The organism is Plantactinospora solaniradicis, from assembly GCF_042658085.1.
Lineage (GTDB): Bacteria > Actinomycetota > Actinomycetes > Mycobacteriales > Micromonosporaceae > Plantactinospora > Plantactinospora solaniradicis.
On the sequence record NZ_JBHSPR010000087.1, the window covers coordinates 1 to 57,671 of the forward strand.

The window sequence follows — 57,671 nt, forward strand, 5'->3', positions numbered from 1 at the left end:
GGTGCGTTGCAGGTTGGAGTCCCGCCGCCCGCCACCGCCGCCGTCGGCGAACGCCTCGTTCACCACGTCCCAGGAGTGGATTTTGCCGCGGTAGTAGGTGGCGACCTGGGTGACGTGGTTGATGGCCGCGTTGCGCAGTGCGGAGCCGGACATGTTCTGCGCCCAACCCGGCTGCTGGGAGTGCCAGAGCAGGGCGTGGCCGCGGATGCTCATGCCGTTGGCCCGGGCGTGGTTGACGATGCGATCGCCGTTGGTGTATGTGAAGCGACCCTGGGTCGGTTCGGTGGCGTCCCATTTCATCTCGTTCTCGGCGGTCACCGAGTTGAACTCGCGGTTCAGGATAGTGACGTACGTGTTGTCGGACAGCTTGTTCGCCGCCACGGCCGCACCGAAGTAGCGACCCTTCTCGGCCGCGGAGGTGCCCAGGGTGGTGCCGGCATGGGCGGTACCGACCAGGGCTGCGGTGCCGACCGTGGCGAGGGCGCCGGTGATGGTGAGCATCACCACGGTGCGGACGGGTTTCGTGTTTCTCATGATGCTGCCTTCTCGAGTGGTGGTGGCCAGTAGGTCAAGGTGGCAGGGCTGGTCGAAGCCGGATAACGCAGTTGGGTCAGGGGCGTGAGCTGGTGGTCGACCATCGACAGGACCCCCAGCGGGCCGCTGCCACTGCTCCGGCGCAACGCTGCTGGCGAGGACACGTCCCAGCAGAGGCTGCTGCCGGCCACGGACGGATGGATCACGATGAAGCCGCGCCGAACTCTGCTCTTAGGCTCATGACTTGTCAGCCCTCGGGGAAGGGCGTGTTGCGCGATCGAGGGCTGCCCGGCGCCCGACCAGTTTCCGGCCCTGAAACAATTACGAGTATCTATAGAATTGGTTTCGCGCGCAAGTGAGCGCTCACATCCAGCTCAGGCTTCCGAGCCTGAAAGGCTTCCGCGAAGCCGTTGCACCCCACGGAGGCCTGATCCCCGGCTCACATCAGCACACACCGGATAATCCGGACCAAATTTCGCTAGTGTCATGGTCTGGCCGGTTGACAGGCCATCCCGGGGGCGCGTCGCATCGCATGGCGGCCCTGGTATGTGGTGGAAGACTTTCGTAACATCGCGGGTGATGTGATCGCAAACATTTCGATTTGCGGACCGCACCCCGTCGCCAACGACCGTGCGTCACCGACCCGACCCGACCCGACCCGGCATGGCACGGCCGACACCATCGGCAGCATCGGCGCGGTCCGATCGACCCGTAGCTGCGACGTGCCGTCCATCGCGAGCACCTACGCCGCCGGCGGCGGGTCAAGGTACGACCCGACGATGCCGCGGACCCTGTCCACGAACAGGGGGTGGAGCCCGGCCGGGCTCCACCCCCTGATCCTCGCCGACGATCAGGCGATAGCGCAGGCGGCGCCGTTGAGGGTGAATGAGGTTGGCCTGGCGGTGTTGCCAGTGTGGGTGGCTTGGAACCCGATGTTGATTGATGCGTTGGGTGCGATGGCGGCGTTGTAGGAGACGTTTCTGGCGGTCACCTGTCCGGAGGCCGGCGAGTAGCTGGCGTTCCAGCTTGAGGTGATGCTCTGGCCGCTCGGCAGGGCGAAGACGAGAGACCAGCCGTTGACCGCGGTCGTGCTGGTGTTGGTGATGGTGATGCTTTCGGTCAGGCCCGTGTTCCACGCATTGACGGTGCTGGTGACTCGGCATGCGCCGGCGGGAGGCGTTGGCGTGGTGGGTCCCGGCGTCGGCGTCGTCGGTCCCGGCGTCGGGGTGCTGGGCCCCGGCGTCGGCGTGCTCTGGAACTGTGTGAAGAACGTCCACGTCTCCTGGGGAAGCCAGGCCGTGTTGGAGCCGGCGTCCTGCGGAGTGGGGGTGTGGCCGCCGTCGAACGCGTACCAGGCAACCGGATGGCCGGCCGAGCATCCCGAGTAGTGGAACTCCGTGTGCCTCCCGCTGCCTTGCGCCGGCTCGGGCGGGCTTGCCGCAGTGCAGCCGTTGTTCCTGACGAACCTGTCGCGCATCGATCGTCCGCCGGAGATGCTGAGCACGTTGTCACTGAGGCCGTGCGCCTGAAGGTATGCGATGGCCTGGGTCCCGCCACTGCACCCGCTGATCACGCCACCGGAGTAGATCGCGACCGCGCGGAAGACGTTCGCCCGGGCACACGCCAGCGCGTAGCTCATGCCGCCGCCGTAGCTGAAACCCAGGGAGAACAACTGCGTCGTGTCGACACAGAGAGCATTCTCGATGGTTCTGACCATGTCGTCGGTGAAGGTGACATCCTCGCCGCCCGTGTTCGCCCAGCCATTGTTGAGGCCTTCGGGCGCGACGAAGATCGTGCTGTTGTTCGCCAACGGCAGGAGCCCGTAGTAGCTCTGGCTCACGACAGAGTTGGCGTTGCCTCCCAACCAATGGAATCCGAAGACCAGCCGGTAGGGGCGACTGTTGTCGTAGTTGTCGGGAATCCTCAGCACGAAGCTTCGGGTCCTTCCGCCGCTCTGTATCGAATGCGTGCCGCTCGTGAGCGTTGGTGCCCTACCGCATCCGGCGGTGGCCGCAAGGATGCCCGCACCGCTGCCCGGCGCGGCTACGCGTGTCTCTTCCGGCGAGGCCGCACCGGACGGCATCGCGGTCGCTACCAACATCGCGACGCCTGCGGCGGCTGTGGCGGCCGACAGCGTCAGCATCGTCGGGCGATGTCTGCGACCTGCTCTCCCAATCAATTTTCCTCCTTCGGGTTGCGCCATTTCGGCAGCACCCACGCCGATCGACCGACTGGGGAATCAGCGCGGCCGGTGCCGGCCGCGCACCGATGGCGGTGTTCGCTGGGGCCACACCAGCACGGTCGCGACCGACCGCTCCGGGCCGCGAGGGCCCGGCGGACGATCTTTACGGTGCCCCGTCTGTGTGACGAGCCAACGCACGGACCGACCAATGTCCGCCAGTGACACCTCCATCGATGATGGTCACTGTAAATGTAGAAGAGAGTGTGACGACCGTCAATGGAAATGCCAGACGTCGGATGATGGGGACGGTCCGGGCCGGGACCTGCCGCCGGTTCACCGCGCGAGCGTGGTGCAGCCGTCCGACCGTTCTCGATCAACACCCGGCGTCCCTGTCGGAGTGGATCCGGCCCAGCCTGGGCGGTCAGGTGGCCGGTGCGCGCCCGCGGCTGGGCGGGCTCACCATGCAGAACGACGGGCGCGTCCGGGCGGGGCGGCCGGCCGCCGCGGACAACATGCTGGGCGATGATCGCCGGTACGCGCCGGTGCCGTACTTCTGGACCGACCGGTACGACATCAAGATCCAGATGAAGGGCGTCCGTACCCCCGGGGGCTTCGTCGTCGCGTCGATGTTCCTGGTGCCTGGACTCGCCGTCCTGCCGGCACGTCCCAGGTCGCCCAAGGTGGTCAGCGGGGAGCGCGGCTCCGACACCAACTTCAAGACACTTTATTGCCGACCGTCAGCAGAGTTGCTAACTTATTACAATGATGACTATCAATGAAGGTGTCGGGCACCGACTCCGGGTGGCGCTCGTCGCGTTGGCTTCCGCCGCGCTCGCGGCGACCGCCGGGATCGTGCTCGCTTCACCGGCCACGGCGGCGTCCCTGGTCGAGGTGACCGGCTTCGGTGACAATCCGGGCGGCATGCGGATGCACGTCTACGTTCCGGACTCCCGTCCCGGCAACCCGGCGATCGTGGTGGCGATGCACGGCTGCGGCGGGTCGGGTCCGGGCTTCTACTCCGGCAGCGAGTTCGCCTCGCAGGCCGATCGGTACGGGTTCATCGTGATCTACCCGACCGCGGTCCAGCAGGCGGGCTTCGGCAACTGCTTCGACGTCTGGTCGGCGGCGGCCAAGCGCCGGGGCGGCGGAAGCGATCCGGTGTCGATCATGTCGATGGTGACGTACGCCCAGCGGCAGTACGGCGGCGACCCGAACCGGGTCTACGCGACGGGCAGCTCGTCCGGCGGCATGATGACCAACCACATGCTCGCGCTCTATCCGGACGTCTTCAAGGCGGGTGCGGCGTTCATGGGGGTGCCGTTCGACTGCTTCGCCAACGCGGCCGACTTTCCGCCGCAGAACAGCCAGTGCGTCAACGGGCGGATGGACCGGACGCCGCAGCAGTGGGGCGATGCTGTCCGCCAGGCGTACCCCGGCTACAGCGGCGCCCGCCCACGAATCCAGTTGTGGCACGGCACCAACGACACGCTCGTGCCGTACCAGTTGCTCCAGGAGGCGGTCGACCAGTGGACCAACGTGCACGGCCTGAGCCTCACGCCCACCTCCACGGACACGCCCCAGGCGAACTGGAACCGGCGGCGCTGGACCAGCGGTGGCAATACGCTGATCGAGGCGATCAGCGTCAACGGCGCCGGCCACAGCCTGCCGATGAGCGGCATGGCGCAGGCGGCGGTGCAGTTCTTCGGCCTCACCGGCGGACCGTCGACCCCGACCCCGACCCCGACCACGGGTACGCCGACCAGCTCGCCAACCGTGCCGCCGACGACCACCCCGCCGCCGTCCGCAGGTGCGTGCCGGGTCGGCTACACGGCCAACAGCTGGACCAACGGCTTCACCGCCAGCGTGACGGTCACCAACACCTCGACCGCCGCCGTCAACGGCTGGACCGTGCAGTGGAGCTGGCCGGGCAACCAGCAGGTGACGAACGCCTGGAACGCCACGGTCAGTCAGTCCGGCACCCAGGTGACGGCCCGCAACGTCTCGTACAACGCCGCGATCGGGGTCGGGGCGAGCGTCACGTTCGGCTTCCAGGGCACCTACAGCGGAGCGAACCAGGCGCCGGCCCAGTTCACGCTCAACGGCGCGGTGTGCGGTCAATGACGGCACACGTGCGGGTGTCGCCGGGGGCGGCCGGTCGGGTAGAGCGGCGGGGGTGAGGTCGCGGTGCGCAGCGGCGGGCCGGTGGGCGCATCGGCTGGCAGGGTGGGGCAGGGGTGTGCTCCACCCGCGTCAGCCCTCCGCCGCCCCGGAACCGGTCAGCACCGCGCGGAGCCGGTCCGGCCAGCGAGTGCTCCGACCCGTGCCGGCATCGATCCACACCACCGTCAGCGTCCCCCGGGCCAGCGTCGTGCGGTCCCGGGCCACGGTGAAGGCGTAGCGCAGCGAGGCGCGCCCGACGTGCTCCACCGCCAGGGTGGTCTCGGCGACCTCGCCGAAGTGCAGGGCTCCCAGGTAGTCGACCGTGAGGTTCACCCGCGGCATCCACCGGGCGTCCGCTGCCGTGATGCCGAGCTGATCCTGCAGTTCCTTCTCGGCGCTCTCCACGAACCGCAGGACCACGCCGTAGTGCCACCGGTCCGCCGGGTCGGTGTCCGACCACTCGAGACGACGGCGCACGACGATCGAGGCTGGTTCGGCCATCCCGGTCTCCCCGCTGGTCCCTGTAGCTGGTGTCGCCCGGCGCAAACGCGGGGTCCGCATCCTCGGGCCTGGACCGAGTTTGACTATATCAATGCCTAGCGTCAAGGTTAGTGTCACATGTTGCCGGTCCGGCTGGTGTGGGTGCGTACCAGTGCTGCGAGGTCGGGGTCGTGCCCGGCGACGACCTGGACCACGCGCTGTTCGGCCAGCCCGGTCAGGCCGTCGTAGAGCTCGACGAAGAGTGTCCGGGCCGCCGCCCGGGGCCAGCGCGCCGGTAGCAGCTCGGTCGGCAGCTCCGGGTCGAGGCTCGGCATGGTGCGCCAGTCGTCCATCAGGGCGGTACGCGCGACGAGGGCCTCGGCGGTGCCGATCCGGCCGGTGCGCCACCGTCGCCGGACCGGCTCGTACGCGGCGAGAATCCGCTCGTATTCGGCGCGCAGGGCGGTCAGGTCCCAGGCCTTGATCGGATGGCCGCCGGTCGGCCCGCCGTCGGCCAGCTCGGCGGTGAAGACGGTGGCCCGGTCGATGTCGAGTTCGGACAGGATCGTGGCCACCTCGGCCACCCGTTCGTGCGGCGAGACCCAGAGCCCGTCGTAGAGCGGAGCGAAGCCGTGCCAGCCGAGCCGGGTACGCAGGACGTGCCGCCGGGATCGGTCGTCCTCGGGCACCGAGAACGCGGCCACGGTCCATCGGCCGGTCCACGGTGTCCGTTCGGTGCCGAACGACAGGATGTGGCCACGACCCTCGGCGAGTACCTCGGCGGCCCGCTCACTGAGCGCGTACGAGGTGCGCCGGCCGGACTTGGACTGCTCCAGCAGCCCTCGCCGGGCCAGCCGGCTCAGCGCGGCACGGGCGCTGACCTCGGTGATGTCGAACTCGCCGAGCAGTGCGACCAGGGCCGCCGAGGGCAGCGGGGCGCGCTGGCCGTACCAGTAGTCGCCGAGCAACGTCAGCAGCAGGTGTTGCGGGCTGCCGCCGGCCTGCACGCGGGGGAGGTCGGCCGGGGGCGACGCGGGCTGGAGCGACATGCCAGAGACTCTACAGATTTCGCTTCGTCCGACAGCCGGTCAGCCTACTGTCCAGACGCACTACCTGCCCACTTTCGGCGCGACGGTGATTTCGTCAGCGAGTCAGGGCGTGTTCTTCCGCGCGGCCTATCACCACGGCACCACAGTGCCCCTAATGCTGCCGCCGTTCGTGATGCGTGCCGGCTTCGGTGCTTGGCGCGAACTGGCCGCGAACATGACCGTCACCGAGGGAGTCCTCGCCGGTGAGGCGGAGTTTCCCCCTGCTGTACCACTGGCGCGTGCTACACGGCCGTCCACCTATCGCGTCCGAGCACCGCTCGACCTGACTCACAAATGCGGGGTCAGGACGCCGTGAGTCGGTCGGCCGATGATGGGCGCCACGACCAGACCCGTTAGGTTTTTCGGTGGCAAGCAGGCCAACTGCTTGCGATCATGCGACCGTGACCGACGAAGCCCTCCTCGCACGCGCCCAGCGGGTCTGGGCCGCCCTGTCCGGGACGCCGGTCACCTTCACGACCTCGGCCATCGAGGTGGCCGTCTCCCCGCAGTCGTTGCTGTGTCCGTCAGGTTGGGTGGGCATCGTCGTCATGGGAAACGCCGTGATCGCTACCGCCCCTGACGACAGCGCCGCCGAGATCGTGCAGCACGCTCTCAACGGCCTCCCCGTGGCCGCCATGACCGACACAGCCGCCGTATGTGACAGGTTGCCGATCAACGAAACGCTGGGACCGGCCACCTTGGCCTACTGCGACACGGCCAGCTTTCGTCCGGTTCAGTCCAGTGCCGTCCAGACGAGCCCTGCCGACCACACCGACATGAGAACGTTGCTCGCGCGGGTGCCGACCGAAGACGCCGACGAGTCCGGCCTGGCTGGGATCACATCACCAGCGTTCGTAGTGCGTAGTGGATCGGACATCATCGCGGCAGCCGGTTATCGCGCCTGGCCGAGCAAAACCGCGCACCTCAGCGTGCTGACAGCCCCAGCCGAGCGTCGACGAGGGCTCGCACGCGTCGTCGCCACCGCAGCCGTCGCTGCCGCGCTGGAGGACGACCTGCTACCCCAGTGGCGGGCCCGCCCCGAAGCGTCACGACGAGTGGCCCGAGCACTCGGCTTCAGCGAACTGGGTTCACAACTGAGCATTCGTCTCATGACCGCCGACAGCCACGCCGGACGCTCCTGATTGACCACCGGCCCGTGTGCCGCCGAGACTCACCGACACTCGGCGCTCGAACGGCACCTGGCCGCCCGGCGATCATCCCGTGGTCCGTCGTTCGATCGCGCGGATCCGCAGCGGGTCGGCCGTGGCTACGGACTGGTGCAGGTGAGTGACGGGGGCGACGGCGTTCCGCTGCCGAGGAAGCCGAACGTCGTGGATCCGGATGCCGGGAGCGAGCCATTGTACGAGGCGTTCCGCACCGAGACTGTCGAGCCGCTGATGCTCAGTGTGCCGTTCCAGACCTGGCTGACGGTCTGGCCACTGCTCAGGATCCATCGGACGGTCCATCCGTCGATCGCCGAGCTGCCCGTCGTCACCGTGATCTCGCCCTGGTAGCCGCCCGGCCACGAATTGGTCGTGCGGTAGGTCGCGCCACATCCGCCGACGGCGGGCGGGGTGGTGGTCGGTGGGGGAGTCGGGGTGTTCGAGGGTCCCGTGGAGGGGGTGCCGGTCGGCGGTGTGGTCGGTGTGGTCGGCGGCAGGAGCGGGCAGGTGCTGCGGTACGTGACCACGCCGGTCGAGTCCAGCAGCGGGCAGAGGAACTGGCTGTACCGGGTGTCGTTGTCGACGAACATCTTGACGAACGGCAGCATCGTCCGGACCATCACGGCGTTTGACCTGCCGACCGGAAAGAGATGGTCGGCGCCGGCGATCTCCAGATACGCGCTCTCCGTCGTGGCCGGCAGACTGCCATAGAGGCCGTTGAGGTAGGTCGGGGTGACGACGGTGTCGGCCTGCCCGGCGAAGACCATGGTCGGGACCCGGTCGTTGGCCAGGTTCGATGACGGCAGGTACGGTGCGATCCCGACCGCGGCCTTCAACGACGGACGCCGGATCGCCGCGTTGAGGGCGCCCCCGCCGCCCATGGAGTGGCCGGAGACCGCGAGCCGGTTGGGGTCGACCCGGTCACGCACCGGACTCTGTTGCGTGAGGTAGTCCAGCGCGGCGAGCAACTGGGTGCCCCTTGCCACGTCGAAGTCGTTGCGGCTGTTGGTCTCGATGCCGATCACGACGAACCCGTGGGACGCGAGCCACGGCCCCATCCAGGCGAGTTCGGCGGAGAACAGCGCGGTGTAGCCGGGCGAGATGGCGATCGCGCCGAAGGTTCCCTGGCTGGTGTCCGTGGGGTAGTAGATCGCCCCGCCGGCGAAGCCGTACCCGGCAGGGACGCCGACCGACGCGGTGGCGAAGGGCCCGGTCACCGCCGCGACGCTGGCCCGGGTGGGATCCGGACCCCGCTGGTACGGGTTGTCGGCGGCCGACGCCGAGCCGGTCGTCACCGCCACCGTGGACAGCATCCCGAGGGCTACCGCCACCCCGGCCGTGACGAGCGTGAGCAGTCGGGCCCGGGTGCCGGGTCCCGTCGGGCCGACCTCGGTACCCCCGGAAGGTGAGGGCCCAGGTGTGTGTCCTCGCACTGTCGGTACCTCCTTGTTGTAGTTGGTTCCGGCGTTGGGGGTCCATGCCCTGGTAGAGGTAGCGCAGGTTGCAGGGGCTGAGGGTGAGGGTCTATGCGCGGGCCCACCGTTGGTTGGCCGCGCTGTGGCAGGTCCAGACGATCACGGGTGTGCCGTTGGCGGTGCCGGCGTTGTCGACGTCCAGGCAGAGCGAGGGGACCCGGACGCTGCTGATGGTGCCGTTGCCGTTGAGGACCCACTGCTGGTTGGTGCCACCGTTGCAGTCCCAGATCTGCGCCCGTGTCCCGGCGGTGGCGTTCGTCGGGATGTCCAGGCACTTGCCGAGCAGTTGCAGGGTCTGGCCGGACTGGGTGAACTGCTGGTTGGTGCCACTGTGGCAGTCCCAGATCAGCGTGCCGGTGCCGTTGGCTGTGTTGCTGTTGTCGAGATCCAGGCAGCGGCCACTGGACTCGCCGCGCAGCCGGAAGGTGGACGGCGGGTTGGTCGTGCCACCGCCACTGACCCGGTAGACGACCGTGCCGTGGGCGGGCACGCTGGCCGAGATCGTACCGGCGCTGCTGGAGGTGGCGTTGGTCCAGGTGTCAAGCAGTGTGAACGAGCTGCCGCTCTTGCCGATCGCCGCTGCGGTGGTCGAGATCGTCGTGGCGGAGCCGCCCTGGTTGAACAGGGCCACTGCGACGTCACCGTTGGACAACCGCTTGGCCAGCACCCGCCGGGTTCCGTCGAAGGACACCTGGGTCGCCTGCAGCCCCAGCGAGTCCTGGTTGATCGCGATGAGGTTCTGGTTCTTCATGATGGCCTGGGTGATCGAGTTCATGCTCCGCACGTCGTTGCCGGCGATCAGCGGGGACGCCATCATCGCCCACAGCGCGAAGTGACTGTGCATCTCCGTGTCGTTCATGCCGCCCCGGCCGACCTCCATCATGTCCGGGTCGTTGAACGCACCCGGTTTGGCGTAGTGGGCCAGTGGCACGGTGACGTTGACGATGTTCTGGATGCCCATCGGGTACCCGTTGGTCTGACCGGTGTCCCACGCGTTGGTGATGTCCTCGGTGGTGCGCCACATGTTGGCCACGTCGCCCCAGTTGCGCTGGGGCCCGGTCTTGGCGTGGATGCTGTTCGGGTTGATGCTGTACACGATCGGCCGGCCCGTGGCGGCCAGCGCGTCGCGCATTATGGCGAAGGTGCGCACCTGGTCGTCGATCGTGCCGCTGGGCGAGCACCAGTCGTACTTGAGGTAGTCCACGCCCCAGGCGGCGAACTGGCGGGCGTCCTGGGCCTCGTGCCCCTGGGCGCCGGTCGCTCCAGGGTAGCTGCCGAAGTACTGGGCGCAGGTCCGGTCCAGCGGCGCCTGGTAGATGCCGAAGAGCAGGTTCCGGGCGTGCAGGTAGTCACCCAGCGCCTTCATGCCGCTGGGAAACCGGGACGGATTGGCCTGCAGGTTGCCCTGTGCGTCCCGGGTCGAGTTCATCCAGCAGTCGTCGACGACGACGTACTTGTAGCCGAGGTCCCGCATGCCGGAGCTGACGATGGCATCGGCCACCTGCCGGATCAGCGTCTCGTTGATGTTGCAACCGAACGTGTTCCAGCTGTTCCAACCCATCGGCGGAGTCCGGGCAACGCCGTTGTCCAAGGCCCACGCCGGTGCCGCCGGTACGACGGGTTGGACGACCGCCACTCCCACCGCCACCAGAGCCGTGGTCAGCGCGGCCAGCAGTCTCGTACCTACCTTCATCGGACCTCCAGGGATCTGCGGGACAAACGGGTATGTCCGGGTATGAAGTCTGATGTCGCAACCCGGGTCCCAGGGTTGGCTGAACCGCCACCCCTGTACCGCTCGGGCCGGACCGCGCTCAGGTCGACGCCACTTCGGGGCGGTGCGCGCCCCACCAATGGGTGAACATCTATGTGAACGGTAACATACCGCTATCACGGCAGGGATCGCAAGATGCGGTCGTCGGAAGGTTGAATAGCCCGGTATCGCGACCGCGTGACGCCTCGGAGATAACAGAAAGACGATGTGGGATCCCAGTTTCGTACTCTGATTCGATTCTCGTCCCGAAAAGTGTTATCAGTCGGCGCGTCAGGGAGTCCAATCGGGAAGTTCCGCTGGTCCGTGTCGGGGCGCCGGTTCGGGCCAGGACATTGACGATCGCCTCTTGAAGACCTCGAAACGGTCTGGCAATATGCCGTACATCCGCCCGAGCGGTTTCCTCCAGCCCCGTCCGACGTAACGGGACCTGGTGGCATTTGTGTTAGCGCTAACACAACGAGACCACGCACAACCCACCCGAGCGGGACGGATCAGGCGCGGCGACGTGACGAGGCGCCCTCGGCCCGTTGTGTCCGGTCCGGGAGCGCGAGGAAGACCGGCACCCCTGGCCCGCCAGCTCGTGTGGTTCCGACAGAAGGAGAAAGACCATGGATGCCGTGGCGCAGACGCCACCGATCGCGTCAGCTCCGGGACCGGCCCACGACGGTGCCGTCCGTGGACGGTGGCGCCACTGGCGGTCCGTGGCAGCCGCCGCCCTGGCGACGGCCCTCGTCGCCACCGCGGCGGTCGCGTTCGGCCCCGTGCCCGCCTCGGCGGCGACGGTGGATACGAGTGCGTGGTACGTGCTGGTCAACCGGAACAGTGGCAAGGCGTTGGACCTGTACAACCGGGCAACCAACGACGGCGCCCGGATCACCCAGTGGGCGCGCAATGACGGTGCCTGGCAGCAGTGGCAGTTCGTCGACTCGGGTGGCGGCTACTACCGGGTGAGGTCGCGGCACTCGGGCAAGGTGCTGGACGTGTCCAACAGGTCGACCGCCGATGGTGCGGCGGTCGTCCAGTGGAGTGACGGTAACGGGACGAACCAGCAGTTCCGGTTGGCGGACTCGGACGGTGGTCACGTGCGGCTGATCAACCGCAACAGCGGCAAGGCGATGGAGGTGCAGAACGCCTCCACCGCCGACGGCGGGAACGTGGTGCAGTACACGGACTGGGGCGGCAACAACCAGCAGTGGCAGCTCGTCCGGGTCGACGGCGGGTCCACCCCGCCCACCACCCCGCCCGGCGGCAGCTTCACGAACCCCGTGGTGTGGCAGGACTTCGCCGACGTCGACATCATCCGGGTCGGCGAGGCCTACTACCTGTCCGCGTCGACCATGCACTACTCGCCGGGCGCGCCGATCCTGCGCTCGTACGACCTGGTCAACTGGGAGTTCGCGGGGCACTCGGTGCCCAGGTTGGACTTCGGATCGAAGTACGACCTGTCCGGCGGCCATGCCTACGTGGACGGGATCTGGGCGTCCACCCTCAACTACCGGCAGAGCAACGGGACCTACTACTGGGCCGGCTGCGTCGACTTTTCCCAGACCCACATCTACACCGCGTCCGCCGTCGACGGCACCTGGAGCAGGCACACCACCATCCCCAACTGCTACTACGACGCCGGCATGCTGATCGACGACAACGACACGATGTACATCGCGTACGGCAACGGGGCCATCAGCGTCGCCCAGCTCTCCGCCGACGGGCGGACACAGGTCCGCAACCAGCAGGTGTTCACCACACCGTCGAACATCGGCACCCTGGAGGGCGCCCGCTTCTACAAGCGCAACGGCAGCTACTACATCTGGCTCACCCGCCCGGCCAACGGCCAGTACGTCCTCAAGGCGAGCAACCCCTTCGGTCCGTACGAGGTACGCCAGGTCCTGCTCGACCTGCCGGGCCCGATATCCGGCGGCGGTGTCCCGCACCAGGGCGGCCTGGTCCAGACCCAGAACGGCCAGTGGTACTACATGGCGTTCACCGACGCGTACCCCGGCGGCCGGATGCCGACGCTGGCACCGATCAGCTGGACCAGCGACGGCTGGCCGGTGTTGCAGACGGTCAACGGCGCCTGGGGCACCACGTACCCCAACCCGCTGCCGCTGCGGCCGGTCCGGCCGCTCACCGGCGCGGACACCTTCTCCGGCACCACCCTCGGCCCGCAGTGGGAGTGGAACCACAACCCGGACAACACGAGGTGGTCGGTCAACAACGGCCTTCGCCTGGACACCGCGACGGTCACCAACGACCTCTACAAGGCCCGCAACACCCTGACCCATCGCATCCAGGGGCCGACCTCGACCGCGACGATCGAACTCGACTACTCGACGATGCGTGACGGCGACCGTACCGGTCTGGCCATGCTGCGCCAGTCCTCCGCCTGGATCGGTGTCCGGCGCGACAGCGGCACCACCCGGGTGGTCATGACCAACAACCTGACCATGGACAGCAACTGGAACACCACGGGTACCGGCACCGAGGTCGCCAGCGCCGCGGTCTCCGGCGGCCGGATCTGGCTACGGGCCAACGCGGACATCCGGCCGGGCAGCAACCGGCAGGCCCGCTTCTCCTACAGCACGGACGGGGTCAACTTCACCTCGCTCGGCTCGGCCCTCACGCTGAACAACGCCTGGCAGTTCTTCATGGGATACCGGTTCGGGATATTCAACTACGCCACCCAGGCGCTGGGCGGCGCGGTCACGGTCCGGAGGTTCGACCTTTCCACCCCATGACCCCTCGGGGGGGCGCAGGGAACTGCGTCCCCCGGCGTCTCCCGCACCACCAGGTCACGCACGCAGGCCGTGGGGCGCCGGGGACCGGTGCGGCCCGCTCCGTACCGGTCCCCGGTGGACGTCCAGCGGTGCTGCCGACGCGCGCGCGAGGCCCTGCCCGTTCGGGACGACCCGCGACCATGTGCCACCGGTTCCGATAACAAGAAGCCGCTGTGATTTTCTGCTCTTCCGCCATTTCGTCACCGACACCGGGAAAAAAGGTCGTCACCGACACCGACAAACTGTTATCTGACGCGCCCGTCGAAAGTCCGGGCTCGAAGCGGATCCCGTGTTGATCGGGTTTCGCGTACGCATGCCCGCCTACCCCTTGAAGGCTGCGAAACAATCTGGCAATCTCCCCTACACCGATGTGAGCGCTCCTCCCTTGTCTTCCCAAGAGGCCGGGGACCCGGAGGGCTGCGGATGTTAACGCTCACATCGATGGCTTCGGCCGGTTGCCCCGGGAGTGCTCGGTGACGTTAGGAGCGGGATGCGGATCCGTCCGTTTGTGGTGCGGGTGCTGGCGCGGAGACCCGGTGGGTCGGTGCCGGCCGGCGTGGCGGAAGTGGACGGGCCGGGCCGGCGTGGCCCTGCGCTCGTCCTGGTGGGCGTGCTGCTGTGCGCCGCTCTCGTATCCACCGGAGGCCAGGTGAACGCCGCTGTCGCCTGGTCGCCCGAGCCGGGATACACATCGACCGACACCGGCGACGGCAGGTATTCGGTTCCGCTGCTTCGCTCCGATGTGCCGGACATCGGTGTGGAGCGCGTCCCGGCAGCCGAGAACGACGAGGGTCGGGACATCTACTACATGATCAGCACGACGATGCACCTGAGTCCGGGTGCGCCGATCATGAAGTCCTACGATCTCGTGAACTGGTCGATCGTCAACTACGTCTTCGACCGGGCGAGCATCGGAGACTCCTTCTCGCTGCGCAACGGACAGAACTCGTACGGCCAGGGCCAGTGGGCATCCTCGCTGCGTTACCACGACGGCGTGTTCTACGTCGCCTTCAACACCAACAACCTGGGCGGCGCGTACATCTACCGCACGGACGACATCGAGGACGGCGCGTGGCAGCGCACCGCCCTGGGACGGGGTCTGCATGACCCGTCGCTCTTCTTCGACGTCGACGACACGCCGTACATCTTCTACGGTTCGGGCGGCACCAGCGCGGTGCGCCTCAACGCCGACCTGACCGCTGTCGAGCAGGACTACCCGAACATCTTCACGGCGGCCGACTACCCGGGCCAGCCGTTCATCGGCGGCCTGTTCGAGGGAGCCCAGTTCTACCACATCGACGGCTACTACTACGCGGTCATCATCACCTGGCCGTCCGGGCAGGGCCGTCAGGTGGTCATGTTCCGCTCGCCGAACCTGCTCGGTCGCTACACCTCGGCCGGGGGCGTGAACACCTACGAGGCGCGCGGGGTGCTCAATTCGAACGGGTTCGCGCAGGGCAGCCTCGTGCCGATCGCCCGCGAGGGCGGCGGGACCGACTGGTACGGCATGTTCTTCCGCGACACGTTCCCGGTCGGACGTATCCCGGCGCTGATTCCCGCCCGGTGGCAGGACGGGTGGCCGACCTTCGGCGACAACGGGGCGGTGCCCGTGGACGGCCTGTTCGACAAGCCGATCGACCTGCGCCCGGCGGAGGAACTCGTCGAGCGTCAGCGGAGCATCGTCACCTCGGACGACTTCGCCAACGACGCGCCGCACAAGGCGTACATGGACGAGGAGTGGACGATCCCGGAGCCGCCGGACGTCGACGAGTCGCTTCTCGGTGTCGAGTTGCTGGAGAACCCCGGCTTCGAGGCCGGGGCGGTCGCCCCATGGGCCGCGCAGTTCGGTGCGACGCTCGGCCTGGACGGGGCCGACCCGGCCACCGGATCGGCGGCGTTGAGGGTGAGCGACCGCACGGTCAACGGCTCCGGCCCGAACCAAGTCGTGAACGCCAAGATGCAGCACGGGGTCACCTACACCGTGTCGGCGCGGCTCAAGTACACCTCGGGACCGGGCAGTGTGCGGTTCAACCTCGCCGCGGACTGGGGTGCCGGCGTGCAGGTCATGGCGTCCGGGAACGTGCCGGTGGGGCAGTGGACGACGGTGTCGGGCCAGTACACCGTACCGACGACGGCGAACCTCGACAGTTTCAAGTTCGCCGTGGAGACCCCGTGGGCGAACCCCCAGCCGCCGTCGTCGAGCGTCGAATACCTGATCGACGACGTCTCGATCATCGGGCAGCCGGTGACGGCCGAGCAGCCGGCCGAGGAAGAGATCGCCCCCAACGGGTCGAGGCTGGACATGGCGTGGCAGTGGAACCACGCGCCCGACAACCGGTACTGGTCGCTCACCGACCGCGCCGGATGGCTGCGACTGACCAACGGAAAGGTGGTCACCGGCCGGTACGTCTACTCGAAACTGTCCAACCGGGCCGAACTGGCCTGGTTCGAGGAGGCCCGGAACACGCTGTCGCAGCGGACCTTCGGGCCACGACAGTCGGCGGAGACCAGGATGGACATCTCTGGCATGAAGGACGGTGACGTCGCCGGCCTGGCCGCTTACAACCGCGGATTCTCGTATGTCGCGGTCAAGCGCGTCGGCGACACGTTCACGCTGGGGGTCGTCAACCGCGGGCAGCCCTTCGCGGTGGACCTCGACCAGGCGACGCTCGAGAGCTTCCTGCCGGGCACGACGGTGCCGCTGGGCGACGCGACCGAGGTGTACGTGAAGGCGGATCTCGACTTCGCGTCGCCGACGGGGCAGCTCTGGACGACGTTCCACTACAGCCTCGACGGCCTGGCATGGCACCAGCTGGGCAGCCGGGTCGGCCCCCAGACTCTGGACGGGAGCCTCGCGCACTTCATGGGACACCGGGTCGGCCTGTTCAACTACGCGACGCTGGCGACGGGCGGGCGGGTCGACTTCGACTACTACCTGCTCAGCGACACGCTGACCGCGCCGGGCCAGGCGCTGGACAGGGACGACCTCGACGCGGCCATCGCGCACGCGGAGACGCTCCGCGAGACCGACTACCCGGCGGACGCCTGGGCCGCGATGCGGACGGCTCTCGCCGACGCGAAGACGGCCCGCGCCGGTGAGTTCGGCACCCAGAACCAGATCGACGCGCCGGAGCGGGCCCTCAGCTATCACCTGGCCCGGCTCGGCACGCTCAGGGTCGCTGCCGAGCTGCCCGTCACGGTGACCGTGCAGGCGCGATGTCTCGCCGGTCGGGCGTACGTCGCCGTGCAGGCCCGCAACGACCACGGCGCGCCGGTGGACATCGTGCTGGAGACCGGGTACGGCACGCGGTCGTTCGCGGACGTGGCGCCGGGCGCGAGCGTCTACCAGTCGTTCGGTACGCGGGCGACCTCGGTAACGGCCGGATCGGCGACCGTTCGGGTCACCGGGAGCGTCGCCGGCGAGGACGTGACGACCGTACGGACCGGAGAGCATCCCGGCATCGACTGCGCCGGTTGACCGGCCGCGACCGCCCACCGGTGCCGGCCGGCTCCGGTCACGGTCTCGCAGGACGGCCGCCCCTCGACCCATCCCGGCACCTGTCCGGGTAACCCGATCCCCGTCCAGGCCCACACCCAACCGGTCCGGGACGACTGGAAGCCCAGATGCCAGTCAGAGATCAAGGAGAGTGTCACCGTGAAACTGCGCTCGCGAAGGGCGACGCGTCGACGGGTCGCCGCGATCGCCACCGTCGGGGTCGTGCTGGCCGCCGGCCTGGTCGCCAGGCCGGCACCCGTCGAGGCCGCCGAACAGAATCTCATCGTGAACGGCGGGTTCGAAGACGGTCTCGCCGGCTGGTTCGTGAACAACGGCAACGCGAACGACAGCGCCACCCTCTCGCCCACGACGGACGCCCATTCCGGTGCGGGCGCGGCGCTCGTCAGCAACCGGGTGACGACGGGATCCGGTCCGATGCAGGACCTCAGCGGCAAGGTACAGGCGGGACAGACGTACACCCTCACCGCCCAGATCAAGTACGAGAACCCGAGCTCGCCCGCCACGAAGCAGTTCTTCGCCACGATGCACTACGGCGGGGGCACCTACACCAACCTGGTGAGCGCGGTGGCGACGCGCGGTCAGTGGGCGCAGTTCAGCGGGACGTTCACGATCCCGGCGGGGCAGAGCGTGTCGACGGCGCGTCTCTTTTTCGAGACGCCGTGGACGAGCGCCCCGTCCTCGGACCCCGCCCTCCACCTCATGGACTTCACGCTCGACGACGTGTCGGTGATCGGCGCCGCGCCGCCTCCGACGCCGTCGAAGACCATCGAGGTCGTCGGTAAGCTGCCCGGGGAGCACAACCCACTCATCGGGCACAAGTTCGGCGCCGACGGGTTCGGCTTCGTGCACGACGGCCGGGTGTACATGTACCTGACAAATGACACCCAGGGCTACGCGCCCAACCCGGCCACCGGCATCTCGCCGCAGATCAACTACGGCGACATCAACCAGATCACCGTGATCTCCTCGGCCGACCTGGTGAACTGGACGGACCACGGCGAGATCCAGGTCGCCGGCCCGAACGGCGTGGCACCCTTCACCAGCAATTCCTGGGCGCCCGGCATGGCCAGGCAGGTCGTGGACGGCGAGGAGAAGTTCTTCCTGTACTACGCCAACGGCGGCGGTTCGAGCAACGTGATCACAGGTGAGTCGCCGCTCGGTCCGTGGACCAGCGAGCGCACGAGCACGCTGATCAACGGCGGCACTCCCGGCGCCGAGGACGTCGCGTGGAAGTTCGACCCCGCTCCGCTCGTGGACGACGACGGCGAGGAGTACCTCTACTTCGGTGGTGGTCCCGCGTCGACGAGCATGCCGCCGGCCGAGCGCTTCAACAACCCGAAGAACCTCCGGGCGATCGGACTCGGCGACGACATGGTCTCCACCGAGGGGTCGGCCGTGGTGGTCGACGCTCCGGTGGCCTTCGAGGCGGGCCACGTCTTCAAGCGCGAGGGCAGGTACTACTTCTCGTACTCCTCGCACTTCGGTGGGAACGACTTCGGCGGCAACCAGACGCCGCTGCCCGGCTACCCCGGCGGCGGCCAGATCGGTTACATGATCTCCGACGGCCCGATGTCGTGGCCGAAGGAGACCTACGCGGGCGTGCTGTTCCCGAACCAGTCGCAGTTCTTCGGCGCCGGCACCGGTGGCAACAACCACCAGTCGGTGTTCGAGTTCGAGGGCAGGTACTACTTCACGTACCACGCGCCGACGCTGAACAAGCGCATCAACGGGAACACCACCCAGGGGTACCGCAGTCCGCACATCCAGGAGCTGACCTTCAACCCGGACGGCACCATCCAGCAGGTCGTAGGCACCTACGCCGGCGTGCGGCAGGTCAGGAACTTCGACCCGTTCCGGGTGTTCGAGGCGGAGACCTTCGGCTGGAGCAAGGGCGTCGCGACCGCGAAGCGCGACGGCGGGTCCGCCCAGTTCGGCGCCGCGGCACCGAACCTGGTGGTCCGGGACGTGGACGACGGCGACTGGACGGCGCTGTCCTCGGTGGACTTCGGCGAGGGCGGTGCCCGGAACGTGACGGCGAAGGTGCGTGCGCTGGCCGCAGGCGCGCGGATCGACGTACGGCTGGACGATCCCGCGGGTCCGGTGGTCGGCAGCGTCCCGGTCGGCACGCCGAGCGCCGAGTGGGCCGAGGTGACCGCCGAGCTCTCGGGCGTCAGCGGCGTACACGACGTCTACTTCAGCTACCACGGGCCGGCCGGTGAGGACCTCCTCGAGATCGACACCTGGGCCTTCGCGGCGACGGGTACCCAGCCCGAGTTGCCCGTCACGGTCAACGTGCAGGCACGATGCGTCGCCGGTAAGGCGTACGTCGCCGTGCAGGCGCGCAACGACCACGACGCGCCGGTGGACATCGCCCTGACGACCGCCCACGGCGCGCGGTCGTTCGCGGACGTCGCACCGGGCGCGAACGTCTACCAGTCGTTCGGGACGCGGGCGACCTCGGTCGCGGCCGGCTCGGCGACCGTTCGGGTCACCGGAAGCGTCGACGGCGAGGACGTGACGACCGAGCGGACCGTGGAACACCCCGGCGTCGACTGCACCGGATGACCCTGACAGCCCCGATCAACCCACCTCGCCGGCAACGACGGCTGACAACGGAGGAGCGAATGAATACAAGGAAACGCCGGCACCTGCTCGCGGCCTGCGCCGCCGGCGCCGCCCTGGCCGCGACGACGGTGCTGCCGTCGCCTGCCGTGGCGGAGCCCGGTGACGACGCCGACGTGCAGGTGACGGTCGACATCGACGAGATCGACGAACCGGGCGTGCTCGCCATGTCGATCGCGGGCGACGCCGTCGCGCTGTCCGAGAACGGCTCGACCCTGCTGGTCCGCCAGTTCGTCGGCACCCTGCCGACCGTGACGGTCACCGACACCCGCGACCCGGACGAGGTACCCGAGGGCGCCGCCTGGGCGGTACTGGGCAGCGCGACCGATTTTGTCGGTGCCGCCGGTCAGGAACCGATCAGTGCCGGTCACCTCGGCTGGAAGCCGCGGCTGCTCGATGGCGGCGACACCGGCCTGGTCACCGAAGGTGAGGAGGTCGTGACCGTTCTCGACGAGGAGACCCAGCCCGGCAACAACGTCGGTCTGGTCGACCAGGAGTTACTGGTGTCGACGTTCGACTCCGAAGCCGTCGTCAACGACGCGTACTCGGTCGACGCCGACCTGTACCTGCGCACCCCGGCGGATGTCGCCGCCGGTGAGTACGCCTCGGTGCTCACTCTCTCACTGTTCGAGTAGTGGCTGGGCGGGGCCCGTGCGGGCCCCGCCCAGCCCCACCGAAGGGGCTGCTCCGAATGACCACCCCGCTGCGCCGGGCGCTGATGGTCCTCACCGTCGCGACGCTTGCCACCCCGGTCGCACCGGCCGTCGCGGCGGAACCGGGCACCACCGTCACCTGGACGGTCCAGCCGGCCGGTCCGAGCGGGCCGGACGGCCGTCGGTGGATCGAACTCACCCTCGATCCGGGGCAGGTCGTGACCGAGCACCTGGCCGTACGGAACTTCGGCTCGGCGGCCGTCGTCTTCTCCCTGAATTCCGCCGACGGCTACCTGACCGACAAGGGGCGCTTCAACATGCTCCCGTCCGGTCAGCCTTCCGTGGACGGCGGCAGGTGGATCGACGTGCGGGAGGCGGTGACCGTCGGGCCGAACGAAACGAGGGTGGTGCCGTTCACGATCACCGTGCCGCGCGACGCCGCACCCGGGGACCACCCGGCCGGCATCGCCGCGTCGGTCACCAGCACCGGAGGCACGGTCAACGTCGAGAGCCGGGTCGGGTTCCGGGTCATGATGCGGGCCAGCGGCACGGTCCGAGCCGCCGTGGCGGTCAAGGACGTCACCGCCCGGTACAGGCCGTCGTGGAATCCCTTCCGTGGTGGCACGATCCGGGTCCGATACCTCCTGGCGAACGACGGCAACGTGCGGGCGAGCGGCACGAGCCGGCTCGCGGTGACCGAGTTGTTCGGCCTGACCGGTCAGGACGCCACCACCGACGTCGAGGAGATGCTTCCGGGCGGCAGCCGGATGGTCGAGTCTCGCGTCGACCCGGTCTGGGCGCTCGGGCAGCTGCGGACCACCATTGCCGTGACCCCCGAACCGCTCGGCGGCGACCTGGCCGGCGCCGAGATCCGCCAGACCCGGGCCACCGTCACGATCTGGGCCCTGCCCTGGTCGCAACTCGCGCTGCTGCTACTGCTGGGCGTACTCGTTGCCGGGTTCCGAGCCTCGGCTCGGCAACGCCGCCGGCGGATGACCCAGTTGCTCGCCCGGGCCCGGGAAGAAGGCCGGGCGGAGAGCCGGGCCCGCTCGTAGCCGGCCTCTCCGCTCGGCGACGACCCCGGGTACGCCGTTCGACGCACATCAAGCCCGTCTGTTGCATATGGAGCAACGCCTCTGATGCGATATGCAATCGCTTCTTGACAGTGTTGCATATGTCCCTACGATCGTTGCAGGCACGTTAACGATCATGCCGGCTCGACCGGCTCCGATCACTTGCTCGTTGGAGGGACAGCACATGTATGTCGCACATACCGACCCCTCGCCGACGTCGCCGTGGGGTAGACGGCTGACCAGGTCACGCCTGGTGGGCCTGGCCGTCGCTGTCGCGGTTTCGGCCGGTGCGCTCGGGGCTCCGGCGGCGGCGTCCACACCGGCCCGCACCGCCGCACCCCTCGGCCCCGAGGTGATCCAGACCAACCAGGCCCCGACCGGGTACTCGGTGACGTTCAGGTACCGGGCGCCGGTGGAGGTCGGGGCCGTCCACATCTACGGCGACTGGTTCTACTCCCGACCCGAGAACGTCACGTGCCAGGACTGCGGCGACGGCCGCCCGCCCTCGCAGTGGCAGCCGGGCGACATCCCGGCCACCCCGTGGCGCATCCTGCCCCTGTCGAAGGGGGCCGACGGGGTATGGGCGATCACGCTGCCGCTACCCTCCGGCACGTTCCGGTACGCCTTCACCCACGACTGCACCAGTCCGCTGGCAACCGGCTGCACCCTGCACGACGACCCGGCCAACCCGTGGGAGGTGCAGCCGCAGTACCCGGGTGCGCCGGGCGCGGTACGCAGCCGCGTCTACGTGCCGAACAGCAAGAAGTTCCCCACGTACGACAACGCCTACCAGGCGCCGGTCAAGGCCAACCGGGCCGGCACGCTGGAGTCCCGGCGGTACGTCTCGGCACTGTCGACCAACCCGGCCGGCGTACACGACATCGTGGTCTACCTGCCGCACGGCTATGACCCCAACCGGGCCACCCCGTACCCGACCCTGTACCTGAGCCACGGTTCGGGCGACAACTCGATCGCCTGGACCATGCAGGGGGTGGCGCAGCACGTCCTGGAGAACGCGATCGCCGATCGTGCGGCGCAGCCGATGGTCATCGTTTCCACCGACTTCAACGGCCTGCCCGGCGGCAACCAGGGCTACGCCGACGAACTGAGGAACAACGTCATCCCGTTCGTGGAGCAGAACTACCGTGTCTCGCCCCGTCCGGAGGACCGCGCGTTCGGCGGATTCTCGGCGGGTGGGAGCCGGGCGTTCACGATCCTGTACGACAACACCGACCTCTTCGCCTACCACGCGGCGTGGAGCTGGGGTGGCCCGGCGGCGACGCAGGCGCAGGTCGACCGGATGAAGGCCGTGGCCGGCGGGATCCACATCGGCACCGGCCTGCAGGACCGGCTGGGTAACATCGCCCAGAACTCCCTGCTGCGGGTCGCCGCCCTGCGGGCCGCCGGGGTCGAGGTCGCGGAGTACAACGTCAACGGCGTCCATACCTGGGACGTCTGGCGCCAGATGCTGGACAACTACCTGCGCAACGTGGCGTTCCGGGCCACCGCGACCAGTCTCGATGTCGAGACCGCGCAGGTGGGCGGGTCTTCCAGGGTCAAGGTCACCGCGACCGCGACGGTGGGCACCGTGACCGCCGGTGGCGCCTCTCCGTCGGGTGAGGTCGACTTCTACGCGGGCGACGTGCACCTCGGATCAGCGCCGGTCCGAGGCGGTGTCGCCCGCCTCCACAAAACCGTCCGCGGCGGACTCGACGGTCCGGTGGTCGCCCAGTACCGCGGCGACAGGCTGTTCAACGGGTCGCGGAGCCCCTCGGTGGACGCGGCCGGCTGACCCGGTCCGCCCTACCTGAAACCGACGGGCCTGCGGTGACGCCACCGGAGCGGGAGGTGTCGCCGCAGGCCGGGTCGGCGGGTCCACCCGCTGTCGAAGGGTTCCGGCACGCACGGACCGGAACCCGCCGGCCCCGGCCGACGTCGTCACGCGGGGGAGTACGGGGCCGCGGATCAGCCGGCCGGCGGCTCCGGCGGGGTCTCGGGGGTGTGTCCGAGTTCCTTCGAGATCAGGGTCGCGGTCTCGAGCAGGAGCGGGAGGTTCTCCTTCAGTTGCTCCAGGGTCGCGATGACCTCGATCGCGGTGATGGAGAGGGCGGCGATGACCCGTCCGCGCGAGTCTCTGATCGGTGCGGCGACGCACATGACATAGGCGTCGTGTTCGCCGTTGTCGGTGGACCAGCCGCGCTCGACGACGTCGGCGAGTTCGGCTTCCAGGCGGTCTCGGTCCGCGAACGTCGTGTCGGTGTACTGCTCGAAGACGACGTGCGACAGGAGGCGATCGCGTTCCTCCCGGGGGAGGTAGGCCAGGATCACCTTGCCGACGGCGCTGGCGTAGATCGAGACCGCTCGCCCGACCCGGGACGGCAGCTGCACGGCGTCGAACGCCGGACTGTCCACCTTGTCGATGTAGATGATCTCGTTCCCGGTCAGTTGTGCCAGGTGGACGGTGTGGCCGGTCTGCCGTTGGAGTCGGCGCAGGTGCGCGGTGCCGAACTGGCGCAGGTCCATCGAGTCGAGCGCGAGTTCCGACAGCTCGATGAGACCGCTGCCGAAGACGTACGTCCCGGTGCCGGTCTTGCGGACGAATCGCGCGGCCTCGAGCGTCTGGAGGATTCGCAGGGCCGTCGACTTGTGGACTCCGAGTACCTCCGAGGCTTCTGTGAGGGTCAGCGGGTGCTCCGCGGACCGACGGATGAGGTCGATCGCGCGCTGGATCGACTGCGCCATGGCACACCTCCCGAGTTGCAGTATGTGCAATGTAGCTGACGGGTTGCGCAATCGCTACTTGACAGCGTTGCATATGTTCCTACGATCGTTGCAATTGAGCGCCCAGAGGGGCCTAGTCCTGCGACGTGTACAAGGAGTAACGATGAGAAAGCATCGCGTGCGCCGCAGCATGGCGGCGGCGACCAGCATTATCGGAGTGGCCGCCATCCTTCTGGGTGGCTGCACCTCCGACAGCGGCTCCGACGGCGGCGTAGCGAAGATCACCTTCGCCGCCTCGACCTTCGGCGACCCCGGGCGCGGGCCCCTGCTGACCCAGTGGCTCGAGGAGTTCAACAAGAGCCAGACCGAGGTGCAGGTCTCCGCCGCGGCGGTGCCGTACCCGACCTTCGGCCAGACCGTCCTCACCCAGATGGGCAGCGGGCAGGGCCCCGACCTGATCCGTTTCGACATGCCCGAGTTCGAGGCCGCCTCGGACGCCGGCCTCATCGCGCCGCTCGACGACCTGGTCGACGTCAGCAAGTACACCCTGCTCAAGCAGCCGGACCAGTTCGTCGTGCACGACGGTGTGCGGCACGGGATCATCTTCGAGGCGTCGAACTACGCGATGTTCTACAACGCGGACCTGATCCCGAAGCCCCCGACGACCTACGAGCAGTTCGTCGAGACGGCGAAGTCGCTGACGAAGGGCGACGTCTTCGGTCTGGCGTTCCGCCAGACGGAGGCCGAAGAAGCGGGCGTGTGGCAGGACATCTTCAACTACGTCTACGGCTTCGGCGGCAAGTGGTCGGACGGCAAGACCCTGACGATCAACTCGCCCGAGAACCTCAAGGGTCTGCAGGCGTACAAGGACCTGTACGACGCGAAGGTGATCCCGAAGGGTGCGGACGCGGCGACGTTCCGCCGGATGTTCGCCGAGGGCAAGGTCGGGATGGAACTCAACAACGGCGGCTACGTGACGGCGACGCGTGGCCAGAACGCGCAACTGAACTTCAACGTCGCCCCCATTCCGTTCCCGGTCCGCACCCAGGGTGCGATCCTCGCGCCCGTCGTCATCAACGAGGCGAGCGAGGAGAAGGAGGCGGCAGCCACCTTCATCCGCTGGGCTCTGGAACCCGCCAACCAGGTCAAGTTGCAGGAGATTCTCGGCGCGAGCAGCGTCGCGACCGTCACGCAGCGAAGCGCCGAGTCGCTCAAGAAGACGCCCTTCCTGCCGGTCTTCGACGGCCTGACCGAGTCGAGCCTTCCGCAGATCGTGCTCGGGTTCGAGGCCAAGACGCCGGACATCCGCAAGGTCGTCGTGCAGAACGTGATCGCGGCCCTGCAGGGCCAGGTCGACCTCAAGACCGCACTGGATCGCGCCCAGCAGCAGGCGACCGAGCTGGTCGGATGACCGGCGACGGCGCCGGCGCGAGACCCCTCGCGCCGGCGGCGTCCTATGTGAAAAGGACCGAACCCGATGACTGTGCTGGAGCAGACGAAAGTGCCTCGATCCGCGGCCCGGCGCCGACGTAGCCCGCTGGGAAGCAGATGGACGCCCTATCTCTTCCTGGCGCCCGCCGCCCTCTTCATCGTCGTCTTCCAGGCGATTCCGCTCGCCCAGGAGATCTTCCTGAGCTTCACGCGTACGACGCTGCTGAACCCGACCCGCAGCCGGTGGGTGGGGCTCGACAACTTCGTCCGCATCTTCGGTGACGAGGACTTCCACCGGACCCTCGTCACCACCTTCGTGTACGTGATCGTGTGCGTCGTCGGTGCCGTCGGCTCCGGGCTCGTCGTCGCCCTCCTGCTCAACAAGGGTTTCCGGGGTCGAGGGGTGGCGCGCGCGCTCGTGACCGTGCCGTGGGCCGCGCCCGGCATCGCGGTCGCGCTCATCGCGACCTGGATGCTCAACGCGCAGTACGGGATCGTGAACCGGTTCCTGAACGCGGTCGGGCTCGGTGTCCCGGGCGGCTCGATTCTCGACAGCCCGAAGTACGCCCTGCCAGCGGTGCTCGCGACGACCATCTGGCAGTTGTTCCCGTTCACCTCGGTGGTCCTGCTCTCCGCGTTGCAGTCCGTTCCGCACGATCTGACCGAGGCCGCGACGATGGACGGTGCGGGGCGATGGGCGACCTTCCGGGTCGTCACCTGGCAGGTCATCAAGCCCGTGGTAGGTCTGCTCGCCCTGCTCATGACCATCTGGTCGCTGCGGCGCTTCGAGCTCATCTGGCTCATGACGAAGGGAGGGCCGGTCGGCAGGACGGAGACGCTCGTCATCGACCTCTACTCGCAGGCGTTCGAATCGAAGGAACTCGGATCGGCGGCGGCGATCGGCATGGTCGGCGTCATCATCTCGCTCATCGTCATCACGGGCAGCCGTCTCGTCGCCCGTGCCGTCACGAAGGAGAACCTCCGATGAGGCGGTTCCGCGTCGGCCTCACCCTGCGTATCGTCGCCGTCCTCGTCGTACTGGGTGTCGCGGCCTTCCCGCTGTACTGGATGCTCGTGACGGCGCTGTCGAGCAATGCGGACCTCTTCGCCGAGCGACCCCGACTGCTACCGGACTTCTCCCACTTCGGAGTCTTCGTCGACGGGCTGGCCGAGGGTAAGGTCGGGGGCTGGCTGCTCAACAGCCTGCTGATCGCCGTCGGTACGACAGTCGTCTCGATCGGCCTCGGCATCCCGCTCGGGTACGCGCTCTCGCGGTTCTCGTTCCGGGGCAAGGCCGTCCTGACCGTCGTGCTGCTGTTCACCCAGATGCTTCCCGAGGCGCTCATGGTGGTGCCGCTGTTCTCGCTGTTCCGCCGGTTCAATCTGCTCGACTCGCTCGGCGGCCTCATCCTGGCCAACGTCGCCTTCGTCCTGCCGATCGTCGCGCTCATCCTCAAGGGCGCGATCGACGGGATCCCGAGGGAACTGGAGGAGGCCGCCCGGGTGGACGGGGCACGGCCGCTCGCCGTGCTGACCCGCGTCAACGTGCCGTTGATCGCTCCGTCGATCGCGGCCACCGCGGTCATCTCGTTCTTCCACGCCTGGAACGAGTACGTCTTCGCGGTGACGTTCATCTTCACCCCGGAGAAGCAGCCGGCGTCGGTCGGCATCGCCAACTTCATCGGTGAACTGGGTACGCCGATCCAGACGGTCATGGCGGTCGCCTTCATGTTCACGCTGCCCGCCGTCGCCTTCTATCTGTTCGCGCAAAAGTACGTGGTGGCCGGCATGACCGCCGGCGCCGTGAAGGGTTGACGCGCACCATGAAGATCACCTCAGTCGACGCGCTCGTCGTCGACTTCTACCGCACCAATCTCGTGATCGTCCGGGTCACGACGGACGAGGGGATCATCGGGCTCGGCGAAGCGACGCTGGAGGGCAAGGAGCGTGCCGTCCAGGGCGCGATCGCCGAACTCGCCGAGGCCGTGGTGGGGCTCGATCCGACCCGCATCTCGGGCATCCTCTACGAGTTGGCCCGGGACTGGTACTGGCGGGGCGGTCCGGTCATCATGACCGCGCTGAGCTCGCTGGAGATGGCACTGTGGGACATCTCGGCCCGGGAACTCGGTGTCCCGGTCTCCCGGCTGCTCGGCGGCGTCACCCGGGACCGGGTCCGTGCCTACGCCAATGGCTGGTTCTCCGGAGCCATCACGCCCGAGGACTACGCGACCGCCGCGCGTAGGACGGTCGAGAGCGGGTTCCGCGGCCTCAAATGGGATCCGTTCGAGAACTACGATCTCACGATCACGTCCCGACAACTCGACCGCGTGCTCGCGCAGATCGACGCCGTCCGCTCCGCCGTCGGGCGGGACGTCGAGTTGTTCATCGAGGGTCACGGCCGGTTCGACGTGCGGCACGCGATCAAGATCGCCGGGGAGATCGCGCAGTTCGACCCGGTGTGGTTCGAGGAGCCGTGCCCGCCGGACAACATCGACGCCCTCGTCGACATCCGTCGCGCGTCGCCGGTGCCGATCGCGGCCGGGGAGAGATGGTTCGGCCGGCAGGGCTTCGCACCCGCGCTCGCCCGTCAGGCGGTCGACTTCGTCCAGCCCGACGTGACCCACGCCGGCGGGATCGCGGAACTCGCCTTCATCTCGACGCTCGCCGCGACCAGCTACGTCGGGTTCGCGCCACACAATCCCAGCGGGCCGCTGAGTACGGCCGCGACGCTGCAACTCGGTGCGACACTGCCCAACTTCCGGTACCTGGAGATCATGGCGACCGACGTGCCGTGGCGTCCCGAGATCACCAATGAACGACTCGTCCTGACGGCGGAGGGTGACATCCTCATCCCGATGGGCGCCGGGCTCGGCATCGACCTCGATCTCGAGGCGATCGCGCGGCATCCCTTCACGCCGCACCCCATGCGCATGTTCCGGGACGCCGTCTACGACATCCGCCCCGGAGACGAGCGCTCCTTCTTCAACCTGGGAGACGCCCTGTGACGCTGCCATGGTCCGGGCCCGACTGGTTCGGCAGCGCTGCCGACGCGCTGCCGGACGACGCCGACGAGAGCGTCCTGATCGGTCGGATCTGGGATCCCGTCGCCGGCGGGCCGTCACCCGTGGTGGTTCGCGGTGGTGACGTCTTCGATGTCAGCGCCGATTTTCCGACTGTTCGGGACATCTGTGAGTTGCCCGAACCCGCGGCGGTGGTCTCCAGGCTCGGCGGTCGACGGGTCGGCGACTTCGCGGAGGTGCTGGCCAACACGGCCGTTCCGGCTCGCGACGGGGTCCGGCCCTGGCTGCTCGCCCCGGTCGACCTCCAGGCGCTCAAGGCCGCCGGGGTGACCTTCGTGGTCTCGATGATCGAGCGCGTCATCGAAGAGCGGGCCCGGGGTGACCTGGGGCTCGCGGCGGATATCCGCCAGCGGATGCTCGCCGGTGTCGGCGCCGATCTCCACGAGCTGTCGCCGGGCTCCGAGGAGGCGGCGCGGTTGAAGAGCCTGTTCGTCGCGGAGGGCATCTGGAGCCAGTACCTGGAAGTCGGCATCGGGCCGGACGCCGAGATCTTCACCAAGGGTCAGATCCTCTCGGCCGTGGGTACCGCCGTTCCGGTCGGGGTGCTCGCGTCGTCGACCTGGAACAACCCCGAGCCCGAGGTGGCGCTCGTCGTGCAGTCCAGCGGGCGCATCGTGGGGGCGACCCTCGGCAACGACGTGAACCTGCGGGATGTCGAGGGGCGCTCCGCGCTGCTGCTGTCGAAGGCCAAGGACAACAACGCCTCGTGCTCCCTCGGCCCGCTCGTCCGGCTGTTCGACGACCGGTTCGACCTGGACCGGGTACGCGGGCTGGAGGTGCGGCTCGACATCGAGGGCGAGGACGGCTTCCACCTTGAGGCGGTCTCGGAGATGACCCGGATGTCGCGCGACCCGGAGGCGCTGGTACGGCAGTTGATCGGCCCGCACCACCACTACCCCGACGGCGCCATCCTCATGCTCGGCACCATGTTCGCGCCCACCCAGGACCGGGACCGTCCCGGCGACGGGTTCACGCACAAGGTCGACGACATCGTCCGGATAAGTTCGCCGGCGCTCGGCACCCTGGTCAACCGCGTCCGGCACACGGAGGACTGCGAACCCTGGGACTTCGGGGTCCGGGATCTGATGGAGACTCTGGTCAGGAGAGGATTGTTGTGAACGTCGTCAGCACGGTCGATCCGAGGGACGGTCGGCCCCGCGAGACCCACCTCAGGGAGACCAGCGATCCGGAACTGGAGTCGGCCGTCGGTCAAGCATCCTCGGCGACAGAGTGGCTCGCCGGCCTCGGACGGCACGGTCGTGCCGGGATGCTCGACGAGATCGCCGCTTCGCTCGAGTCCCACCGCGCCGACCTCGTCGCCACGGCCGAGGGCGAGACCGGCCTGGGCCACCCGCGGCTCGACTTCGAACTCACCCGGGCGATCATCCAGTTCCGGATGTTCGGCGACGTCCTGCGGGACGGCGGGTACGTCGAAGCCGCGATCGACCACGCCGCCGAGACACCGCTCGGCCCGGCTCCGGACGTACGGCGGATGCTCGTGCCACTGGGGCCGGTCGCCGTGTTCGGGGCGAGCAACTTCCCGTTCGCCTTCTCGGTCGCCGGTGGTGACACCGCTTCGGCGCTCGCCGCCGGCTGCCCGGTCATCGTGAAGGCCCACCCGTCGCATCCGTTGACGTCCCAGGCATCGGGGGAGGCGATCGCGGCGGCCGTCCGCCGGCTGGGCGGACCCGACGGGGTGGTCGCGGTCGTGCACGGGCAGGATGCGGGCCTGGCGCTGGTGCGTCACCCCGCCGTCCGCGCAGCCGCGCTGACGGGCTCGATCGGTGCGGCCCGGGCCATCCAGACGGCCATCGACGAGCGCCCGTACCCCATTCCCTTCTACGGCGAACTCAGCAGTGTGAATCCGATCGTCGTCCTGCCGGCGGCGGCCACCGAGCGTGGGAGCCAGATCGCCGAAGGACTCTTCGCCTCGTTCACCGGATCGGGGGGACAGCTCTGCACCAAGCCGGGGTTGGCGTTCATCCCGTCCGACCCGGCCGGCGACGAGCTGGTCGAAGTACTCCGGGACCGGGTCGCCTCGGCGGGTGGAACGGTCCTGCTGAACGAGCGGATCCGCGACGCGTTCGTCGAGGCGGAGGCGAGGCTTGAGCGGGCGGGCGCCCGAGTCTCGGCGCGACCTGATGTCGCGTCGGCGCCGGGCTTCACCGTGGCACCGGCTCTCCTGGAGATCGACATCTCCCGGCTGTCCGCCGAGATCGCCGAGGAGTGCTTCGGCCCGCTCCTGGTCGTGGTCCGCTACGGCGAGGCGGCCGATCTCGACCGTGCCCTCGCGGTCGTTCCGCCGTCGCTCACCGGGTCGATCCACACGGGAACACACGACGACAGGGCAGCCGTGCGACGGTTGGCCGACCAGTTCGCCGCACGGGCGGGCCGAATCGTCTTCGACGGCTATCCGACCGGGGTCCGCGTCTCGTGGGCTCAGCACCACGGCGGCCCCTGGCCATCGACCAACTCCCTGTACACCTCGGTCGGCGCGACGGCGACCCGTCGATTCCTGCGTCCGCTGGCCTGGCAGGACGCCCCGGACTGGATCCTGCCGGAGGAACTCAGGGACGGATCCGGTGAGATTCCGAGGCGAGTCGACGGGCGGCTGGAACCAGGCGACCCTGCGGCCCGCCATGGCAACGCAACTGGCGGCGTGGTCACGTCCTAGCTACCAGGTGTGCGATCTCGGACCGCTCCACTGCCCGGTGGGCGCGGGGCGCGACGCATTGACATAAGTCGTTTGACGTATGACGATGTGAGCGCTAACTTTTCAATCGCGGGTCGGGCGGCTGCCGGGAGCCGTGACGATGCACCGCCGCGGCTCACGCGGACCCGCCACGGCCGTCGGCCCAGGGAACGGCCGGATCCGGGGGCGGTGGCCGCGTCGATGCCGCGGAGCACCCCGACGTGCCGACGCCACCACCGACGGCGGCACGACCCCGGGCGCACGCGTCCGTTCTGCCCGCGTGTGACCCCGACCGAAGGAGCGGATCATGAAGGCCACCGGTGAGGCTCGTCCCGCCTCTCCACAGCGACGTCGCTGGCGGTCAGGGCTGGCCGTCGCGGCGGCGGCGGTCGTCGCGGCCGGCACGCTCGTCGCGGTGAACGCCGCGCCCGCCTCGGCGGCGACAGTGGACACCAACGCCTGGTACGTCCTGGTGAACCGGAACAGCGGCAAGGCACTGGACCTGTACGCCTCGGCCACCAACGACGGTGCGCGGATCAGCCAGTGGACCCGGAACAACGGCGTGAACCAGCAGTGGCAGTTCGTGGACTCGGGAGGCGGCTACTACCGGGTGAAGTCCCGGCACTCGGGCAAGGTCCTCGACGTGCACAACTGGTCGACCGCCGACGGCGGTGCGATCGTGCAGTGGTCCGACCTCAACGCGACGAACCAGCAGTTCCGGCTCGCCGACTCCGACTCCGGACACGTCCGGTTGGTCAGCCGGCACAGCGGCAAGGTCGTGGAGGTGCAGGGCGCGTCCTCGGCGGACGGCGGGAACGTCGTGCAGTACTCCGACTGGAACGGCACGAACCAGCAGTGGCAGCTCGTCCGCGTCGACGGCGGCAACCCGCCGTCGGGTGGCACCGGCTGCGGCAAGGCCCCGACGCTGTCGAGCGGCACGCACGCGATCCAGAGCAACGGCAAGAGCCGCTCGTTCATCCTGCGGATGCCGACCAACTACAACAACACCAACCCGTACCGGTTGATCTTCGCTTTCCACTGGCGGGGCGGGACCATGCAGGACGTCTCCTCAGGCGGCACCAGTGGGACCGCCTGGTCCTACTACGGCCAGCAGGAGCAGTCGAACAACAGCGCGATCCTGGTCGCGCCGCAGGGGCTGGGCAACGGTTGGGGCAATGCCGGCGGCGAGGACGTGACCTTCGTCGACGACATGATCCAGCGGCTCGAGAGCGACCTCTGCGTCAACCCGAGGCAGCGCTTCGCCCTCGGCTTCAGCTGGGGTGGCGGCATGAGCTACGCCCTCGCCTGTGCGCGGGCGAACGTGTTCCGGGCCGTCGCGGTCATCGCCGGAGCGCAGATCAGCGGGTGTAGCGGCGGCACCCAGCCGATCGCGTACTTCGGGCTGCACGGCATCACGGACAACGTCCTGAACATCTCGCAGGGCCGGTCGCTGCGGGACACCTTCGTCCGGAACAACGGCTGCACCGCCCAGAGCCCGGCGGAGCCGGCGGGGGGCAGTCGGACACACGTCACCACCAGCTACTCGGGCTGCCGGTCCGGCTACCCCGTGCAGTGGGCCGCGTTCGACAACGGTCACATGCCCGGTCCGGTGGACGGGACCTACGCCGAGAGCGGCATCACCACCTGGACCAAGGGCGAGATCTGGCGGTTCTTCGCGCAGTTCTCCTGAGACAGGTTCGAAGACGTGACGGGCGGGCTCATGGCAAGCAGGGGTGTCGACACCCGCTGCGGGCCGGGAGCCCGTCCGTCCGGCGGGATGTCACCGCTGGAGACGGCTGGGACTCGCCGTTCCCGTACGGCGGACGAGCCAGGCCTCGGTGATGTGGGTGTACATCGCCTCGGCGGCGCCGTCCGGATCGTGGGCGGCGATGCGTTCGTAGATGCGCCGATGCCCGCGGTTCGACGCCACGCACAGGGAACGTTCGGTCCGGCCCATGTAGCGGGCGGTGTTGACGACCTGACTCTCCAGCGCCCGTACGACACCGCGAGCGATGCGGTTGCCGGACGCCTGCATGATCGTGTCGTGGAAGGCGCGGTCGTGCTCGTGGTAGGTGACGGTGTCGTCGACGAGTTCATCCATCCGCTTCACCAGAGCGCGCAACCGCTCGATGGTCTCCTGGTCCGCCAGGCGGGCGGCGACGTTCGCCATGTCGGACTCCAGCACGCGCCGAGTGACGACGAGGTCGTCGAGGATGGCGAGGCTGTCATCCTCGGCGATGGTGGCCGCGAGGACGAGTTCGTCGAGCATGTCCCACGACGAGGGCGGGGTGACCATGGTGCCGGCGCCCTGGCGGACCTGCACCAGCCCCTTCTCCTGAAGGATCTTGACCGCTTCTCGGACGACGGTCCGGCTGACGGAGAAGGTCTCGCAGAGCACCGGCTCGGGCGGAAGTGACGTCCCGGACGGGTGCATCCCGCGAACGATGCGCTCCACCAGTTCGGCGGTGACGGCGCGGGCGAGGTTGGCCGGTCGCCGTGTCCAGGCCGGAGGCGCTACGGCATTCAAGGCGGTCTCCTGCGATGACGTCATGTCCCCCTCCGGGTGGCCCACCGCGCTGGTAGCCCGGTGTCCGTGGACAGTGTACGGGCGACCCGTTGACGCCAGACATCATACGAGTTACGTTTCCGCGTAATGCTGACGCCCAGTGGCCGGTCTGCCGGCCATCCCACGTTCAAAGGGTGACAACGATGAAACAGCGAGCGATATGGTCGGCCGTCCTCGTCGTGGGGCTGGCACTGGCCGGCTGTGGAAGTGCGACAGATTCGGACTCGTCCCCGGGCGGGTCGGAGGGCAAGCTGGTGGTCTGGGACTGGAAGTCTGGCGAGTCCTCCGCCGCACCTTACATCGAAAAGGCGAAGGCGGACTTCGCGAAGAAGCATCCGGGCGTGACGGTCGAGTTCGTCGCGCAGCCCTTCGATCAGTACTACACCCTCCTCGGCGCGGCGATCCAGGCCGGCAAGGGCCCGGACGTCATCCTGTTCAACGGCGGCGGTCAGATCCGCGACCGGGTGGACGCGCTGGTGCCGCTGGACGAGTACGTGGCCGAGGACAAGCAGCGGCTGGCCGGCTGGGACGCGTTCACCAAGGAAAGCAAGATCTACGCCAGCCCGGTGACCCTGCAGGGCCACCCCATCTACTACAACAAGACGCTGTACGAGAAGGCCGGGCTCGATCCGGCCAGCCCGGCCACGACGTGGACCAAGTTCCTCGCCGACTGCGCCGCCATCGCCAAGGCCGGCGCGAAGTGCTTCGCCCTCGGCAACAAGGAGGGTGCCGGCATCCAGTTCTGGCTCTCGGGCCTGGGGTCGGGCATCCTCACCGCCGAGGAGTACGACAACTGGATCGCCGGGAAGCGGGACTGGACGTCGCCCAACGTCAAGCGGGTCTTTCAGCTCTGGAAGGACGCCGGCGACGCGGGCCTGAACAACGAGGGCGCGAACTCGACAGCGATGTTCAACGACTCCTTCGCGCTCTTCCAGTCCGGTAAGGCCGCCCACGTCATCGGGCTGATGTCGGACGTGGGGCACTGGAAGGACTTCAGCGAGTTCCTGACGGCCGACAAGCTCGGCGTCATGGACGCTCCGGTCGTCACCGCCGGGACCACCCCGAGCCTTCCCTACGACGGCGGTATCGGCTACGGGGTCGCCAGGTGGACGAAGGACCCGAAGGTGGCCGCCGACCTGGTGCGGTCGCTGACCTCGACCGACGCGCTGAAGGCCTTCTACGCCGACGCCGGCGCGATCGCCGCCGACACCACGATCGACGTGTCGCAGGGCGGCCCGGCCGTCACCACGCTCGTCTCCGAGATCAAGGGCGGCAAGCCCGCGCTGCACGTGGCGCTCTCCTCGAAGACCCTGGACCTGATGGGTCGGCTCTCCCAGCAGCTGCTCGGCGGCTCGATCACCGTCGACGAGGTGGTGAAGCAGTTGGCCGCTTCCGACCAGGCGGGCTGAACCCGTGCCGATCGGAAACGCACAGCCGTCGGTCCGTCCGGCCCGGGCCGGACGGACCGACGGGGCGGCCGGGTCCGGCACCCACCGTGGCGTCGCCCGTTCCCGGCGCGCCCGGGGTCTGCGGTCCGAGCGCCTCGCCCCCTACATCCTGGTGGCCCCGGCCGTTCTGATCATCGTGGTGATGCGGCTCTACCCGCTGCTCCTCGGGGTCAACTTCTCCTTCACCGGCGACGGTGAGCGGAACGGGGTGGCGGTCGGTCTCGACAACTACCTGGAGCTGTTCAAGGATCCGCTGTTCCGGACCGCGCTGGGCAATGTGGGACTGCTGGTGCTGCTGCTGCCGGTGGCGGTGGCGATTCCCGGGCTGCTCGCGACGTTCATCTACCTCCGGGTGCCCGGTCATCGGCTCTACCGCGGCGTCTACTTCTTTCCGGCGGTGCTCTCCCCGGTCATCGTCGGCGCGATCTTCAACCTTCTGCTCGCCTTCGACGGCCCGCTCAACGCCGTTCTCGGGTCGGTCGGCATCGGTGCGGTGGACTGGCTCGGGGATCCGGACGTCGCGATGCTCATGGTGGTCGGCGTGCACGTCTGGGCGACCTTCGGAATGTCCCTGGTGGTGTTCCTCGCCGGCTTCGCCACCCTGGACTCCGCGCTCCTGGACGCGGCCCGGGTGGACGGGGCGTCGCTACCCCAGGTCATCTGGCACGTGATCATCCCAGGCCTGTCGCGCACCATCCAGTTCGTCTTCGTGACCACGATGATCGGAATGCTGACCTCCATGTTCGGCCTGCTCTACGTCATGACCAGCGGCGGTCCGGAGGGGTCGACGTACCTGCCGGAGTACTACATCTGGATCCAGCAGGGACAGATGAACCGGCCGGCCCTCGCGTCGGCCGCGTCGACGGTCCTCTTCGTGATCATGATCGTCGTGGGGCTGCTGCAGATCAAGCTGCTCAAGCGGGCGGCGAGGGAGGCCTGATGTCTCGGATCCGTCTGGGCCGGTGGCTGGTCGCCATCCCGATGGCGCTGCTCGCGCTGGCGACGGTCTACCCCCTGCTGTTCACCGCCAACGTCGCGATGAAGACCCGGCGTGACTACATCCTCGACCGGTTCTCCCTGACCGACGCCCTGCGCTGGGAGAACATCAGCACCGCCTGGAACAGCGTCGGCATGGGCCGGTACTTCCTCAACTCCCTGCTCGTGGTGACGTCGTCGGTGGTCCTGCTGCTGCTGTTCGGGTCGATGGCGGGCTTCGCCCTGAGCCAGCTGCGGTTTCGTGGTTCGACGGCGCTGTTCCTGGGCTGTCTCGCGGGACTGTTCGTGCCGTTCCAGGTGATCATGGTGCCGCTCGCCCGGATCATGGCGGACGGTGGCCTCATCGACACGTACCCCGGGCTGGTCCTCGTCTACGTGGCCCAGTTCCTGCCCTTCACCGTCTTCCTGATGACCAGCTACTACAAGACCGTCCCAGCGGAGATCATCGACGCGGCCAGGATCGACGGTAACAGCGTGTACGGCGTCTACCGCCGGATCATGCTGCCGCTGGGCACCCCGGCGCTGCTGTCGGTCGGCATCCTCAACGCCCTGTTCTGCTGGAACGACGTCCTCATGGCGCTGGTGATGATGCCCTCGGCGGACCACCGGACCCTCATGGTCGGCGTGACCTCGTTGCGGGGGCAGTACTCCGACGACATCCCCACGTTCGCTTCCGGGGTCCTGATCGCGGCTGTTCCCGTCCTGGTGGTCTACCTGTTCCTCCAGCGCCAAATCGCCGACGGCGTCGCCGCCGGTTCCACGAAGGGCTGACATGCGGATCACCGGATATCGGACGCTCACCACGGTCCAGGAATGGGGGCGGCCCGTCGGCGACGCCAACGGCGTCTTCTCCGACGGGGTGGTCCCGGTGTCGATCGTCATCGTCGAGACCGACGAGGGCATCTCGGGGGTCGGCCTCGGGCCACACGTGGAGATCGAGCGGATCTTCGCGGCCATCGACGGCGAAGACCCGCGTGCCGTGACGACCCTCTACGACCGCATGCTGCGACACACCTTCAAGGCAGGTCACGCGGGCCCGGTGTTCGGCACCATCGGCGCGCTCGACACCGCGCTCTGGGACATCAAGGCGCAGGCGGCCGGCGAGCCACTGTGGCGACTGCTGGGCGGACGGGACCGGCGGGTCCCCGCCTACGCGTCGGGCCTGGACATCGGGCTGACCGACGACGAACTCGTTCTGGCGTACGAGGTCTACGCCCGGTACGGCCTGCGGGCCGCCAAGCTCAAGGGCGGCCTCGACATCGAGCGCGACCGGCACCGCCTCTGCCTGGTCAGAGACGTGCTGGCCGAGGCCGGGCACGGACTGCGGCCGGGCCTGATGCTCGACGTCAACGAGGCCTGGACCCGCAAGCAGGCCGTCCGGCACGTCAGCGAACTTGAACGCACCCTCGACCTGATCTGGATCGAGGAGCCCGTCCGGCGCTGGGACGCCGAGGGCCACGCCGCCGTCGGCCGGGGAGTCCGCGCGTCGGTCGCCACCGGAGAGAACCTCACCGGGCTTGAGCAGTACCGTCCACTGATCGCCGCCGGGGCGGTCGACATCGTGCAGATGGCCGCCGTCTGGGGGGTCACCCACTTCCTGCGGGCGTCCACCCTGGCGCACGCCCACGACCTGCCGGTCAGCCCGATCGGCAACACCCCGGTCGGGCTGCTGCACGCCGCGACCTCGATACCGAACCACCTGACCAGCGAGTTGCAGGACCTGGCTCCACCGGTCGGCATCTCCATCGACCTGCACGTCGAGGACGGTGCCTTCGTGCTCGGTGACTCGCCCGGCCTGGGCGTCAAGGTCGACGAGGACCGGATCCGGGCGACCACCCGACCCCCGGAGGCGCCGACGTCCGATGGCCCCCACGTCCGGCCGGAGCGGGCCGGACGGCGACTGCTGGCCGGGGTCGACGGCATCGTCACCACACGGCGGTTTCCCGGCGCGGCGCTGCGCTCCCACAACGACGTGTCGCCCACCGCACGCCACTGATCCAGCCACCACGTCTGCGTACCGAAAGGACATCCGCGTGTCCCCCTCGCCCGTACCGTCCAGACGAACCACGGCGGCGGCCGCCGCGATCCTGGCCGCCGGAATGCTCACCGGACCACTGGCCGGCCCGGCCGGGGCCGCCCCGGCCGCCCGCACGATCGTGGTCGGCCCCACCGGAGCCGTGGGCGCCGACGACAACGGCCCCGGAACCCGCGCCCGGCCGCTGGCGACCCTGGCCGAGGCCCAGCGGCGGGCCCGGGCTGCCGCCGCCGGAGGGGACCGGGACGTCGTCGTGCAGCTCCTGTCCGGCACCTACCGGCTGACCTCGCCGCTACGCTTCGACGCCGGCGACTCCGGCCGCAACGGGCACACCGTGACCTGGCGGGCCGCGCGGGGGGCGACGCCCGTGCTGAGCGGTGCCCGGGCGGTCACCGAGTGGGAACTCGACGACGCCGCGACAGGTGTCTACCGGGCCGACGTCGGCACCGGCTTCGACACCCGGCAGCTCTACGTCGACGGGGTCCCGGCGCAGCGCGCCCGGCTCCGGCTGGCCCGTACCGACATCACGCTGACCGCGACCGGATTCACCCTCGAGAACCCGGACCTGGCCTACCTGGCCACGCTGCCCGACCAGCGGCGCATCGACTTCCAGGCGATGCTGTCGTTCACCAACCGGTTCGCGCCGGTGCAGAGCATCGTCGGCGACACGGTCACCATGGCGCAGCCGGCCTGGGACAACAACACCTACGGGTACGACACCATCCAGTCCCCGCTGCGGACCCCGACCTTCTTCCTGCTCAACTCCAGGCGCTTCCTCGACGAGGCCGGCGAGTGGTACCTCGACACGACCGCCGGGACGCTCTACTACAAGCCGCTCCCCGGCCAGGAGATGGCGCGGGCCCGGGTGGAACTGCCCCGGCTGGAGACGCTGGTCCAGGTCGGCGGGAGCTACGACGCGCCGGCCCGCAACCTCCGCTTCGAGGGCCTGACCTTCACCGGCACCACCTGGCTGCACCCCAGCACGCCCAACGGGTACGCGAACCAGCAGACCGGGGTCTTCATCAGCGGGGTCCAACCGGACCGGCCGGCCGACGGGTTCACCTCGTGCGAGTTCGGCTGCCGGGGATTCGAGGGTTCCCGGAACCACTGGTCGCAGGCCGCCGCGGCGGTGCAGGTGTCGGCGGCCGAGGGCATCGACATCGTCGACAGCACCTTCGTGAACCTCGGCTCGGTGGGGCTCGGCATCGGCAACGACGCCAACGCCCACGCCACCGGCATCGGGCTCGGCGCGCACGACGTCTCGGTCGTGGGCAGCACGTTCACCGCGAGCGCCGGTGGCGGCATCGTGGTCGGCGGCGTACGGCCGGACGCCCACCACCCGTCCGACCCCCGGATGGCCAACCGCGACATCCGGATCAGCGACAACCGGGTCTACGCGACGGCGCGGGAGTACCTGGACCAGGCCGCGATCTTCGCCAGCTACGTCACCCGGCTGACCGTCGAGCACAACTACGTCTCCGACATGCCGTACACCGGCATCGGGCTCGGCTACGGCTGGGGCGCCAACGACCCGGGTGGCAGTCCCGAGTACCTGGGCCGAGGGCTGTACGACTTCCAGCCGATCTACGACACCCCGACGACCCTGAGCGACGTCCGGGTCGTCGGCAACCACGTCCGCAACGTCGTCCAGACGATGTTCGATGCCGGCTGCATCTACACCCTCTCCGCGATGCCCCGCAGCACGATCGACGAGAACCTCTGCGAGAACAGCGGGCAGCTCGGCCTCTACTTCGACGAGGGATCCCGATACCTGCACAGCTCCCGCAACGTGTTCGTCCGGACCGCCGGACAGTGGGCGCACGCCAACAACCAGAACGGCAACCGTACCGGTGACCTCACGCTGACCGGGAACTACGCGACCAACCCGGCGATCACCGGTCTCGTCGACGGCAGTCGGGGCAACACGGTCCGGGACAACGTCACCATCACCGGCGGCAACATCCCGATCGAGGCCAGCCGGGTGATGTACCAGGCGGGTCCGACCGGTCGGTACCGTGGCCCCGCCGACGTGCAGCGTCCTCCGGTCGGCGCCTTCCTCGCCGCCGACGAGACCAGCGTGGGTGCCGGCGGCTCCAGCACGGTCACAGCGACGATGGAGAATCTCGGCGACCGTCCGGCGACCGCCCTGACCTCCTCGATCACCGTCCCCGAGGGCTGGCAGGCGGTCCGCACCGGGAAGCGGCCGGCGCCGGTGCTGGCCCCGGGCGCCTCGACGACCGTGTCGTGGCGGGTCACCGCACCGGGGTCGGTCCCGACCCCGGTCGCGACGGCGGATGTCCGGGCGGCGGTGGGCTTCCGGGCCGAGCGGACCGCCTACGCCCTGGACCGGACGCTGACGCTGACCGCGCTCAACCCGCTGACCTCGGCCAAGGGGCACGGCTCGGTGCCGAGCCAGTTCGCCGAGGCCGACGGCGGGTACGCCATCCTGACCTCCGGCACCGACATCTGGCAGGACGGCGGCGGGTCCTTCGACGAGTACGGCGCGATCTACCGCGAGGATGCGGTCGGCACCACCGCCACCGTGACCGCCCGGGTCACCGCCGTGGCGAACACCAACCCGTGGGCCAAGGCGGGTGTCGTGCTGCGCAACGACGTCACCGGCGCCGCCTCGTCGCCCGGGTACGCCGTCATGGTGGTCACGCCCGGCAACGGCGCCGCCTTCCAGTGGGACGCGGACGGGAACGGCTACCTCGACTCGTTCAGCGGCGCCGCCGGGGTCAGGGCGCCGGCCTGGGTCCGGCTGGTCCGCTCCGGTACCGAGGTCAGTGGCTACTGGTCCACGGACGGCGTCACGTGGACCAAGGTCGGCCCCACCGTGAGCCTGCCCGGCATCGCCGCCACCCAGGACGCGGGACTGATCGCCACCTCGCACGCCGCCGGCGTGACGGGACAGTTCAGCTTCACCAACTTCAGCGTGAGCTGACCCCAGAAACAGGGGAGTCGTGGGTGCACCGCCCTGGCGGTGCACCCACGACCATGCCCGGTCGGGACGACCGACGTACCGACCGTCGAGACGGAGGATCGATGAAGGCAGTCGTCTACCGGGGGGCGCGCCACCTCGGGATCGAGGAACGTGACCCGGAACCACCGGGCCGCGGCCAGGTGCGGATCGCGGTGGCCTACACCGGGATCTGCGGCACCGACCTGCACATCTACCACGGGGACATGGACGCCCGGGTCGGCGCCTCGGCGATCATCGGACATGAGATGTCCGGGCGGATCGCGGCCGTGGGGGAGGAGACCACCGGCTGGTCCGTCGGCCAGGCCGTCACCGTGATGCCGACCCGGTCGTGCGGGCGGTGCGCCGCCTGCCGGCGCGGGAACTCCCACATCTGCCACGCCATGAACTTCCTCGGCATCGACTCGCCGGGCGCCATGCAGTCCTCCTGGAACGTAGCGGCGGACCTGGTCCTGCCGCTCCCCGAAGAACTGCCGCTCGACCACGCGGCGCTCGTCGAACCGGTCGCGGTCGCGGTACACGACGTCCGGCGGGGGAACGTGACCGCCGACGACCAGGTGGTCGTGGTCGGCGGCGGGCCGGTCGGGGTCCTGATCGCCATCGTCGCGAAGGGACGCGGCGCACGGGTCCTTCTCGTCGAGCCGGATCCGTTCCGGCGCGCCGCCGCGAGCGGAATGGGGATCGAAGCCGTCGACCCGGGAACGACCGACGTCGTGGCGCTGGTGGACGACCGCACCGAGGGTGCGGGCGCCGACATCGCCTTCGAGGTCTCCGGCTCCGCCGCCGGCGTGTCCACGGCGGTGGACGTTCTGACCACCCGCGGCCGGCTGGTGATGGTGGCGATCCACCCCCGGCCCCGTGAGGTCAACCTGCACCGGTTCTTCTGGCGCGAGCTGGAGCTGCTCGGCGCCCGCCTGTACCAGCGGGACGACATGGCGGAGGCGATCCGGTTGGTCGCCTCCGGCGCGATCCCGGCGGGACGGCTCATCTCCCGGGTCGAGCCCGTCGAAGCGGTGACCGCCGCGTTCACGGCCCTGGAGGGCGGCGGTGGCGTGCTGAAGGTGCTGCTCGACTGGCGGGAGGACAACCGGTGACCGCCCTGTTCGACCTGTCCGGACGGACCGCCGTCGTGACCGGCGCCCGGCGCGGCATCGGCCTGGCCATGGCCGAGGCCCTGGCCCTGGCCGGTGCCGACATCGTCGGCGTCTCCGCCCAACTGGAACCGCACGGAAGCGAGGTGGAACGCCGGGTACGGGCGGCCGGCCGCCGGTTCAGCGCGTTGCGGGCCGATCTCGCCGACCGGGCGGCCGTGCACCGGTTGGCCCGGGACCTCACCGCGCTCGGGCCGATCGACATCCTGGTGAACAACGGCGGCACCATCGCCCGTACGCCGGCCGTCGATCACCCGGACGAGATGTGGGACCACGTCATCGAGGTGAATCTGAGCAGCCAGTTCGTGCTGAGCCGGGAGATCGGCCGGACGATGGTCGAGCGCGGTCGAGGAAAGATCATCTTCACCGCGTCGCTGCTGAGCTTCCAGGGCGGCATCACCGTCCCCGGCTACGCCGCCTCGAAGTCGGGCGTGGTCGGGCTGACCAAGGCGCTGGCGAACGAGTGGGCGGGCCTCGGGGTGAACGTCAACGCCATCGCGCCCGGTTACATCGCCACCGACAACACCCGGGCGCTGCGCGACGACCCCGATCGTGACCGGGCCATTCTCGCCCGTATCCCGGCGGGCCGCTGGGGCCGCGCCGACGATCTCGGCGGCGCCACGGTGTTCCTGGCGTCGGCGGCGTCGGACTACGTCAACGGGATCGTGCTGCCCGTCGACGGCGGCTGGCTGGGCCGATGACGGGCGAACAGGTGCCGGGACGCCCCGGAATCGTCGACGCGCACCACCACCTCTGGGTCCGGGCTCGGCATCCGCAGCCATGGATCGACCCGGTGGCCATGGCGGCCATCGACGCGGATTTCGAACCCGTCGACCTCGCCCCGCTGGCCCGGACCGCCGGAGTCACCGGGACCGTCGTGGTGCAGTCCATCGCCTCGGAGGCGGAGACGGTGGACCTGCTGGGCGTCGCGGCCGACAGCACCCTCGTCCGGGGGGTCGTCGGCTGGGTGGACCTGACGGCCGACGACGTCGCCGACCGGATCGACCGGCTACGGGCGGCACGGGGCGGGGACCGGCTCGTCGGCATCCGCCACCTCGTCCAGGGCGAGACCGACCCGGCGTACCTGGACCGTCCGGACGTCCGCGCGGGCATCGCGGCGGTGGGCGCCGCCGGCCTGGCCTTCGACCTGCTGGTCCGCCAGCACCAGTTACCCATGGCCACGCGCCTGGCGCGCGACCTGCCCGAGGTGCGGTTCGTCCTCGACCACCTGGGCAAGCCCGCACTGGGCCGGCCGGAACTGGCGGACTGGACCCGGGACCTGCGGGCACTGGCGACCTCGCCGAACACGACCGCGAAGCTCTCCGGCCTGGTGACCGAGGTGCGACGGTCGCCCTGGACGCCGGAGGACCTCCGACCCGCCGTCGACAACGCTCTCCACGTGTTCGGGCCGGACCGGCTGATGTTCGGCTCGGACTGGCCGGTGTGCCTGCTCGCCACCTCGTACCAGCGGTGGGTCGAGGTCCTGGCGGAGTCGCTGGGCGATCTCGGCGCAGCCGACCGGGCGCTGATCTGGGCGCACACGGCGCGGCGGGCCTACCGGCTGGAGGTGCCGTGAGGACGCTCGCGCTGCCGCGCCGCCCGGCGGTACGGCTGACCACGTTGGGTTTCGGCGCCTCCCAGGGCGGCAACCTGTACCGCGCGACCACGGACGAGGAGTTCGACACGGCGGTGGAGACCGCGTGGGACGCGGGCGTCCGGTACTACGACACCGCGCCGCACTACGGACTCGGGCTGTCCGAGCGACGGCTCGGTGCCGCGCTGCGGGACAGGCCGCGCGACGAGTACGTGGTGTCGACGAAGGTGGGCCGGATACTCGTACCCACGCCGGAGGACGCGCACCGGCGCGACCCGGAGGGATTCGACGTCGCCGCGAGCCACCGACGGATGTGGGACTTCAGCCGTGACGGTGTCCGCCGCTCGATCGAGGCCAGCCTCGACCGCACCGGGCTGGACCGGATCGACGTCGTCTACCTGCACGACCCCGACGACCACTGGGAGCAGGCCGCGACCGAGGCCGTGCCCGCCCTGGTCGAACTGCGCGATCAGGGCGTCGTACGCGCCATCGGGGCCGGCATGAACTCCTCGGCGATGCTGGCTCGGTTCGTCCGGGAGACCGACATCGACGTGGTGATGTGTGCCGGGCGGTACACCCTGCTGGAGCAGGGCGCGGCCCATGACCTGCTGCCCGCCGCCGTGAGCCGCCGGGTGGGCGTGGTCATCGCCGGCGTCTACAACTCGGGACTGCTGTCCCGGGACCGGCCACCGGCCGAGGCGTACTACGACTACCAGCAGGCCCCGCCGGAGCTGATCGAGCGGGCGCGGCGGATCGCCGAGGTCTGCGAGTCGTACGGCGTCACCCTGCCGCAGGCCGCGCTCGCCTTCGTCCGCCGGCATCCGGCCGTGGTCTCGACGGTGGTCGGAGTGCGCAACGCGACCCAGGTGACCGAGGCCGTGCGGCGGTCGGACGCCGCCGTGCCGGACGACGTCTGGAACGCGCTGACGGCGGCCGGGCTGCTCGCCGCGCCGCCGCCCGGGTAGGGCCGGCCGGCCCGTCCTGGTCGACGCCGACGTCCCGGGCGAGACCGGCTCCGTTGCGTCGGATGCCGGTCCCGCCCGGGACGTCACTGGCTACCGTGGCAGCCGCGGTCCGTCACACCGCGCCGAACCGCCACTGCTGGTTGGTGCTGCCGGCGCAGTTCCACTGCAACAGCCGGGCTCCGTCGCTGGTGGCGGCGCCGTTGACGTCGACGCAGAGCCCGCTCAGCACACTCTTCACCGTGTACACCCCGGAGGTCCCGGTCGTGGTGGCGGTGAACTTCTGCTGGTTTCCGTTGTTGCAGGTGGCCTGCTGGAGGAAGGCCCCCGCCGCGGTCGAGCTGCCGGCCACCTCGACGCACTTGCCGCTGTGCACCGCCTTCAGGTAGACCGCACCACTACCGGCGTCGACCGCCTGCCACTTCTGGTTGTTGCCGCCGGTGGCCGCCCACTGGTGGATCTGGGCACCGTCGGCGGTGGAGACGCCGCTGACGTCCATCAGCTTGCCGCTGTGCTGCGCGGTGACCGTCCAGGTCCGGCCCGCGATGCCGTCGGTGTTGCCGCTGCCGCTGCCGACGCCGGTGCCGCCGAAGGTGTGCGAGTCGAGGTCGAACCAGTTGCTCGTGCTGCCCTTGAACACCAGGTAGAGCGGATGGGTTCCGGTGAGCGCGGCAACGTTCACCGGCGTCGTGGACTGGTAGTTGTCCCAGCCGCCGGTGCTCGGCACCGGGGTGGTGGCCAGCAGCGTGCCGGTCGGCGAGTCGGCGCGCAGTTCGATCGAGCCGCCGCCGGACGGCGACGACAGTCGGTAGCTGACGTTCGTGATGCCCGACAGGCTCATCGGGGTGAACGCGACCCAGTCGTTGTTGGCGATGTCGCCGACGCGCTTGCCGCTCTCCGCGCCGGCCTGGTCGACGACCCGGATGCCGGACTGGCTGGTGTAGTACTCGGCCTGCTTGTGCTTGGGCTGGAGGATCGCCTGCCCGGTGCCGGTGAGCGGGGCCGCGCCGCCGGCGCCGCCGTTGTCGGTGTACCGGGCGTTGAGCACGTAGAACAGGTTGGCGCCGTCGGGGTGACCGCCGAGCAGGTCGGTGGAGATGGTGCCCGAGCAGCCGGGGTAGTCCGTGGTCTCGTGCGCGTGGTCGTCGTGGCCGAGGGCCGGGTTGAGGATGACCTTCGTGCAGTCGACCGGAGTGCCGTCAGGGTCGGAGACACTGATCTGGTACGGCACCTTGTCACCGAAGGTGAGCATGCCGCCGCTGGCCGGGGTGGTGATGGTGACCACCGGCGCGGTGTTGCCGACGGTGATCTGGACGTTGGCGAAGCCGGTCTTGCCGGTGTTGTCGGTGACCTTCAACTGCGCCGTGTAGTTGCCATTGCTGGTGTAGACGTGTGACGGACTGGTCGCCGTCGAGCTGGTGCCGTCGCCGAACGTCCACTGGTAGCTGAGGGTGTTGCCGGGATCGGGGTCGGCCGTACCGGTGCTGCTGAACTGGACGGTGAGTGGCGCGTTGCCGCTGGTGGGCGTACCGGTGGCCTTGGCGATCGGCGATCGTCCACCCTGGATGTAGTCGATCCGGTAGAGCCCGGAGTCGCTGTTCCCGCCACCGAAGTTGGTGCCCCACTCCAGCAGGTAGAGCGAGCCCTCCCGGCCGAACTCCAGGTCCATCGGCTTGTTGAAGTTGCCGCCGGGCAGGAACGGGTTGGTCCGGGTGACCGCCGTGGCCGAGTCGAAGTGGACCTCCTTGATGTAGTTGCGGGACCACTCGTAGAAGAAGTGCACGCCGTCGTAGTAGGGCGGGAACTTCGTCGCGGACGGGTTCGCCGGGTCGTACCGGTAGACCGGCCCGCCCATCGGCGCGGAGCCGCCGGAGCCGAGCTCGGGGAATGTCGGCGAGGTGCCGTAGCCGTACCAGATCTGGGGCGCGACGACCGGCCGCAGGCTGGTCAGGCCGGTGTTGTTGGGCGAGTTGTTCACCGGTGCGGCGCAGTTGAACTTCGCGCCGACGACCCCGGTGTCCGGGTTGTACGGGGCGTAGGGCTGGTTGTCGCCGTGGCAGAACGGCCAGCCGTAGTTGCCGGGGGACTTGATCACGTTGAGTTCGACGAGCCCCTCGGGGCCACGGTTGGTGGTCGGGGGGTTCCGGTCGGGCCCGTAGTCGGCCAGGTAGACCCAGCCGTTCGCCGGGTCGATCGAGAAGCGGAACGGGTTGCGGAAGCCCATCGCGTAGATTTCCGGCCGGGTCTGCGCCGTTCCCTGCGGGTAGAGGTTGCCCGACGGGATGGTGTAGCCGCCGCTGGTCGAGGGCCGGATACGCAGCAGCTTTCCCCGCAGGTCGTTGGTGTTGCCGGCGCTGCGGGCGGCGTCGAGGTTGGCCTTGCCGGACCGCCAGTCCAGCGGGGCGTAGCCCTGCCAGTTGGGGTCGAGGTTCGGCGGGGTGTCGTCGCCGGTGCCGATGTAGAGGTTGCCGTCCGGGCCGAACTCGATGTATCCGCCGGTGTGGCCGGGTTCGGGGAAGGTCCGGTCGCGGTAGGCGGGAATGTCGATGATCCGGACCTCGCTGGAGAGGTTCAGCGTGTCGCCGCTGAGTGTGTAGCGGGAGACCCGGTTGACGTCGGTCGTACTGCTCGCCGGCGCGTGGTACAGGTACACGTAGCCGTTGGTGGCGAAGTTCGGGTCGAGTGCCATTCCGGTGAGGCCGTCCTCGCCGCCGGTGTAGACGCTGAGCGTGCCGGCGGTGACGGTGGTGTTGGTCGACGGCTTGAAGATCTTCAGTTGCCCGCCGCGCTGGACGTAGAGCACCCGGCCGTCGGGGGCCACCGCCAGCGCCATCGGGTCGACGGTGTTGTCGTCGAGGGTGCGCTTCTCGAAGTTGCCCCAGACGGTGCCGCCGCAGTCGCCGGGCTCGTTGCCGGCGGCCCACTTGACGCCGCCGAGGACGTGGTTGCGGAAGTTGGTCTCGCTGTAGGACTCGGCGGCGTGCCCCATCGCGGTGGCCCAGAGCCGGCCGCCGCTGACGTTGCGGCACCAGGAGATCGGATGGTCCGGACCCATCGCCCGGGAGCCCGGGTTGTACGTGCGTTCGTCGGCGGTCACCAGGACGTGGACGTCGCCGCGCGGGTTCTTGTCGAAGTTGTACCACTCCTCGCTGCGGTTCCAGCGGTCCGGGAGGCTGGCCGTCGAGGGATGCTTCTTGTCGGCGACGATGGCGGTGCCGGCCAGTACGCCGGGGGAGTGCTCGGGCATGTGGGCGCCGGCGTTCACGGTCTGGTCCCACCACGGGTACTCGCCCTCGATACCCATGTCCGTGGCGTTGTGGATGGCGACGATGCCCTTCCCGCTGGCGATGTACCCCTCCACCGCCTGGCGCTGGGCCGTCGTGGTCCACACCATGCCGGAGGTCTGGAGCATGATGAGGACGTCGAAGGTCGCGAGGTTGGCCGGGGTGAAGACGGTCGAGTCCTCGCTGTGCACCAGTTCGAAGTTGTTCGCCGACGCCTGTTGCTGGAGCATCGAGACCCCGGCGGAGATCGAGTCGTGCCGGTAGCCGGTGGTCTTGGTGAAGACCAGGGCGCGGAACGCGGGAGCCGCCGATGCCGGGGGAGCGAGCGCGAGCGAGAGTAACAGGCCGGCGAGCACTCCGATGATCAATGTCTTGCGACGCATGCCGTCTCCTAGTTCGGGCGGGCAACGGGATTGCGGCCACGGACCCGGCGGCGCGCCTCAGGCGGAGCCTGGGCACGCGTTCGGGCACGAGGTGCTGTTCGGTCGTCGTGCCGTCCGCCGCAACGGCAGTTAGTCCCGTGGGACGTCACACAGCGTGACGTAGGGTGTGTCCTCGTCCCGTGGTCTGCATGGTGTCGGGTGCGGCGCTGAATCGATGACTATCGATGTCTGCGTCTGCGTTTCACGTCGTCCCGAGGTGAGGGCGGCCGTGTCTGGCCCCTCGGTCCGGCGGCGCTGCCGATCGAGTGGCCGGCTCGGCAGTCGCCTCAGGTCGAGGATTGCGGAGCCGCATCCAAACATCTATCTTCATACGTGTGATGTTTCGTTCGTGTCAAGCGAATGTTTGCAACGGCAGAACATAAGCCTCCGCGCCGCGCTCGAAAGTTCGTCGTCGGGCGAGCAGAACGATCCGCCGCGCGGTGGACGAACCACGTCCTGACTACTATCCGTAAGGGCTTCCGCGATGTCAGATCCACCATCGGCGCCGTTGCTCGTCCTGCGCGGCGTCGGCAAGTCCTTTCTCGGGGTACGCGTCCTCGACGGTGTCGACCTCGACGTCGCGCCGGGCGAGGTGCACGCCGTCGTCGGTGAGAACGGCGCCGGAAAGTCCACCCTCATGAAGATCGTCTCGGGCGGCTACGTCCCGGACGAGGGCAGCATCGAGTTCGCCGGTGAACCACGCGCGTTCCGCGGTCCGCGCGACGCGCAGCGGGCCGGTATCGGCATCATCCACCAGGAGTTCAACCTGCTGCCGGAGCGCACCGTCGCGGAGAACGTGTACCTGGGCCATGAGCCGGTACGCCGCGGGCTGGTCGACCGCCGGGAGATGCTCAGCCGCACCAGCCGACTCCTCGCCTCCATCGGCGAGACCGCGCTGCCGCCCGACGCCCGGGTGGGACGTCTCGGTGTCGCGCGGCAGCAGGTCGTCGAGATCGCCAAGGCGCTCGCCCTCGACGCGCGACTGCTCATCATGGACGAGCCCACCGCGGCGCTGGCCGACCACGAGGTCGAGCTGCTGTACGGGCTGGTACGCCGGCTCCAGGAGCGGGGCATCGGCCTGCTGTACGTCTCGCACCGGCTCGCCGAGGTCTTCGACCTGTCCGGTCGGATCACGGTCCTGAAGGACGGCCGCCGGGTGACCACAGTGCACACCGCGGACACCAGCGCCGACGAACTGGTGCGGCACATGGTCGGCCGGGAACTGTCCAGTTACTACCCGGACCGGGCCGGCCCCGAGGAGCGCGGTCCGGTCCGGCTCACCGTCCGCGACGGGGGAAACGGGAAGCTGCGCGGCGTGGACCTGGAACTGCGCGCGGGTGAGGTGCTCGGCGTCGGCGGCCTCCAGGGTGCCGGGCGCTCGGCGCTGGCCCGGGCGCTCTTCGGGGTGGCTCCGTTCACTACCGGCGAGGTCACGCTCGACGGCACACCGGTCCGGCTGCGCTCACCCCGTGCCGCGATGCGGGCCGGCATCGCCTACGTCACCGAGGACCGCAAGGGCGAAGGTATCGTCGCCCGGCAGTCCGTACTCGACAACGCGCTGCTCGCCAGCCGGGCCGTATTCGCGGCCCGGTCCGGCCGCGCCGCCCGGACCGTGCGGGTCCGCGAGCTGCTCGCCGCGGTGGAGGTCCGGGCCGTCGACGACGACCAGGAGATCCGTTTCCTGTCCGGCGGCAACCAGCAGAAGGTCGTACTGGCCCGGTGGCTCGCGCTCAACCCTCGGATCCTGCTCTTCGACGAGCCGACCCGGGGCATCGACGTCGGGGCGAAGTCGGCCATCCACGATCTCGTCCGGCGGCTCGCCCGCGACGGGGCGGCGGTGCTGATGATCTCGTCCGATCTGCCGGAGCTGCTGGGGATGAGCGACCGGATCATCGTCATGCGCGACGGCCGCGTCGCGGGCGAGGTGCCCGCCGGCGCGACCGAGGAGGAGGTCGTCGCGCTGGCGGTCGGGACCGTGCGGGAGGCGGCCGCGTGAGTGGCCTTTCGCTCTCGCCGACCCGGCGGGCCGTACCGGGCGTGTTCGTGGCCCTGACCCTCGTTCTCGCGATCGGCTGGTTGGTCGTGACGATCGACGGCGGCCACCTGTTCAACCAGTCGACGACGGTGAGCCTGCTGCACGTCGCCGCCGGGCTCGGGCTCGTCGCCGTGGGCCAGACCCTGGTCATCCTCGGCGGCTCGCTCGACCTGTCCGTGGCGTACGTGATCAGTCTCAGTACCCTCGTCGCCGCCGAGACGATGGACGGCCGCGACGGCGCCGTGCTGCCGGCGGTCGGCCTGGCGCTCACCGTGTGCGCCGGCATCGGGCTGCTCAACGGGCTGCTCGTCACCAAACTGCGGATCAACGCGTTCATCGCGACCCTCGGCGTCGGGCTGCTGCTCAAGGGGTACCTCGACAACGGCTATGACGGCCCGGCCGGCACCACCGCCCCCTCGCTCGTGCAGACCCTCGGATACCAGCGCGTCGGTCCGGTACCGCTGTCCTTCCTGCTGCTGGTCGCCGTCACCGGGGCGGCCTGGTTCGTGCTCTCCCGGACCCGGTTCGGCCACCACCTGGTCGCGATCGGCGGTGACCCGGAGGTCGCCCGGCTCTCCGGCGTCCGCAACGACCGGGTCCTCGTCACCGCCCACGTGCTCTGCGCGCTCTGCGCCGGGCTCGCCGGGATCTACCTCGCCAGCCGCCTCGGCTCGGGTGCGCCCCGGGTCGGCACCGAGGGTCTCTACGACCTGGAGTCGATCGCCGCGGTGGTGATCGGCGGCACCGCTCTCGCGGGTGGACGCGGCGGTGTCATCGGCACCGTCGGCGGAGTGCTGCTGCTCGCCAGCATCGACGCCGTCTTCAACCAGCTCGAGGTGGACGCCTTCTTCAAGCAGGTGATCCGCGGCGCCGTCATCATCGCCGCGGTCGCCGTCTACGCCCGCCAGGCCGTGCGGAAGGCGGACTCCTAGCCATGCAGACCGTTCAACGCCCTCCGTTGCCGCTGCGGATCCTGCGGTCCCGCGCCGGTGGCGTCCTGCCGATCCTCACGATCCTCGCGGTGCTGCTGGTACTCGTCGCCGTCCGGCAGCCCGACTTCCTCGCCCCGCCGTCGCTGATGTCGTTCCTCGGCCGCTCGGCGCCGATCATCCTGCTCGCCGCCGGCCAGTACTTCGTGATCGTCTCCGGCGAGTTCGACCTCTCCGTCGGCTCCCTGGTCACCGCCCAGGTCGTCGTCGCCGCCCGGCTCATCGACAGCGACCCGTCCCGAACCTGGCCGGTGGTACTGGTGCTGCTCGTCGGCGGTGCGCTCGTCGGGCTGGTCAACGGCCTGGTCACGACGCGGCTGCGGGTGCCCTCGTTCATCACCACTCTCGGCATGTTCCTGATCCTCGTCGGCGCGGTGTACCTCTGGTCCGACGGCGCTCCGAAGGGTGGGCTCTCCGAGGAGTTCCGCCGGTTCGGCCGGCGCGCGTTCGAGGACGTGCCGGTGCTCGGTCGGCTCCCGTACGCCCTGGTCGTCCTGCTGGTCCTGGCCGCGCTGGCCGGGCTGCTGATGCGGTCCGACTTCGGCCGCACGCTGGTCGCCGTCGGCGACAACCCGCGCACGGCCGAACTGAGCGGGGTGCGGGTCTGGCGGACCCGGACCGCCGCCTTCGTCCTGAGCGGACTCGCGGCGGCGGTCGCGGCGATCCTGCTCGGCGGCTACAGCGGCGTGTCGTTCCAGGCCGGCGCCGGCCTGGAGTTCGGGGCGATCACCGCGGTCGTCCTCGGCGGCGTCGCGCTGGGCGGGGGTCGGGGTTCGGTGCTCGGCGCGATGCTCGGCGCGTTGACCCTCGAACTGCTCTTCGCCCTCATGAACTTCTACGGCGTCTCCGGCGCCCTCAGATCGACCGTCCAGGGCGCGATCATCCTGCTCGCCGTGGCGGTCTCGGCTCTGCGTTTCTCGTCCAGATAAGGGGATTCTTCTAGTGAGACGTCGCATAGCGGCCCTGGCCGCGGTCACCCTGCTGTCGCTCGTCGGTTGCGCCACCGACGAGCCGGCCGCGAACCCGTCGGGCACCTCCAGCGCGGCCGCGGGGGCGGGCACGGGGGAGCAGTCGAAGTTCTTCGTGCAGGCCGACTACGACAACGAGCTCTCGCTGCTCGCCGCCGCACCGACCGGGCCGGCCGACAAGCCGTGGGAGCAGGCGCTCAACCCGACGATGGTGGACACCGCGAAGTTCAAGAAGGCCGGCCCGCACAAGCTCTGCTTTTCCAACGCGGCACTGAACAACCCGTGGCGGCAGGTCGGGTTCAAGACCATGCAGGCCGAGGTCGAGGCGCAGCGCAGCCGGATCAAGGAGTTCGTCCACGTCGACGCCGAGGGCAAGGACCAGAAGCAGATCGCGGACATCAACGACCTGCTCGGCAAGGACTGCGACGCGCTCATCGTCTCGCCGAACACCACCGCCACGCTCACCCCGGCCGTCGAGGCGGCCTGCGCTGCCGGCCTGCCGGTCGTCGTCTTCGACCGTGGCGTGAACACGAAGTGCCCGGTGACGTTCATCAACCCCATCGGCGGGTACGGGTTCGGCCACGTCGGGGCCGAGTTCGTCAGCCAGAACATGAAGCCCGGCGGCAAGCTGCTCGCCCTGCGGATCCTGCCCGGTGTCGACGTGCTGGAGACGCGCTGGTCCGCCGCGAAGGTCGCCTTCGACAAGGCGAAGGTCGACGTCGTGGGGGTCGAGTTCACCGACGGCGACCCGGCCAAGACCAAGAAGATCGTCGACGACTACCTCCAGCGGCACGGCACGATCGACGGCGTCTGGATGGACGCCGGTGCGGTCGCGGTGGCGGCGGTCGAGGCGTTCCAGGACGCGGGCAAGCCGGTGCCACCGATCAACGGCGAGGACCAGCTCGACTTCCTGAAGATCTGGAAGGAGAAGAACCTCACCGCGATCGCGCCGACCTACCCGACCTACCAGTGGCGTACGCCGATCATCGCCGCGCTGCGGATCCTGGACGGCCAGCAGGTGTCCAGCCCGTGGAAGCTGCCCCAGCCGACGGTCACCCGGGAGAACCTCGACAGCTACCTCGACCCGGACATGCCGCCGCTGCACTACGCCATGTGCGGCTGCACCGACCTGCCCGGTTATCCGCAACGCTGGAAGTAGGCTCCGTTGTACGCCATCGGTGTCAATCCCTGGGTGTGGGCCTCGCCGGTCGACGACGAGGCCCTGGCCGAACTGATTCCACGGATCGCCGCGTTCGGCTTCGACGCGGTCGAGCTGCCGATCGAGCAACCCGGCGACTGGGATCCGGTCCGCACCCGCGACCTGCTGGCGACGCACGGCCTGGCCGCGGCCGGCGTCTGCGCGGTCACCCCGCCCGGGCGTGACCTCGTGGACGCCGCCCCGGCCGTCGTCGAGGCGACGGTGGGGTACCTGAAGGGCTGTGTGGACAGCGCGGCCGTCGTGGGTGCGCCGTGCGTCGGGGGCCCGGTCTACGCCGCGGTGGGCCGGACCTGGCGGATGAACCCGGCGGCCCGCACGGCCTGTTACGCGGACTTCCGCCGGGCGCTGGCGCCGGTCGCCGAGCATGCCGGTGCGCGGGGCGTGTCCATCGGTGTGGAGGCGCTCAACCGCTACGAGACGAGTGTCGTCAACACCGTCGCGCAGACGGTGGAGCTGCTCGACGGCCTGCCGCCGAACGTCGGCATCATGATCGATACGTATCACATGAACATCGAGGAGGCCGACCCGTACGGAGCGCTCGCCCTGGCCGGTCCGTACATCAAGCATGTGCAGGTCAGCGGCACCGACCGGGGCGCTCCCGGTGCCGACCATCTCGACTGGCCGCGCTTCTTCGCCGCGTTGGGCGCCACCGGTTACCGGGGAGCGGTCTGCATCGAGTCGTTCACCGCCGAGAACGAGACCATCGCCACCGCCGCCTCGATCTGGCGTCCGCTCGCGCCGTCACAGGATCGGCTCGCCCAGGACGGCCTGACCTATCTCCGGCGGATCCTCCGCTGAGCCGCCGGGCCCCTCCGCTCTCGCCGACACCGACGTGTCGAGGTCGCAGGGGCCGGCGGACCGCCGTCCGGGAAGGACCGATCCCGGATGGTCGATCGATTCTTGCAAAGACATCATTCGTATGATGAACTTCTGACAGTCGACTTCACTGGTGCCGGTTCCACGGCGCCGCGGTTCGTTCCGGCGTGGCTGCCCGGCCGCGCCTGCTGCCGGCGGCGACTCCTGCTCAGCGCCGACATCCGCGCAGCGTCGAACCGTCAGATCTGGACCATCGCCACACCACACCACCCCCGTTCAGGTAAGGAGACCTCCGTGTCCGTACCCTCAGTTCCCGCTGCCTGGCGGCGGGTGCTGGTCGGAGCCGCGACGGCGGCCTTGACCACCGTGGCCACCGCTGCCGTGGTGACCAGCTCGGCCGTCCCCGCGCTCGCGGCCACCACCACCCTGTACGCCTCCCCCTCGGGCAGCGGCACCGCGTGCACCGCCGCCGCGCCGTGTTCCCTGCCCGGCGCGCAGACCGCGGTCCGATCCCGCACCGGTTCGATGTCCGGCGACATCGTCGTCGAGCTGGCCGACGGGGTGTACCGGCTCACCTCCCCGCTCCGGCTGACGGCCGCCGACTCCGGCACGAACGGCTACCGGGTGATGTGGCAGGCGGCCCCGTCGGCCCGTCCCGTGATCAGCGGAGCCCGCGCGGTCACCGGCTGGTCCCTCGTCGACGCCGGGAAGAACATCTGGCGGGCCAACGTCGGCGCCGGCGTCGACAGCCGGCAGCTCTACGTCAACGGCGCCATCGCCACCCGGGCCCGCACCCAGGTCAACCGGGCCGATTTCACCGCGGACAGCACCGGCATGAGGTTCACCAACAGTGCGTTGAACTACCTGAACAACCTGGCCAACGAGAACCGGATCCAGATGGAGAGCGTCAACTCCTTCACCGACCGGTACGTCTCGGTGCAGAGCATCGGTGGAAACCTGATCACGATGCAGCAGCCCGGTTGGAGCAACAACAACTTCGGGTACGACACCTTCACCAGCCCACACCGGGCGGGTCCGCTCTACCTGAGCAACGCCTACGAGTTCCTGGACGCGGCCGGGGAGTGGTATCTCGACCCGGCGAGCGGCGCCCTGTCGTACATCCCGCTGGGCGGCCAGAACATGAGCAACGTCAGTGTGGAACTGCCGACGCTCCAGTCCCTGGTGAACGTCGGGGGCAGCTACGACGCGCCGGCCCACCACATGACCTTCAGCGGAATCACCTTCACCGGCACGAGCTGGCTCGGGCCCAGCAGCAACCAGGGCTACGTGGACCAGCAGACCGGTGCCTACATCGCGGGCAACTGGAGCTGGCCCAGCTTCACCTCCTGCCACAACGGCTGTCCGCAGTTCGAGGCCACCCGGCCGAACTGGCTCCAGTCGCCCGCCGCCGTGCAGGTCTCCGCCGCCAACAACATCACCTTCACCGACTCCCAGTTCGTCAACCTGGGCCAGACGGCCATCGGCATCGGCAACGACTCCACCGCCCACACCAGCGGGGTCGGCCTCGGCGCCAGCAACATCACCGTCACCAGGTCCGAGATCGCCCGCAACTCGGCCGGCGGCATCATCGTCGGCGGCGTGCGCGCGGACGCACACCACCCCGGCGACCAGCGGATGGTCAACCGGGACATCACCATCAGCAACAACCGGCTGCACGATCTCGGCGTGGAACACCGGGGCATCGTGTCGGTGCTGACCACCTACGTCACCAACGCCACCGTCTCGTACAACGAGGTCTACAACATGCCGTACACCGGGATGTCCATGGGGTACGGCTGGGGTGCCAACGACGCGGGCGGGAGCAACCACTACGCCGACCGGGGGCTGTACAACTACCAGCCGCGGTACTCGACGCCGACGACCGCGTCGAACAACCGGCTGATCGGCAACTACGTGCACGACGTGATGCAGCAGATGAACGACGGCGGATGCGTCTACACGCTGTCGGCGAACCAGGGCGGGTTGATCAGCGACAACTACTGCCTGCGGACCAACGGCTACTTCGGGATCTACTTCGACGAGGGCTCACGGTACTGGAGCGCCAGGAACAACGTCTTCTCGAACACCGGTACCTGGGCCACCGCCAACTACTGGTTCGCCGAGAACATGGGCAACTTCACCGTCACCAACAACTGGTCGACCAACGGCAGCACCAACGTCACCAACGGCGACCGGGGCAACGTCGTCTCCGGCAACGTCACGGTGACGGGCGGCAACTGGCCCTCGGGCGCCCAGGCCGTGATGACGGCGGCCGGGCCGCAGAGTGGCAGTGGCAGTGGCAGTGGCCAGCAGAACGTGCAGATCGTCGGGGGTCAGTCCGGCCGCTGTCTCGAGATCGGCGGGTCGAGTACGACCAACGGCACCCAGGCGCAGCTCTGGGACTGCCACGGCGGGACGAACCAGCGGTGGACGTACACCGCCGGCAAGCAGTTGACGGTGTACGGCAACAAGTGCCTGGACGCCTCCGGCGCGGGGGCCAGCAACGGCACGCTGGCGATCATCTGGGACTGCAACAGTCAGGCCAACCAGCAATGGAATGTCAACGCCGACGGCACCGTCACCGGCGTGCAGTCCGGACTGTGTCTCGACGCGAGCGGCAACGGCACCGCGAACGGCACGAAAGTCCACCTCTGGGCCTGTCACAGCGGCACCAACCAGCAATGGAACCTGCGCAACTGACACCTCGGGAGTGTGGGGCCGCGCCGGGGTGCGGTCCCACACCCCCCACCCACCGGGGAACGGCGGTCGTCGCCAACGGCGTAAGGCACA

The 57,671-nt window shown here is 69.3% G+C and carries 41 protein-coding genes (1 of these 41 running past the window's edge); 32 read left to right on the top strand and 9 right to left on the bottom strand.

Features of this window, described 5'->3' with window-relative positions; translation table 11 throughout:
- A partial coding sequence (locus tag ACFP2T_RS45400; protein WP_377433705.1) for an endo-1,4-beta-xylanase occupies positions 1-501 on the bottom strand: 501 nt, incomplete at its 3' end.
- 883 nt (positions 502-1,384) lie between these two features.
- Positions 1,385-2,677, bottom strand: coding sequence for a CE1 family esterase (locus ACFP2T_RS45405; RefSeq protein WP_377433591.1), 1,293 nt, complete (start codon positions 2,675-2,677; stop codon positions 1,385-1,387).
- 464 nt (positions 2,678-3,141) lie between these two features.
- On the opposite strand from ACFP2T_RS45405, the gene ACFP2T_RS45410 reads away from it, so the two are divergent.
- Both ACFP2T_RS45410 and ACFP2T_RS45415 read left to right on the top strand, forming a co-directional pair.
- Positions 3,142-3,495, top strand: a complete 354-nt coding sequence (locus ACFP2T_RS45410; protein ID WP_377433593.1) for a hypothetical protein — start codon at positions 3,142-3,144, stop codon at positions 3,493-3,495.
- Positions 3,479-4,837, top strand: a complete 1,359-nt coding sequence (locus ACFP2T_RS45415) for an extracellular catalytic domain type 1 short-chain-length polyhydroxyalkanoate depolymerase (protein ID WP_377433596.1) — start codon at positions 3,479-3,481, stop codon at positions 4,835-4,837. The genes ACFP2T_RS45410 and ACFP2T_RS45415 overlap by 17 nt, the downstream gene beginning before the upstream one ends.
- A 129-nt stretch (positions 4,838-4,966) precedes the next feature.
- Here the strand turns inward: ACFP2T_RS45415 and ACFP2T_RS45420 are convergent, their stop codons facing one another.
- Both ACFP2T_RS45420 and ACFP2T_RS45425 read right to left on the bottom strand, forming a co-directional pair.
- On the bottom strand, positions 4,967-5,377 hold the full coding sequence (locus ACFP2T_RS45420) for an acyl-CoA thioesterase (RefSeq protein WP_377433598.1): 411 nt from the start codon (positions 5,375-5,377) through the stop codon (positions 4,967-4,969).
- 113 nt (positions 5,378-5,490) lie between these two features.
- Positions 5,491-6,405, bottom strand: coding sequence for a PaaX family transcriptional regulator (locus tag ACFP2T_RS45425; RefSeq protein ID WP_377433601.1), 915 nt, complete (start codon positions 6,403-6,405; stop codon positions 5,491-5,493).
- 440 nt (positions 6,406-6,845) lie between these two features.
- Here ACFP2T_RS45425 and ACFP2T_RS45430 point away from each other — a divergent pair, with 440 nt between their 5' ends.
- Entirely contained in the window at positions 6,846-7,586 is a 741-nt protein-coding gene (locus ACFP2T_RS45430; protein ID WP_377433604.1) for a GNAT family N-acetyltransferase, read from the top strand.
- 125 nt (positions 7,587-7,711) lie between these two features.
- Here ACFP2T_RS45430 and ACFP2T_RS45435 read toward each other — a convergent pair whose 3' ends face one another.
- Together ACFP2T_RS45435 and ACFP2T_RS45440 are read right to left on the bottom strand one after the other, a co-directional pair.
- Positions 7,712-9,040 carry a poly(ethylene terephthalate) hydrolase family protein gene (locus tag ACFP2T_RS45435; protein WP_377433606.1) on the bottom strand — a complete coding sequence of 443 codons (1,329 nt, stop codon included), beginning with the start codon at positions 9,038-9,040 and terminating at the stop codon, positions 7,712-7,714.
- Between the two features lie 91 nt (positions 9,041-9,131).
- Positions 9,132-10,775: a glycoside hydrolase family 27 protein gene (locus ACFP2T_RS45440; RefSeq protein ID WP_377433609.1), complete on the bottom strand. Its 1,644-nt coding sequence runs from the start codon at positions 10,773-10,775 to the stop codon at positions 9,132-9,134.
- A gap of 686 nt (positions 10,776-11,461) precedes the next feature.
- Between ACFP2T_RS45440 and ACFP2T_RS45445 the strand changes: the two genes are divergently transcribed.
- The 6 genes from ACFP2T_RS45445 (at position 11,462) to ACFP2T_RS45470 (ending at position 23,284) form a co-directional block, all read left to right on the top strand.
- Positions 11,462-13,588 carry a family 43 glycosylhydrolase gene (locus ACFP2T_RS45445; RefSeq protein ID WP_377433612.1) on the top strand — a complete coding sequence of 709 codons (2,127 nt, stop codon included), beginning with the start codon at positions 11,462-11,464 and terminating at the stop codon, positions 13,586-13,588.
- 529 nt (positions 13,589-14,117) lie between these two features.
- The gene (locus ACFP2T_RS45450) at positions 14,118-17,105 is read left to right on the top strand and encodes a beta-xylosidase family glycoside hydrolase (RefSeq protein ID WP_377433615.1); all 2,988 of its coding nucleotides are present in this window, start codon (positions 14,118-14,120) and stop codon (positions 17,103-17,105) included.
- Positions 17,106-17,282: 177 nt separating this feature from the next.
- Positions 17,283-19,709 (top strand): family 43 glycosylhydrolase, encoded by a 2,427-nt coding sequence (locus ACFP2T_RS45455; protein ID WP_377433618.1) that lies wholly within the window; start codon positions 17,283-17,285, stop codon positions 19,707-19,709.
- Between the two features lie 59 nt (positions 19,710-19,768).
- Positions 19,769-20,401, top strand: coding sequence for a twin-arginine translocation signal domain-containing protein (locus ACFP2T_RS45460; protein WP_377433620.1), 633 nt, complete (start codon positions 19,769-19,771; stop codon positions 20,399-20,401).
- A 56-nt stretch (positions 20,402-20,457) separates the two neighbouring features.
- Complete coding sequence (locus ACFP2T_RS45465; protein WP_377433622.1) at positions 20,458-21,474, top strand: COG1470 family protein; 1,017 nt, start codon at positions 20,458-20,460, stop codon at positions 21,472-21,474.
- A gap of 202 nt (positions 21,475-21,676) precedes the next feature.
- Positions 21,677-23,284 (top strand): alpha/beta hydrolase-fold protein, encoded by a 1,608-nt coding sequence (locus ACFP2T_RS45470; protein ID WP_377433624.1) that lies wholly within the window; start codon positions 21,677-21,679, stop codon positions 23,282-23,284.
- 173 nt (positions 23,285-23,457) lie between these two features.
- Here the strand turns inward: ACFP2T_RS45470 and ACFP2T_RS45475 are convergent, their stop codons facing one another.
- Positions 23,458-24,234 (bottom strand): IclR family transcriptional regulator, encoded by a 777-nt coding sequence (locus ACFP2T_RS45475; RefSeq protein WP_377433627.1) that lies wholly within the window; start codon positions 24,232-24,234, stop codon positions 23,458-23,460.
- A 142-nt stretch (positions 24,235-24,376) separates the two neighbouring features.
- Between ACFP2T_RS45475 and ACFP2T_RS45480 the strand changes: the two genes are divergently transcribed.
- From ACFP2T_RS45480 to ACFP2T_RS45510, 7 genes are all read left to right on the top strand, one after another.
- Entirely contained in the window at positions 24,377-25,624 is a 1,248-nt protein-coding gene (locus ACFP2T_RS45480; RefSeq protein WP_377433630.1) for an ABC transporter substrate-binding protein, read from the top strand.
- A gap of 66 nt (positions 25,625-25,690) precedes the next feature.
- Positions 25,691-26,632, top strand: coding sequence for a carbohydrate ABC transporter permease (locus ACFP2T_RS45485; RefSeq protein ID WP_377433632.1), 942 nt, complete (start codon positions 25,691-25,693; stop codon positions 26,630-26,632).
- Positions 26,629-27,459: a carbohydrate ABC transporter permease gene (locus tag ACFP2T_RS45490; protein ID WP_377433633.1), complete on the top strand. Its 831-nt coding sequence runs from the start codon at positions 26,629-26,631 to the stop codon at positions 27,457-27,459. Before ACFP2T_RS45485 ends, ACFP2T_RS45490 begins: the two co-directional genes overlap by 4 nt.
- Positions 27,460-27,467: 8 nt before the next feature.
- Positions 27,468-28,649, top strand: a complete 1,182-nt coding sequence (locus tag ACFP2T_RS45495; RefSeq protein ID WP_377433634.1) for a mandelate racemase/muconate lactonizing enzyme family protein — start codon at positions 27,468-27,470, stop codon at positions 28,647-28,649.
- Positions 28,646-29,842, top strand: coding sequence for a fumarylacetoacetate hydrolase family protein (locus ACFP2T_RS45500; protein WP_377433636.1), 1,197 nt, complete (start codon positions 28,646-28,648; stop codon positions 29,840-29,842). Before ACFP2T_RS45495 ends, ACFP2T_RS45500 begins: the two co-directional genes overlap by 4 nt.
- The gene (locus tag ACFP2T_RS45505; RefSeq protein ID WP_377433638.1) at positions 29,839-31,398 is read left to right on the top strand and encodes an aldehyde dehydrogenase (NADP(+)); all 1,560 of its coding nucleotides are present in this window, start codon (positions 29,839-29,841) and stop codon (positions 31,396-31,398) included. Before ACFP2T_RS45500 ends, ACFP2T_RS45505 begins: the two co-directional genes overlap by 4 nt.
- Before the next feature lie 325 nt (positions 31,399-31,723).
- Complete coding sequence (locus ACFP2T_RS45510) at positions 31,724-33,106, top strand: RICIN domain-containing protein (protein ID WP_377433641.1); 1,383 nt, start codon at positions 31,724-31,726, stop codon at positions 33,104-33,106.
- Between the two features lie 90 nt (positions 33,107-33,196).
- Here the strand turns inward: ACFP2T_RS45510 and ACFP2T_RS45515 are convergent, their stop codons facing one another.
- The gene (locus ACFP2T_RS45515; protein ID WP_377433644.1) at positions 33,197-33,943 is read right to left on the bottom strand and encodes a FadR/GntR family transcriptional regulator; all 747 of its coding nucleotides are present in this window, start codon (positions 33,941-33,943) and stop codon (positions 33,197-33,199) included.
- Positions 33,944-34,125: 182 nt separating this feature from the next.
- On the opposite strand from ACFP2T_RS45515, the gene ACFP2T_RS45520 reads away from it, so the two are divergent.
- The 9 genes from ACFP2T_RS45520 (at position 34,126) to ACFP2T_RS45560 (ending at position 45,151) form a co-directional block, all read left to right on the top strand.
- The gene (locus ACFP2T_RS45520) at positions 34,126-35,391 is read left to right on the top strand and encodes an ABC transporter substrate-binding protein (protein ID WP_377433645.1); all 1,266 of its coding nucleotides are present in this window, start codon (positions 34,126-34,128) and stop codon (positions 35,389-35,391) included.
- Positions 35,392-35,395: 4 nt separating this feature from the next.
- Positions 35,396-36,370: a carbohydrate ABC transporter permease gene (locus ACFP2T_RS45525; protein WP_377433648.1), complete on the top strand. Its 975-nt coding sequence runs from the start codon at positions 35,396-35,398 to the stop codon at positions 36,368-36,370.
- Complete coding sequence (locus ACFP2T_RS45530; protein ID WP_377433650.1) at positions 36,370-37,197, top strand: carbohydrate ABC transporter permease; 828 nt, start codon at positions 36,370-36,372, stop codon at positions 37,195-37,197. The genes ACFP2T_RS45525 and ACFP2T_RS45530 overlap by 1 nt, the downstream gene beginning before the upstream one ends.
- Before the next feature lies 1 nt (position 37,198).
- A complete protein-coding gene (locus ACFP2T_RS45535; protein WP_377433652.1) occupies positions 37,199-38,422 on the top strand; it encodes a mandelate racemase/muconate lactonizing enzyme family protein in 1,224 nt (407 codons plus the stop codon).
- 37 nt (positions 38,423-38,459) lie between these two features.
- Positions 38,460-41,405: an NEW3 domain-containing protein gene (locus tag ACFP2T_RS45540; RefSeq protein ID WP_377433655.1), complete on the top strand. Its 2,946-nt coding sequence runs from the start codon at positions 38,460-38,462 to the stop codon at positions 41,403-41,405.
- A 101-nt stretch (positions 41,406-41,506) separates the two neighbouring features.
- A complete protein-coding gene (locus ACFP2T_RS45545; RefSeq protein ID WP_377433658.1) occupies positions 41,507-42,535 on the top strand; it encodes a zinc-dependent alcohol dehydrogenase in 1,029 nt (342 codons plus the stop codon).
- Positions 42,532-43,293 (top strand): SDR family oxidoreductase, encoded by a 762-nt coding sequence (locus ACFP2T_RS45550; protein ID WP_377433659.1) that lies wholly within the window; start codon positions 42,532-42,534, stop codon positions 43,291-43,293. Before ACFP2T_RS45545 ends, ACFP2T_RS45550 begins: the two co-directional genes overlap by 4 nt.
- On the top strand, positions 43,290-44,168 hold the full coding sequence (locus ACFP2T_RS45555) for an amidohydrolase family protein (protein WP_377433661.1): 879 nt from the start codon (positions 43,290-43,292) through the stop codon (positions 44,166-44,168). The genes ACFP2T_RS45550 and ACFP2T_RS45555 overlap by 4 nt, the downstream gene beginning before the upstream one ends.
- Positions 44,165-45,151, top strand: coding sequence for an aldo/keto reductase (locus ACFP2T_RS45560; RefSeq protein ID WP_377433664.1), 987 nt, complete (start codon positions 44,165-44,167; stop codon positions 45,149-45,151). The genes ACFP2T_RS45555 and ACFP2T_RS45560 overlap by 4 nt, the downstream gene beginning before the upstream one ends.
- Before the next feature lie 112 nt (positions 45,152-45,263).
- Here ACFP2T_RS45560 and ACFP2T_RS45565 read toward each other — a convergent pair whose 3' ends face one another.
- Positions 45,264-48,815 (bottom strand): ThuA domain-containing protein, encoded by a 3,552-nt coding sequence (locus tag ACFP2T_RS45565; protein ID WP_377433667.1) that lies wholly within the window; start codon positions 48,813-48,815, stop codon positions 45,264-45,266.
- 523 nt (positions 48,816-49,338) lie between these two features.
- Between ACFP2T_RS45565 and ACFP2T_RS45570 the strand changes: the two genes are divergently transcribed.
- The 7 genes from ACFP2T_RS45570 to ACFP2T_RS45600 form a co-directional block, all read left to right on the top strand.
- Complete coding sequence (locus tag ACFP2T_RS45570) at positions 49,339-50,850, top strand: sugar ABC transporter ATP-binding protein (protein WP_377433670.1); 1,512 nt, start codon at positions 49,339-49,341, stop codon at positions 50,848-50,850.
- Positions 50,847-51,821: an ABC transporter permease gene (locus ACFP2T_RS45575; RefSeq protein ID WP_377433673.1), complete on the top strand. Its 975-nt coding sequence runs from the start codon at positions 50,847-50,849 to the stop codon at positions 51,819-51,821. The genes ACFP2T_RS45570 and ACFP2T_RS45575 overlap by 4 nt, the downstream gene beginning before the upstream one ends.
- A 2-nt stretch (positions 51,822-51,823) precedes the next feature.
- Positions 51,824-52,807 (top strand): ABC transporter permease, encoded by a 984-nt coding sequence (locus ACFP2T_RS45580; protein WP_377433676.1) that lies wholly within the window; start codon positions 51,824-51,826, stop codon positions 52,805-52,807.
- Between the two features lie 13 nt (positions 52,808-52,820).
- Entirely contained in the window at positions 52,821-54,005 is a 1,185-nt protein-coding gene (locus ACFP2T_RS45585) for a substrate-binding domain-containing protein (protein ID WP_377433679.1), read from the top strand.
- Between the two features lie 6 nt (positions 54,006-54,011).
- The gene (locus ACFP2T_RS45590) at positions 54,012-54,863 is read left to right on the top strand and encodes a sugar phosphate isomerase/epimerase family protein (protein ID WP_377433682.1); all 852 of its coding nucleotides are present in this window, start codon (positions 54,012-54,014) and stop codon (positions 54,861-54,863) included.
- Between the two features lie 312 nt (positions 54,864-55,175).
- Positions 55,176-57,581 (top strand): ricin-type beta-trefoil lectin domain protein, encoded by a 2,406-nt coding sequence (locus tag ACFP2T_RS45595; protein WP_377433685.1) that lies wholly within the window; start codon positions 55,176-55,178, stop codon positions 57,579-57,581.
- Positions 57,563-57,671, top strand: partial view of an RNA polymerase sigma factor gene (locus tag ACFP2T_RS45600; protein ID WP_377433688.1) — the 5' portion only. Its footprint extends 824 nt past the window's final position; only the first 109 of its 933 coding nucleotides appear in the window; it begins with the start codon at positions 57,563-57,565; its stop codon lies beyond the right edge, outside the window. The genes ACFP2T_RS45595 and ACFP2T_RS45600 overlap by 19 nt, the downstream gene beginning before the upstream one ends.

Excerpts from the sequence above, each read along its gene's own strand:
- ACFP2T_RS45405 (WP_377433591.1), bottom strand. The coding sequence starts at position 2,677 with ATGCTGACGCTGTCGGCCGCCACAGCCGCCGCAGGCGTCGCGATGTTG.
- ACFP2T_RS45415 (WP_377433596.1), top strand. The coding sequence starts at position 3,479 with ATGATGACTATCAATGAAGGTGTCGGGCACCGACTCCGGGTGGCGCTC.
- ACFP2T_RS45420 (WP_377433598.1), bottom strand. The coding sequence starts at position 5,377 with ATGGCCGAACCAGCCTCGATCGTCGTGCGCCGTCGTCTCGAGTGGTCG.
- ACFP2T_RS45425 (WP_377433601.1), bottom strand. The coding sequence starts at position 6,405 with ATGTCGCTCCAGCCCGCGTCGCCCCCGGCCGACCTCCCCCGCGTGCAG.
- ACFP2T_RS45440 (WP_377433609.1), bottom strand. The coding sequence starts at position 10,775 with ATGAAGGTAGGTACGAGACTGCTGGCCGCGCTGACCACGGCTCTGGTG.
- ACFP2T_RS45445 (WP_377433612.1), top strand. The coding sequence starts at position 11,462 with ATGGATGCCGTGGCGCAGACGCCACCGATCGCGTCAGCTCCGGGACCG.
- ACFP2T_RS45450 (WP_377433615.1), top strand. The coding sequence starts at position 14,118 with ATGCGGATCCGTCCGTTTGTGGTGCGGGTGCTGGCGCGGAGACCCGGT.
- ACFP2T_RS45460 (WP_377433620.1), top strand. The coding sequence starts at position 19,769 with ATGAATACAAGGAAACGCCGGCACCTGCTCGCGGCCTGCGCCGCCGGC.
- ACFP2T_RS45465 (WP_377433622.1), top strand. The coding sequence starts at position 20,458 with ATGACCACCCCGCTGCGCCGGGCGCTGATGGTCCTCACCGTCGCGACG.
- ACFP2T_RS45470 (WP_377433624.1), top strand. The coding sequence starts at position 21,677 with ATGTATGTCGCACATACCGACCCCTCGCCGACGTCGCCGTGGGGTAGA.
- ACFP2T_RS45475 (WP_377433627.1), bottom strand. The coding sequence starts at position 24,234 with ATGGCGCAGTCGATCCAGCGCGCGATCGACCTCATCCGTCGGTCCGCG.
- ACFP2T_RS45480 (WP_377433630.1), top strand. The coding sequence starts at position 24,377 with ATGAGAAAGCATCGCGTGCGCCGCAGCATGGCGGCGGCGACCAGCATT.
- ACFP2T_RS45485 (WP_377433632.1), top strand. The coding sequence starts at position 25,691 with ATGACTGTGCTGGAGCAGACGAAAGTGCCTCGATCCGCGGCCCGGCGC.
- ACFP2T_RS45490 (WP_377433633.1), top strand. The coding sequence starts at position 26,629 with ATGAGGCGGTTCCGCGTCGGCCTCACCCTGCGTATCGTCGCCGTCCTC.
- ACFP2T_RS45495 (WP_377433634.1), top strand. The coding sequence starts at position 27,468 with ATGAAGATCACCTCAGTCGACGCGCTCGTCGTCGACTTCTACCGCACC.
- ACFP2T_RS45510 (WP_377433641.1), top strand. The coding sequence starts at position 31,724 with ATGAAGGCCACCGGTGAGGCTCGTCCCGCCTCTCCACAGCGACGTCGC.
- ACFP2T_RS45520 (WP_377433645.1), top strand. The coding sequence starts at position 34,126 with ATGAAACAGCGAGCGATATGGTCGGCCGTCCTCGTCGTGGGGCTGGCA.
- ACFP2T_RS45530 (WP_377433650.1), top strand. The coding sequence starts at position 36,370 with ATGTCTCGGATCCGTCTGGGCCGGTGGCTGGTCGCCATCCCGATGGCG.
- ACFP2T_RS45535 (WP_377433652.1), top strand. The coding sequence starts at position 37,199 with ATGCGGATCACCGGATATCGGACGCTCACCACGGTCCAGGAATGGGGG.
- ACFP2T_RS45545 (WP_377433658.1), top strand. The coding sequence starts at position 41,507 with ATGAAGGCAGTCGTCTACCGGGGGGCGCGCCACCTCGGGATCGAGGAA.
- ACFP2T_RS45555 (WP_377433661.1), top strand. The coding sequence starts at position 43,290 with ATGACGGGCGAACAGGTGCCGGGACGCCCCGGAATCGTCGACGCGCAC.
- ACFP2T_RS45565 (WP_377433667.1), bottom strand. The coding sequence starts at position 48,815 with ATGCGTCGCAAGACATTGATCATCGGAGTGCTCGCCGGCCTGTTACTC.
- ACFP2T_RS45570 (WP_377433670.1), top strand. The coding sequence starts at position 49,339 with ATGTCAGATCCACCATCGGCGCCGTTGCTCGTCCTGCGCGGCGTCGGC.
- ACFP2T_RS45580 (WP_377433676.1), top strand. The coding sequence starts at position 51,824 with ATGCAGACCGTTCAACGCCCTCCGTTGCCGCTGCGGATCCTGCGGTCC.